Origin of the sequence: Bradyrhizobium sp. 2TAF36, assembly GCF_052114925.1 — a bacterium.
Classification (GTDB): Bacteria; Pseudomonadota; Alphaproteobacteria; order Rhizobiales; family Xanthobacteraceae; genus Bradyrhizobium; species Bradyrhizobium barranii.
Genome location: NZ_JBFRFR010000006.1, coordinates 1 through 57252, shown reverse-complemented (window position 1 = coordinate 57252; position 57252 = coordinate 1). Strand labels below are relative to the sequence as shown.

Genomic DNA, 57252 nt, shown 5'->3' with positions numbered 1-57252 from the left:
AATCTCCGCCACAGCAGCGCCGCGCCGAGCGCCGTTCCATCCCGAGATTGGCTCACGGAGACGCTCTGCGATGGCCGCAACGCGGCCAGAGCGCGCGCGAAGGGCAGGTTGGCGGCGAAGCCACCGTCGATGACGATGTGTTTCGAGCTGCCAAGCGCATCTAGACAGCGGTTTGCGCTGAATGCGGCGTAGAGGACTGCCAACCCCTGCCATTCGGCTGGCGTCTCGGGCCGCGGTCCGATAATGCGTCCGCGGTGAGCTGCACCGGGGAACAGTCCATCATCCCCAACGAAGGAGGGGAGTGCCAGGGTTCCAAGGGCCAGTAGACTCGGCAATGCGGTGAGGACGGCTGCATCAGAAGCGTCGTGGTCTCTGCTGATCAAGTCGTATTCGCGGCCTGTCGCGATCAGCGTGGAGGGTACGTTCTCACCGTCGACATCGATATTGAGCACCATGCCGCGTGTGGCGTCGAGCTTGTCTAGCGCGAGGCCGCGCTGAAAGCCGATCATCCAGGTGCCTGTTGATAGGATCGAGGTATCGGCCATGCCGGCGGCCTTGTAGCGGAACAGGTTGGCGTTGGAATCATGCACGCCGCAGAGGATTTCGGTCGAGCGCGCCAGGCCGGTACGCTTGGCTACGGCCTCCGAAATCCTCCCTAGCACCGCACCGGCGGATGCCCGCTCCGGCAGAAGACGGTCCCAGCCGCGCTTGCGCATCAGGGAGGAAGGCTGATGGTGGAAAAGGTCCCAGATATGGCTCTGAGCCGCGAGCTGTGAAATTTCACTTGCAGCACACCCGCCGAGCCGCAAGGCGAAATACTGCGCAGTCGTAAGATAGGTTTTCGCGCGGGCGAATGCGGTGGGATATGCGCTTTCCTGCCAGAGCAATTGCTTGCCGAGCCGCATCGCGCCGCTGATACCGCAAAACACTTCATCATAGGCAGGCGCAATCCGGGCGTAGGTCTGGTCGATCTCAGGCGGCGAGACCGCATCATAGTCCATCATCGGCAGCACTGGCTCGTCACCTTCGACAAGAACGGCGCCACACCCATGCGCGGTCGCGATCACCGCGCCGATGGTGTGGCGTTGCGTCACCACGGCCAAAGTGTCGAGGAACCACTCTTCCAGCCCGGCAAGATCATAGGCGAGGTATGGTCCTGCCGTGGTCGGCACATTCGGGATCGAAAGTGCTTCGAGCGGCCAGCCGTCCTCACTCGCGACCAGCAGTTTCAGATTCGTCTTGCCAATGTCGAGAACCGCGATCCGGGGAGAGGCTTCCGATCTTGTCATCGTTGTCTACCGGGGCGCTTTGCCGCCCAGATGGGGAACCGCAGCAACGGCAATCAGGATGCCCCCCCAGATCGCCAGAGTGAGGAACTGGCTGAGATTGAGAAGGTTGAACGCCGAGGAGATCACCTGAAGGATTATCAGCGCAAGCAGCAATCCGCCGACCTTGCCAAAGCCGCCAAATGGATCGACGCCACCGAGCACTGCTGCAAGAATGGTGACGAGCAGATAGCTCTCGCCATATGCCGCGTTGGCTGAATTGAAACGTGCCAGCATGACGACCGCTGCGACACCGGCGAGCAGGCTCGAGAGGACATATAGCTTGAGCAGGACGGCGCGGGTATCGACGCCGGAGTAGCGGGTTGCCTTCTCGTTCGAGCCGATCATGTAAACCCTTGCCCCGAAGGGCGTTGCGTTTAGCATGAGCGCGACCGGCAACGCACAGAGCGCCAGCACGATCAGGGCAAAAGGCACCCCGAGAACCGTTCCATTGCCGATGAAAACAATGGGCTCCGGAAATCCGGAGATGACATTGCCGCGCGTCAGGCCGATCGCGAGTCCCTTGCAGAGTGTCATGGTGCCGAGGGTTGCGAGGATCGGCGAAACGCCGAGATAGGCGATGACAAATCCGTTGACAAGGCCGACCAGTGCCGCGACGGCAAACCCTGCCGCAATCGCCAGCACCTGTACGCCGACCCAGGCAATGCCCTGAGTGCCCGGAATGTAGTGCGTCAGCAGGAAGGCAATGGTCAGTCCAGAGAGATTAGCGGTGGCGATGATGGAAAGGTTGAGGCCTCCAGATAACAAGGCCAGCATCATCGCAAGCGAAAGGATGCCGAGCTCCGGCATCTGGAAGGCCATCGATTGCAGCGTGTTGACGGAGAAAAACCGGTCGCCGATGGTAATGGCGAACACCAACCAGAGCGCGACCAACAACAGCATCAGGGTTGCGATCGTCCCGCTGCCGGCAAAACGGATCAGGCGTCCGCGAAGGGCGAGGGTGGACTCATTTCTCATGCCGCGCGCTCCGGGTCCGCCGTTCTCGCTGCGACCAGGCTGTTGCCGAGACCGAGATCAGAATGACCAACCCGACAAAAAATGGCGACCAGTAGGACGAAACGCCAAGCAAAATGATTCCATTCTGCAGGATGGCGAGCAGTGCCAACCCCAGAAACGTGCCGAGAACGGTGCCGACGCCGCCCATCAGGCTGGCGCCGCCGAGCACGACGGCCGCAACCACATCGAGCTCCTTGCCCACCAGCACCGTCGGAGCGACGGACTGTGCAAGCTGCGCCTGGACCAGTGAGGCGATACCGGCCATGACCCCCATGTAGCAATAGACCAGCATGTTGAGGCCGAAGACATGGAAGCCGAGTCGCTGCGCGGCATCGGTATTGCCCCCCATGGCGTAGATTTGACGACCGATATTGCTACGATTGAGCAGGAGCCAGGTGAAGAGAAATGAGAACCCGAGCGCGAGGATCTGCAGGTTGACGCCGTAGGACGTATCTTTGCCCCAATCGAACTCGAACCAGAATATCCCGGTCGCGAACCAGTCGGGTAACGAATAGATATATTTACCGCCCGTGAAGAAAATCAGCAGCCCATAGAAAATGTTCAACGTTGCGACGGACACGATGATTGATGGTATCCGAAGCTTCTGGATGAAGATCGCGTTGAGGGCGCCGAGCGCACCGCCAATGCCGATCGCGATCGCAAAAACGCAGATCCAGTTCGCGCCGTATGCGTTCGCCACCGTAAGCGTGACATATTGCGCCACCGATGCCGTCGCCGTGAAGGAGATGTCGATTCCGCCGGCGATCAGCACCACGAGCAGCCCGAGGGCGAGGATGCCTACGAATGCGTAGGAGGTCAGCAGGTCGAACAGATTCTGCATGGTCAGGAACTGGCCGTTCGCCGCGCCCAGGCTGACGCAGAGCACGAGGATCACGATCAACAGCCAGAACTCATGGCTGCGCCGAAACCTGCCAAATGAAGCAAACCGCGATTCAGGCATTGACTGCCTGCCGAAGCGCATCTTCGGAGGTGTCTGCGGCCATCACGTCAGCGGTCAAACGCCCTTCGCGCATCACCAGCACGCGATGGCTGTGATAAAGTACCTCGGGGATTTCGTCCGATATCATCAGCACTGCGACGCCCTCGCGGGCCAGCCGCCGGATGATCTCATAAATCCCATCCTTAGCGCGGATGTCGACACCGACCGTCGGGCTATCAAGGATAAGCACTCGTGGGTTGGTCGCCATCCATTTGGCGAGCACGATCCGCTGCTGATTACCGCCGGAGAGCGTCTTGACCGGGTTGTTGGGATCAGAGACCTTGATTCCGAGTTCGGCGACCCACCGCGCAACATGGCTTTGCCGCGCGCGTGCGGCAATCAGGCCGAACGCGCCGGCAAGACGTTCCAAAACAGTCAGCGTGACGTTCGACGTGATCGACTGGTCAAGGATGAGGCCAAGTGTAAGCCTGTCCTCAGATACGTAGGCGATGCCTCGACGGATCGCGTCTGCATTCGTGTTCAGCGCGATGCGGTGGCCGTCAAGCGCCATGGTGCCTCGATCGGGCGGGTTCATGCCGAACAGCGACAGTGCGAGCTCGGTTCGGCCCGATCCAAGCAATCCGGTAAGGCCCACGACTTCTCCGGCGCGTAACTGCAAGCTCACATCGTCGTAGTCACCATCGCGGCCAAGGCCCTGGACTTCGAGAACAACCGCACCCACGGCAAGGTCGGGCACCTGTTTCTGATACTCGAAAGCCTTCCCGGTCATCAGGTGACTGAGTTTGCTGCCGTCGATGGTCGCTGCGGCAAAGGTGCCTACCTTGGCGCCGTCCCGCAGCACCGTCACGCGTTCGGCAATCTCAAGCACCTCGTCGAGGCGATGGCTCACGAATACGACGCAGATACCGCTTCTTTTTAGGTCGCTGACGAGCTTGATCAAGGTGTTGACCTCGTGGCGGGTCAGCGACGCCGTCGGCTCATCCATGATGAGAAGTTTGGCATCCGCCGCCAAGGCCCGGCAGATCGCGACCAGCTGGCGTCCGGCAATGCTGAGTTCGGAGACTTTTGTTTCTGGATCGACCTGAATGCCGACCTTCGCCATTGTGGCCATGGCGATGGCCCGCATAGAGGACCAGTTCACCGTGTGGACGCCGCCAAGATGGTGAGCCATGGCGATGTTCTCGACGACGGTGAGGTTGGAGAATAGCGATAGATCCTGATAGATGACCTGAATGCCGCAATGGGTGGAGTAGACCGGGCTTAGTTTTGGGTACTCCTTGCCGGAAATGACGATCCGGCCTCCTGGTTCCGGCGCCTCGACGCCGGAAATGATCTTGATCAGCGTGGACTTGCCGGATCCGTTTTCGCCGACAAGGCAATGCACCTCTCCGATCTCCAGCGTCAGATCGACGTCGCGAAGCGCATGCACGCCGCCGAAACGTTTTGATATGCCGGACATCTCAAGGAAAGTCGTCAAGGCTTCGTCCTGTAATGGGACCGCTCGTCAAGCGATCGCCTCGACGAGGATCGCATTCCCGGCCGGAAAGCCGGGAATGCAGCGCGACGAGGCGGCTGGGACCGGTGTAGTTCTAGAGTCCTCCGGCGATCAGTCCGTCGATGGTTTCTTTGTTGATCCGCATGATCTTGTCGACCTTGATCTGCTTGCCGGCCACATCGACCGCAGCCTTGCCGAGGCCGGGAACATCGACGCCATCCGTGATTGGCTTGCCATCAAGCACGAGCTTGGCAACTGCAACCATGGCGTAACCTGCATCGGTGGGATTCCAAAGGAAACCTTCGCGGATGGTATCATCCGCGATGAGCGATTTCGCCTGGCTCGGCAGCACCGTGCCGACCACGGCGATCTTCTTGCCAAGGCGTTGCTGACGCACCGCATTGCCGGCCCCGATCGGCCCATTCGAGCCGAAGCCGAGAATGCCGCGCAGGTTCGGATAGGCCTTGATCACGTCAAGCGTCGTGCGCTGGCTGGTATCGATCTCGTCGGCGCCGGGGAAACGGTCGGCGACGAGCTTCATTTTCGGGAAATTCTTCTGCTGATAGGCAATCGCGGCGTCGGCCCATTTGTTGTGAAGCGGCGTCGTCAACGTCCCGACATAAACCACGTAATCGCCTTCGCCGCCCATGTCCTTGGCGAGACGCTCCATCTGCACTTCACCGAAGCGAACGGAATCGATCAATTCGACATTCCAGTCACGGCCTTCTTGTTCGGGGCCCTCATGGGTGATGACTTTGATGCCGGCCGCCTGGGCGCGCTTGAGCACCGGCTCGCACACTTTGACGTCCAGCGGCACCAAGCCGATCACGTTGACCTTTTTGGCGATCAGGTCATCGAGCAGCTTTACCTGTTGTGCCGGATCGACGTTCGCCGGTCCAACCATGGTGGCATTGATGCTGAAGTCCTTGGCGCCCTTCTGGATTCCCTTTTCAAGAGCGTTGAACCACGGAATGCCGGCGATCTTCACGACCGTGACCATTTCCTTTTGAGCCTGCGCAAAAGCAAACCCCGGAAAACCGGTACCGGCGATCGCCGCCGCACCACCAAGCATTTTGATTGTCTGGCGTCTGTCCATTGTTCCCTCCCAGGAAGCTATTTTTAGCCTCCGCTCCTTTACCCGGCACTCGCCTGGCGGAGCAGTTGGCCTTATTCTTGATTGGCGGCGAAAATTTCGCCTCCAGCCTCAGGACTTGCCTGGGGATTAGAGACCAACGCTACGAGAGGTGTCAAGCAAGCGACATGTCAGCTAGCCCCGCCTGTGGCGATGTCCGGGCATGGCCGATTTTGTTGCAAAAGTCGGCTGTAACCGACGGATGTCTTTCGGCCATTCGGTAAGGCCGACCGGCTTTGATCCGCCGACCCTAACGCGCGAGGCGCCTCAGATTTTGAGCGATTGCAGCAAGAACAAACTCGTCCTGGGCGCCCCGTGGGCCACGAAGCCGAAGCCGACCAAGCCTCAGGATGCGCTTCAAATGCGCAAACCGCATCTCGATCTTCTTGCGCTGACGTCGCGACGTCTCGAATCCCTCGGTGCCAGCGAACGACCGGGCGACGTCCCGGGCGTGCTCATGTATGTTGCGCAGGATCTTGCGCGATGGTTCTTTTGGACAGCACTGCGGTTTAAGCGGGCATGCGTCGCAGTCGAGCTTGCTCGCACGATACAAAAGCGTTTTGCCCCCGTGCACGGTGCCGCTCGTCCCGAGCCGCTTTCCGGCCGGGGCAGTGGTAGACGTCGCTGGTCGGATCATATCGAAAGTCGCTGCGCGAGAAGGTACCGTCATCTCGCTTCGACTTGTCGAACACGGGGATATGTGGTGCGATGCCCTTCGCCTCGACCAGCCAGTTCAGCATCGGAGCAGCCCCGAAAGCGGTATCCCCGGCAAGCCGCTCCGGCTTGAGACCAAAGCGCTCCTCTGTTCATTCGATCATTATCCTCGCCGCTCCGACCTCGGCCTGGCGAATTCCCATCCGTCCGGCTCGCCACGAGCCTTTGCGGGCACACTTCAGGAAATCAGGCAGATGGTCTAGTGAACTGATGTCGCTGCGCCGTTTTCGAAATAATTTCGCTTGGCCGACAGCATCTGGCAGGAAGTCTGCGTCTATCGCGCGGACTTAATCGGCATGTCAAAGATCTCGCCACTCATGAGGAGAGCGATCTCGGCGGCGGGCAGCGGCTTCTGACATTCGGACAACGGATTGAGCCAGAAATTAGAGTCAGGCAACATTTCGAACAGATTGCGCGCAGCGGCGCCAAGGCACACCTCAGGCTGCTTTATATAGTCGTAGATGCGCTTCTTTGAGGTGAAGGTGGGGTGCCATTTCATGTTCTGGAAGTCGACCGTTGCAACGTTGATCTCCTCCTGAAATTTGAGCGAGCGACGGCGTCCAGGTTTCATCGGCGCTTCCGGCGTCAGAATGTAGATCTCCGTCGCGAGCAACGCGCGATAGAATGCTGGAACGATGCTGGCGTCCCTTGCGGCAGCCTGCATCAGGGCTTCGAGACCGTTTTCCGGTTCAAACATGGCGACACTCCCAATTGAACCCGACGAGGGGTTGGACTTCAGCGCCTCCAGTTACAGCCGGATCGCGCTGTCGCCGCAGAGCCTTCGCCACGATTGTGCTAATCCTTGTTGCCGCGCAGGGCACGATAGATCGTATTGCGCGACACGCCCAGGCGGCGCGCGGTCTTGCTGATGTTGTTGCCCGTTTCCGCATACGCGGTCAGCACATGCGAGCGCTGAATCTCATGCAGATTGGCCTTGAGCCCACCACCCACCGCCTTGCCGGTCAGGCGCTCGCCGCCTGAATGTGCAAGTACGGACTCGACCGATGTCTCGTCGATCAGATCTCCCGGCTCGGCAAGCGACAATCGGGAAAGCACGTTGCGCAGTTCGCGGATGTTTCCATCCCAATCGAGTTCGGCCAAACGATCAATCGCCCCTGCGGTCAAATCCATCAAGGGATCGATCTTGTGGATCAAATAGCGCGCGATCTCGGCGAAATCGGAACGCTCGCGCAAAGGCGGTAACGTCACCTCCAGCGTGTTGAGACGAAACAGCAAATCGGATCGGAACCGGCCCTTCGCAATCGAGTCGTCGAGATTGGCATTGGTGGCAGACACCAGGAGAACGTCGACCTGACGTTTGGTGCCACCGACCGGCCGGACAGTCCAATCGTCCAGAAAGCGCAGCAGCACGGCCTGCAACGTCACCGGCATGTCGCCGATCTCGTCGAGGAAGAGCGTTCCGCCGTCCGCTTCCTTGAACAGTCCCGCCGCGCCGCCCTTTTTTGCTCCCGTGAAAGCGCCTTCGGCATAGCCGAACAGCTCCGCCTCGATCAGACTGTCAGGGAGCGCTGCGCAATTCACCGGGACGAAAGCGCCGGCCCGTCCACTGGCGGTATGAGCATGGCGGGCGAGTTGCTCCTTGCCGGTGCCGGTTTCGCCTCGGATCAGGATCGGCATCTTGCGGACCGCCGCGACTCCCACCCGTTGGACAACGGAAGCGATCGCCGGATCGGCGGAGACGAACTGGGTGGGAACGTCCTTGGGCGTCGACGGCCGAGGCCGCGAGATGGCTTGCATCATCGAGGACTGGCGCGCGTTCTCGATTGTTGCGACGAACTGGCTACCGACCTCGTCCTCGAGGCGCTGGCGTTCCTTGCGCCGGCCTTCATCGACAAAGGCGTTGAATTTCGTACGAAAGACGTCGGCGAAGCGACGACCCGGCAAGGCTGGCAGGCCATGCAGCAGGACGCTTGCGGCCCTGTTGGCTGCAAGGATCCTGCCCTCGTTGTCGACGGCCAGCAGGCCCGCGCTCAACGTATGGAGATATTCGCCGCGGCTATGGAAAGCGATCAGGATGTTTCCGCGGTGATGTTCGCGGAACAGACCATTCTCGATCTGGGTTGCCGCCATCGCGACGAGCGCCTGGGTATGCGCCTGCCTCGACATGCAATCCGATGACGCATCCAGTATTCCGGCCAGTTCGCCATCGGGCGCGAAGATTGGCGCCGCGATGCAAGTAAGATTGTGGTAGCGCGAGAAAAAGTGCTCGCCCCCGTGAACGACGATGGCCCGCTTGAGATACGCGGCGGTGCCGAGGCCGTTGGTGCCGCAAATGGCTTCAGTCCAGATAGTGCCGGGCCGAATGCTCGCTGCGTTCGAGGCATCACTGAAGCTCGAGTCCGAGATGATGTCGAGCAGCAGGCCGTTGGCATTTGCAAAGGCGATCATGAAATTGGAGCCGGCAATCTGCTGATGCAGCGTGTGCATCTCCGCGAGCGCCAGGCCGCGAATCAGTGAGCAGCGCTGCTGCTCCTGGCGCAAAACGGCGGTGCTCACGAACTCGGGCGAAGGAGGGCGCAATGTATCGAGACCAAGCGAAATGCAGCGCATCCAGCTGTCGTAGATATCGGCCGATAGCAGCTCTGCCGGCGGCGCGCCGCGCTGATCGAGCGTCATCCAAGCATTATCCATGCGTCGGCTGGCGGTCAGCATCATAGCTCCTCCGGGAGTCGCTGCTTGGCGATTTCCTCTTGGTCGTAGCCCGGTTCGGGTCGTTCTCGCGTGTGACGCGGTTCTCACGATCATAGATCAAACAATCAAAAATCCAAATTTCTGCTCACCCGCTGTTGCTGCCGTCGAACTGTTCCGTCTCGGAACAGTCGCGCGCAAAGTCTGCTCCGAGGCGGATCGGCGCGAGCACTCCCGAGATCGCAAGAACAATAGAAAGATCAGGCCGTTGTGCGCTTGGCACAGCCCTTGCTCAACCTTTCAGCAAGCTGGCGATCGCGTCAGATCGACAGAATAATAATTTTGCCGGGGAGGCGTTTAATGAAAGCGGCGGTGCTTCATGAGTTCGACGAGAAGCTGACGGCGAAGGAGTTCGTCAAGTTCGATGACGTAACTGACCCGAAGATCTCGCGCCCGATGGACGTGATCGTGCGCATCGGTGGTGCCGGCGTCTGTCGCACCGATCTGCACATCGTTGAGGGCATCTGGCGCAGCAAGGTCGACGTCAAGCTTCCATACATCATGGGCCACGAGAACGCCGGCTGGGTCGAAGCGATCGGCCCGGGTGTCGAAGGGATCAAGGTTGGCGACAGCGTAATTTGTCATCCGCTGGTGACCAGCGGGCATTGTCTCGCGTGCCGGCGCGGCGACGACATGCATGCGCTGGACAGCTCGTTTCCCGGCATCAATGCCAATGGCGGCTATGCGCAGTATCTGCTGACGGGGCAGCGCTCCCTGATCAAGCTGCCGAAGTCGCTCGCACCGAAGGATGTTGCTCCCTACACCGATGCCGGGCTGACGGCTTATCGCGCCGCGAAGAAGGCATCCCGTCATCTGTTACCCGGCGAACATGTCGTGGTGATCGGCGCCGGTGGGCTGGGCCATATCGGCGTCCAGGTTCTCGCAGCGCTCTGCGCGGCAGAAATCATCGTGGTCGATCGCGCCGAACAGTCTCTCGAACTCGCCAAGAAGTGCGGTGCACATCATGTCGTGAAGGCAGACGGCAACGAAGTCGAGGCGGTGCTGGCGCTGACCGACGGGCGCGGCGCGGAGGCCGTGATCGATTTTGTTGGCGAGGGTGACGCTATCGCCAAGGGCCTGTCGATGACAGCGAACGCCGGCTACTACTACATCGTCGGGTATGGTGGGAAGATCGATATCCCGACCATCGACATGATCACATCGGAAAAGACCATCGTCGGCAACCTGGTCGGCACATACGCCGAGCTGGTGGAGCTGATGGCGCTCGCGGATCGCGGCCTCGTCGAACTCCACACCAAGGAATACAGGCTGAGCCAGGCCAATGACGCGCTTCACGATCTGCATCATGGCCGCATTCATGGCCGCGCGGTCCTGATCCCTTAGGGCATGTGCCGCGACATGCAAAGCCTCGGTCCAGATCATCGAACGAGAGTGGTGCGAGTGACAAAGGACAGCCGATGCCGGCCACCGATCACCGCCGAGGAAGCCGCTGAATTGCAGCGCGCCCGCGATCGGATGATTGCCCGGGACAGGCTGATCGACGAGATGGTCGATAACAACGAGATGCAAATCAAGAATGAGTACGCGCGCGGCGGAGCCGAAATCGAACTCGCGTGCGCCGTGCGTAGCGCGGCGCGCGCCGACGCCGGAAGCGACGCGCATGCTGAACTGGAGCGAGCGGTCGCGCGCCTGGAGATGCTCCGGGAGGAGCATCGACGCCTGGTGGCCGAGCGTGAATGGCTCGACACGTCCCTGCTGGAGATCGACAACGGTCCTTCGTCCGGCGACCACCACCGTTGGGGGCACGCATGATGAGCAGGAGCAACGCAACCATGATTGCATCAAAGCAACAGGCACAAATGCCGTCTCCGCAACCGGACATGAGCGAGGAAGCCGGGTCGAAAGACGCCTTCTTCATTCAGCTGGCGGAGAGCGGAGGCCATGATCGCCGCGCACGGCAGGGATTTCGCTACTGGTGCGCTGGTCCTCTCGGCGAAATTCGTTGCCGAAGGCAAACCTCTCATCAAACGAGCCAACGGAGGTGACGAGACCGTCAGCGCCGAGAAACCGGGCTGACGTGAAGCGACGAGTCAGCAGATCAATCAATCGATTTAACGGACTCAAAGTGTGTTTTGCGGCGGAGAATTTCAACAAAGCGATCCAGGGGTTTGACCCGGAACCGAAGCGAAAATGCTGAAGATAACGCAACGTTCAAAGGAGCTGGAAATGTCTGCAAGTCTGACACTGAACAAGATCACCGCGCAGAAGGGGATCAGCATCGCTGAAGCGGCCAACCGCGTCGCGGACCTTGGTTGGACGCCAAGCTACGTGCAGGAGGCGATGACTTTCCCGACCGACTACAAGATCTCGAAGACACCGCGCGACCCGATGAAGCAGGTCCTGCGGTCATATTTCCCGATGCAGGAAGAGAAAGACAACCGCGTCTATGGCGCGCTGGATGCGGCGTTGCGCGGCGACATGTTCCGCAATGTCGAGCCGCGATGGGTCGAGTGGATGAAGCTGTTCCTGGCGATCATCCCGTTCCCGGAGATCTCGGCGGCGCGTTCGATGGCGATGGTCGGGCGGTTGGCGCCCGGCGAGGAATTGCGCACCGGCTTCACCATGCAGATGGTCGACGAGTTCCGGCACTCGACGATCCAGATGAACCTCAAGAAGTGGTACATGGAGAATTACATCGATCCAGCCGGGTTCGATATCACGGAAGCCGCGTTCGGCAAATGCTATGCGACCACGATCGGCCGCCAGTTCGCCGAGGGCTTCCTGACCGGTGACGCAATCACCGCGGCCAACGTCTATCTGACGGTCGTCGCGGAAACCGCCTTCACCAATACCCTGTTCGTGGCGATGCCGTCGGAGGCGGCGCGCAATGGCGACTATGCATTGCCGACCGTGTTCCTGTCGGTCCAGTCGGACGAATCCCGTCATATCGGCAACGGTCACTCGATGCTGATGGCGATGATCAACGATCCGTCGAACCACCAGTTGCTGGAGCGCGATCTGAAATACGCCTTCTGGCAGAATCACGCGATTGTCGATGCCGCGATCGGGACGTTCATCGAGTACGGCACGACCAACCGCGACAAGAACAAGGAGTCCTACGCCGAGCTCTGGCATCGCTGGATCTACGAAGACTATTACCGGACCTACATGTTGCCGCTCGAGAAGTACGGCATCAAGATCCATCACGATGACGTCGCCGCCGCCTGGGATCGGATCGTCAAGAAGAACTATGTCCACAAGACCGCGCAGTTCTTCACGGTCGGATGGTCGGTGAACTTCTGGCGTATCGAGGCCCAGACCGAGCGTGATTTCGAGTGGTTCGAGCACAAATATCCGGGTTGGTACGCCGAATTCGGCGATTTCTGGAAATGGCACGCCAAGCTCAGCGTGCCCGGCGAGACCAACATCCTCTTCAACAGCGAGGTGGGCTATTCATACCCGCATCGTTGCTGGAGCTGTATGGTCCCTTGCCTGATCCGCGAGGACTTCGTCTGCGACGAGGTCGACGGCAAGATCTACACTTACTGCTCCGAAGGTTGCCGTTGGACCCACAAGGTGGCGTTCGCCGCGGAATACGAGGGCCGCGCGACGCCGGCAATGGGCCGCTTCAGTGGTCGCCGTGAATGGGAGGACTGCTATCACGGCTGGGACGTCGCCGACGCGATCAAGGATCTCGGTTTTGTCCGGCCCGACGGCAAGACCATGATCGCGCAACCCCATCTGCGCTTCGACTCCAAGGACATGTGGACGCTCGATCACGTGCGCGGACACACGCTTGGCAGTCCGTTGCGTGGCTTCAGAGCGCTTTCGCCGATCGAGCGCGAGGTGGCGACGGCCGAATACCGAAAGGGCTTCAAGATCAATCCCTGCCACTAAAGAGATGATGAGGGGGAGGGGCCGCTTTCGGCGGCCCCTCTTGCCGGGACCGGCAACGGTTTGCCGATCGTTCTGTACAACTGCCACGACGACAGGGCCGGGATAATGACGGACGTGCGGGTTCACAAGGTTCGTTTCGAACCAGTGGGTATCGAGATGGAAGTGGAAGAGGGCGAGACCGTCCTCGATGCCGCATTTCGTCAGGGCATATCGCTGATGCATGGCTGCAAGGAAGGTCAGTGCGGCAGCTGCAAATCAAAGCTGATCGAGGGGGACATCGAGCTTCTGAAATACTCGACCTTCGCTCTGCCGGATTACGAGAGCGAGACCGGCCACGTCCTGCTGTGCCGGACGCATGTCTACAGCGACATCGGTGTTGAATTACTCAACTATGACGAAGACCTGCTCAGCCGTTCGATCGCGGTGAAGGCATTTTCCGGCCACGTGGCAGGGATTAGCGCGCTGACGTCAGACATCAGATTGCTGGAGATCGAGATCGAGAGGCCGATGAAGTTCTGGGCCGGCCAGTACGTCGATCTGACGCTTCAGGATGGCACCATCACCCGCGCCTTTTCGATGGCGAACCCGCCCGGAGAGGGCACTAATCTCCGCTTCATCATCAAGAAATATCCGAACGGGGCATTCTCGTCCCAGCTCGATGGGAAATTGGCCGTCGGCGACGCCGTGATCGCCAAGGGGCCGTATGGCACCTGCTTCCGGCGGGAAGAACGTCCGGGGCCGATGCTGCTGATCGGCGGCGGCTCGGGCATGTCGCCGCTGTGGTCGATCCTGGCCGATCACATCGGGAGCGGCGAGCAGAGACCGGTCCGGTTTTTCTACGGAGCGCGTACCCGCGCCGACTTGTTCTACCTCGACGAGCTCGCGGCCATCGCGGCGCGGCTGAACGATTTCAAATTCGTGCCGGCACTGTCGCATGTGGAGACGGGTGACGGTTGGGACGGCGAGACCGGACTGATCCACGAGGTCGTGCTGCGCCATCTACGCGAGGAGAAGCTGAGCGGCGCCATCGACGCCTACGCGTGCGGGCCGACGCCGATGATCGACGCCGTATTGCCCGTGCTGCAAATGAACGGCGTCGAGCCGGACCACATCTTTTTCGACAAGTTTACGCCGGCGGTGCGATGACGGCGTTCAAGGTTCGTCGCAGAACAGAATGGCAGAAAGGGAGTAAGCAATGAGCGCGCAAACGAGCAGAGCAGCAGCGACCAAGCCTGCGGCAATCGTCAAATCCGGAGCCGCGGGGGCAGCGGTTTTCCCGGGCTCCGACAGCCGCAAGTACAACTACTTCGAACCGAAGGGGCGCAAGGCGACCCATTACGAAGACATGACGGTCGATGTTCAACCCGATCCCGAGCGATATCTGCTGCAGGACTGGATCATCTCGTTCCCTGACGGAACGCCGACCTATTCTAAGGACTGGACGGCGGCAAAAAGCTCGAACTGGCACAAATTCCGTGCTGTCGACCAGGAGTGGGAGCGTACCCATTACCAGCGTCAGTCGACGATCTGCGGCATGGTGCAGAACACCATCGAGAATGGCCGGAAATCGGGCGCGCCGACCCGCTTCGATCCCGCCTGGGTGAAGATATTGCAGAACCATCTCGGAGCCTACAAGCATGCCGAGTTCGGTCTCGGCACCTCGACGATGCAGGCGCAACGTTACGGCTACACGCAGATGGTCAACAATGCGATCTTGACCAACTCGTCCTACAAGCTTCGCTTCGCGCAGGACATCACTCTTTATCTGAGCGAAATCGGCCTCGACCTTCCAGGCTTCGACATTGCCGCCGGCAAGAAGCACTGGCTGGAAGATCCGATCTGGCAAGGCGTGCGCAAGTCGGTCGAATCAGTGATGGGTTCAAACGACTATCTCGAGCAATATTTTGCGACCAATGCGGTGTTCGAGCCGCTGGTCGGCGAACTCTTCCGCTCAGGCTTCCTGATGCAGGCGGCGTCTGCGCAGAACGACTTCATCACTCCGGCTGTCGTCTCCGCTGCGGAGGCCGACTATGAGCGCAATCTCGCCAACACCGTCGAGCTGTTCCACATCCTCGGCACTGATCCGACCTTCGGGGCGCAGAACCTTGCGTTGTTCAACAAATGGTTGGCCAATCATGCCGATCTCGCGCTCGATGCCGCCAATCATTTGCAGCCCATCTGGTCGCAGCCTCGGGTCAAGGTCGCGGCTTTCGCCGATGCCATGGCACGCGCGAAGAATCGTATCAGGGGTATCGCCACCGAGCTTGGCCTGACGGTTCCGGCCGGACTGGCGTCGTAATCGGCATCGCTTCACGCCCTCACACTCAATCCTTCTGGAGACCGACATGCTGCACGAGAATGACAACATCTTCAAATCGATGAAAGACATCACGTTCGAGGACACGGTGTCGCATCAATGCGGAGTGACAATGAACGATAGCGTCGAGGCGCGCGCTATCGCCGAAGTCATGAGCCGTCATGAACACATCAAGGTGACCTACATGCCGGCGATGATCCGTATCGATGGCGACGGCAAGATGGAATTCAAGATGGATGAGATTTCCGAGGAGTTGGGCCGCGTCATGACCCCGCATCTCTTCGAGATTTCAACCTCGACGCATTACGGCCGCATGGTCATGACGGATGACAACACCGTCATGCTGTTCGGCGACATGAACGAGATGATGAAATACATCGTTTAATGATCGCCAGCGAACCAGCCTGGCCGGCACCAGAGCCGGCCGGGCTCCTTTCGACGACATCAATCGCGCCTCACAACAACACGCAATATCCAGCGGAGCGGGAGTAACGCCATGTACAGGACGGCCAAGGGTGAAGAGATTTTTGTCATCGATGGGCATACGCATTTCTGGGATGGCAGCCCGGCCAACCAGAAGAACATCCATGGCAAGCAGTTCATCGACTGCTTCTACGCCTATCACTCGAATCTGAGCCCGCCGTCGGAGAAATGGGAGAAGGAGAAGTTCGAGAAGTACGACGCCAAGACGATGTTCGACGACCTGTTCGTCACCGGTTACGACGACATGGCGATCCTGCAGCCGACCTATCTCACCGACTTCTACAAGAACGGCTTCAACACCACCGAACGAAACTCGGCGATGAAGAAGAGCCACCCGGACCGCTTCATCCTGAACGGCGCCTTTGATCCGCGTGACGGTACCAAGGGCATCGAAGACCTTCATGCGCTCGCCGAGAAGCACAAGCTGAAGGGAGTCAAGCTTTACACCGCCGAATGGCGTGGCGAGTCGAAGGGCTACAAGCTCACCGACAAGGCGTCCTACCAGTATCTCGAGGCGGCGCAGAAGCTCGGGATCAAGAACATCCACGTCCACAAGGGGCCAACGATCATCCCGCTGAACCGGGACGCGTTCGATGTCGCCGATATCGATGACGTCGCCACCTCGTTCCAGGATTTGAACTTCATCGTCGAGCATTGTGGCTTGCCGCGCCTTGACGACTTCTGCTGGATCGCGACCCAGGAAACCAATGTCTATGCCGGCCTCGCGGTGGCGTTGCCCTTCATCCATTCGCGGCCGGGGTACTTCGCCCACGTCATTTCCGAACTGCTATTCTGGGTCGGACCGGACAAGATCCTTTACGGTAGCGATTATGGCATCTGGACGCCGAAATGGCTGATCGACAAGTTCATGGCATTTGAAATTCCGGCCGACGTCACCAAGGAGACCGGTTCGGTGCTGTCGATGGAAACGAAAATCAAGATCCTCGGTCTCAATGCCGCGCGCATCTACGGCATCGATGTCGAAGCGCAAAAGAAGAAGATCCAGGCGGGCGGCGGTTATGCCCACTTGCCCGAAGCCGTTCACGCGCCGAGGTGATGGCCATGAAGCGTGGCGTTGAGGGGAGGGAGTGGCCGAGAAGCCATTCGTCAGATGACAGGCAGGCGCAGATATGGGCCTGCCTGCGAGACGTGATGGACCCGGAACTCGACGAGTCCGTCATCGACCTGAATTTCGTGACCAGGGCCGATGTCGACGCGAAGGATCGGGTCCACATCGAGTTCCGCTTGCCGACCTATTGGTGCGCTGCCAATTTTTCGTTCCTGATGGCGGACGACATGCGCCGGTCCATCAGCGCGTTGGACTGGGTCAAGGGCGTCAGCGTGGTCTTGGGTGAGCACATGTATGCCGACAAGATCAATGCGGGCCTCGCGCAGGGGCGCTCGTTCCAGGAAACGTTCGGCGCCGAGGCCGATGGCAGCCTCGATTATCTGCGTCAGACATTCCTCGTCAAGGCGTTCCAGCGCCGGCAGGTTGCGCTACTCAGTCACCTCATCGCGCTGGGGCAATCGCCGGCAGAGATCGTGAGCCTGACGTTGACGGAGCTCGGTTGCCTGCCGCTCGACGATGCAGGTGAGACGCTGATTCAGCGCTATCTCGAGCGACGTGCCGTCGTAGGTCCGGCAAGCGGTGGTGAACCAGCCTTTGTCGATGCGAACGGAGCGCGGCTGAAAGCCGACGGCCTTGCCGCATACCTGTCGAATCTACGGCGCGTGGGCATCAATGCTGAATTCAACGGCGCACTGTGCCGCGGCCTGCTTGCCGCGCGGTTCGACCTCGATACACCGTTCGTACCGAAATCGAGGACGATGCCGGCGTCGCCGGGCACGTAACAGGTGCCGTGATGCGGGTGCGCAGCATCGATAACAAGTCCAGACCAGACGACCTCAAGGCAAAGTCGGGGATATAGAATGCCGAAGATCATGTTGCACGATGAAGCTGCGCGGGCCGCGCTGGGCCGGGGCGTCGCCAAGCTCGCCAAGGCGGTACGCGGAACGCTGGGTCCGAGGGGCATGAACGCGATCATGGACCGACCGATCGGCACACCGATCGTATCGCGCGATGGCGTCAGCATTGCCAGCGAAATCGAACTTGAATGCCCGTTTGAGAATATGGGCGCGCAGGTGTTGCGTGAGGTTTCAGCGCGAACCAATGAGGTGGCGGGGGACGGCACCACCACGGCCACCGTGCTGGCCGATGTTCTTGTGCAGGAAGGCCTGAAATGTTTAGCAGCCGGCGCCAATCCGGTCGAGCTGGTTCAAGGGCTGGAGCTGGCGGTTAGTGAGACCATCACGGCGTTACGACGGTCGGCGCGACCGCTGCAGGGGTCTGCTGGCCTGCGGGCTGTTGCGAGCATTGCCGCCAACGACACAGGGCTTGGCGATATGGTCGGCGAAGCCTTCGAGCGCGCCGGCAATCACGGAATCGTCGCGGTGGAATTTGGCAACACGGTCGAGACGACGCTGGAAATCGTTGAAGGCATGGCCTTCGATCGCGGCTATCTTTCACATCATATGGTCACCGATGTCGAGAAAATGCAGGTGGTTCTCGACAGTCCGTTCATCGTCATGACCGATCTCAAGATCCAGACCGGGGAGCAACTGGCTGGTGTGATCTCGCTCATCGAAAAGAGCGGGCGACCTTTGCTGATCATCGCCGAGGAAGTGGCGCCATCTGTCATCATGCAATTGCTGGCGCGTCGGGAGAAATCCAATTTCAAGGTTGCCGCGATTCACCCGCCGGAGTTCGGCCATTGGCGCAAGGCGATGCTCGAGGATATCGCGATCGCGACCGGAGGGCGCGTTATCTCGGCCGATCTAGGCGGAAGGCTCGAGAAGGTGGAGCTGCACGACCTCGGGTCCGCGCGCCAAGTGCGCATTTCCGCCTCGAAGACCCTGATCACGGCGGGAGGTGGCGATCAGAAGGCCATCGCGGCGCGACGCGAGCAGGTGTTGCGACAATACGATGCCGCTCCCGAAAATATTGAGCGGGACAAGTTCCAGGAGCGCATCGCAAAACTGTCCGGCGGCACAGCGATGATTCTTGCCGGCGGCGCGACGCCGGTCGAGCAAAAACGCCGGACCCAGTTGATCGAGGATGCGATCAACGCGACCCGCGCCGCGATCGAAGAAGGCATTGTGCCGGGCGGGGGAGTGGCTTTGCTCAGGATCGCTGCAAGGCTCGACGAATTGATCAGTCGTCTGGACGGAGGCGCCAGGCAGGGCGCCGAGCTGCTGCAACGCGCGCTCAGCCGGCCGCTTTTCTACATTGCCGCCAATGCCGGCCTGAACGGAGAGGCGGAAGTTGCGAGAATTGCCAAGGCCACGAATGGCCACGGGCTCGACGTGCGCAATGGTTCGGCGGTCGATCTTGTCGAAGCTGGCATCATCGACCCGGTCAAGGTTTGCTACAGCGCGGTTCGCAATGCGGCATCGGTGGCCGGACTGATCCTGACGACTCAGACCTTGATCGCCAAGAAGCCAGACGACTACGATCCGACCGCCGGCCCGGCCCGAGGTGGTGGTGCCGAGCTGCTTTGAACGGAACAATCATCGGTTCGAAGCGACCGGCGCTCTGTCCATAACTGGGCATGCTGCGATACTCGCAGCATAGGCGCTTCGAGGCACTATGGCATCACTCGGGCTTCTTCTGCCCCAGTGCGCGATAGATGGTGTTTCTTGAGACGCCGAGGCGCCGCGCGGTTTCGCTGACGTTTCCGGCGGTCTCGGCATACACAACGAGGATTCGCGCGCGGTGGATGTCGTGGAGCGATCCGGACTCCGTTCCAGGGTGTTGAACGATGCTCTCCGCGCTGGCTTCGTTGATAGAGCCGCCCGCAGCGGCAAGGGTGAATCGCGCCAGAACGTTGCGGAGCTCGCGGACGTTGCCAGGCCATGGACGTGCGGCGAGATGCGCAATGTCCGTCCGCGTGATCTCGCAATTCGGGTCGATCGCATTGAGCAGATGGCGAACGATGGCGTCAAAGTCGTTGCGATCCCGGAGCGGTGGCAGGTTGACCTCGAGCGTATTGAGACGATAGAGCAGGTCGGATCGGAACCGGGCTTCGGCGATGGCCTTGTCCAACCTGGCGTTGGTCGCGGAGATGAGAAAGACATCGACCTTCGATCTGACGCCGCCGACGGGGCGCACGGTCCAGTCGTCAAGCAGGCGCAGAAGCACCGCCTGCAGCGCGACGGGCATGTCGCCGATCTCGTCAAGGAACAGCGTGCCGCCGTCGGCCTCCTTGACCAGTCCAATCGCGCCGCCGCGCCGCGCCCCGGTGAATGCTCCGGCGGCATAGCCAAACAGCTCGCTCTCGATCAGGCTTTCCGGCAGGGCGGCGCAATTCACTGGAACGAACGAGCCGGTCCGCCCACTCGCCATATGGGCGTGGCGGGCAAGCTGTTCCTTGCCGGTTCCGGTCTCGCCTCGGATGAGGATGGGCATCTTGCGTGCTGCCGCGGTCTCGACTTGACGGACGATGGCTCGGACCGCGGGGTCGTCCGCAACGAAGCCGGCGGCCATGCTCTGAAGAGACCGTGGTTCCGGCTTTGAATCCTTTCGGGCAGATGATGAGCCCGCGGTCTCGCGACCGTCAGATTCGGATCTCGATTTCTGGACGTCGCGATGCGTGATCAACTGGCGTCGTCGCGCATGCAGCACCACGATGGCGCCGATGCCGGAGCGTTCGTTCTCGACGAAGTTGAAGCTCGCGTTGGGAAGCAGCTCTTTCAACCTGCTCGGCCACTCATCGAAGGGAACCGTCTTCAAAAAGCGGGTTGGCGCGTCGTTGTGAATGCCGTGGCGATCATGCTGGAGTGCGTTCAGAGCACGCTCGGTGGCGTGGAGGATCATGCCACGRCGATCGAGCACGATGCATTCATCGTTCGCCCATTGCGATCTCCTGCCGAGAAAGCGGCACAGCAACTCCTCGTGTTCCTGTCGGACCGATTGGGCCAGAACGCTTTCCACGTGATGGCCGACCGCGACGGCCAAAGCCAGGCTCTGCGGATTGAAGGTGCTTGCAGGACCCGAGATGTCGACCACGCCAAGCAGTTCGCCATCGGTCGGGTCATGAACCGGGACGGCAGCGCAAGTCCACCGCTGAACCTCCGAGCAGAAATGCTCTGTACCGTGAATTTGGACAGGTTTCGACTCCGCTATCGCAGCGCCAATCGCGTTGGTGCCGATGTCGGCCTCGCTCCAGCGACCTCCGTGTTCGAGATGGACTGCGCGGCCGGCGTCGATGACCCTGTCGTCGCCCTGCGTATCGATGATCAGCCCACTCGGATCGGTGAGGATCATGATTGAGTTTGCATCGCGCAGAAATGTTTTTGAGTTCTCGAGAGCGCAGCGGGCGGCATGACGGAGCGACGCGTATTTGGAGCGATGACGAAACAACTCGGCGTCCGCGACGAGCGGCGCTCGCGCACGGTCGACGGTGACGTGATGGTTCCTGGATCGCTGCCACGACGCTGCGACCGATGATCTCAAGTCGGATGACAACGCTCCGCGCTCGACGAACTTTTCCCACGCCGCCAGCACTTCTCGTTGGTCCATCCCGGCTCCTCCGACGTGAAAGGTGCTGGACCGCTCATGACGGACCCTGCGATCATTCACCTGAATGCGGGGGAGTGCCTGGCGCAACTGCCGGTTCGCTCACGTAAAGTCCGACGGTAAGACCCTTCCAGGCCGCCGTGACGGCCGTCTGAATCGGATTCCATATCCGTCGCACCCGCCGTGAAGACGACCGCGCCTTCCGATCAAGCAACCCCTTCAGCGTTCCACGTCCCGAACGTCCCGGGCCTTTCTCTCAAGCCCGTTGGCCAGATCAGCCTATACATTTTGAATGGTTCTAGCAAAGGTAGCGATCGAAGTTCCGCTGGGCCGCGGCTCGATCTATTCGAAAATCCGGGCTAGGCGCGCAGTAGTGCGGCGCAGCATCAGGGAATTGGGCGGCGCGGGCTAGTATCTTCGGCCATCCACACGGGCCGCAGCTATGGACATCGGGGTGATTCACTTCCTGAAGAACGTGATGATGGCGGGCGGACTGCTCCAGATCGCGGCTTTCGGTGCGGGCGCTCTCAGCATCGACAACCGCGCGAAGAATACGGCGCCCTACCCCGAAGCCGCCGTCACCAGCTAGGCTGAATTCGAATTCCGCAAGGCTGTTGAAAAACCCCAGTGGTCTCAATGACTGCTGGGGCTTCATTTTGCAGACGGTCGGAACAGCTTGGTTCCGCGAGCTCAAATCACCGGGGTTTAGGGGCCGATCCAGACGGTCATGCCCGGCTCAAGGCCTGCTAACTCTCCCTTGTCTCCCTTGGGGTCGAGGCGCAGGCGAAGCGTGTTGCGGTCATGATCGCCAATCACCCGCTCGGCCTGCCAGGTGGCAAACACGCCGAGCGGTCGAAGTTCAGTGATGACCGCCTTCGTCGCGCCATTAGCGCCGTTCCGCATCACATTCGCTGTCTCTCCCATCGCGAGACGATCGAGATGATCCTCGCGCACGTTGAACGAGAGCCATTGCCTGCCCGCCGCCTCGACCATCAGGATCGGTTGGCCCGCGCGAACATTTTCGCCAACCTCGGCGGCGATGACGCTGACCACGCCGTCGGCCGGCGCGCGCAACACCATCTTGTCGAGGCGGCGCTCGAGCACGGTGACCGCGGAGGCCGCGGCCTGCACCTGCGCGTCGGCGATCGCGCGCTCTTCCCGGGTTGGTCCCGCCACCGCCGCATCATAATTGGCCTGGGCCTCCGCCACGCCGGCACGCGCGCTTGCAACGTCGTTCTCGGCCTGGTCAAGCGACTGTTGGGATTCGAAGCTCTGGCGCGCCAGCGTGCTGGTCCGGGTGAGCTGGGCCTGTACATAGTCGAGGCGGGCGCCGGCCTTGGCGATGGCGGCTTTCAGCGAGTCGACCTGTTCGCGGCGCACGCCGGCATAGACGTTGTTGCGGCTTGCGACGGCGGACGCGAGCGCGGCACGCGCCTGGTCCGCCTGAGCCGTCAACTCCACCGCCGAGAGCCGCGCCACGACGTCGCCGGCTTTCACAGAGGCACCCTTCTCGACCGCGATCGAGACCAACTGGCCGTTGACCTCCGGCTCGACCCTGATCTCGGTCGCGCGCACGACGCCGACGATGGCTGCCTGCGGTGCCGAGTGGCGCATGACATAGAGCAGCGCGCCCGCCGCGACCAGCGCGAGCGGAATCGCGACGAAGGCGGCAGGTCTAAGGTTGGGCATGTCCCTGTCTCCTCCTGACGGCAAATGCCGAGATCACCGCGAGCGCGAAGTAGCCGAGCGCCAGGCACCACAATGCGAGCCAGTCATGCGCAACCTCCCAGATGCCGGCGCCGAGCTGGTTGACGCGCACGAGGCCGTCGATCGCGGAGTCGGCCGGGAATAACCGGCCGAACGCAAGGGCCACGTCCGGAATCGCTTCGCGCGGCCATGCGAAGCCGGCCATGAAGAACTGCGGCAGGCTCGTCGCCAGCAGCAGGATGGTTGCGTTCTCCGGTCGCGTGAACCAGGCCCCGACAGCCTGACCCATGAAACTCGTCGCCAGCAGGAAGACACTCGCGAGCGCGAGAATCTGCGGAAGATGGCCGAGCGTGGAAAAGCCGTAGATGCGGGGCAGCACGATGACGTAGAGCGCGAGCGCAGGAAGGTAGACGGTCAGATGCGCGATGCCGCGGCCGAGCACGCCGGCAAAGGCTGCGCCTCCGCTCGCCAGCGCCGTGCCGGTCAGCATCGCGGCGCCGATCAGCAGGGTCTGCTGCAGGATCAGGATGAACGCCGCCGGAACGACGTAGCTCGCATAGCCGCCCACCGGGTTGAAGATAGGCTGCAGCAGCACGTCGGCCGGGCTCGAGCTTGCCAGCTTTGCCTTGACGAGGCTGCCATCCGACCGCGCGCCGCGCGAAACCAGCTCGGACGTCAAGGTTCCGATGGCGGTGGCGACCCCGCTGGCGCTCGATCTGAAGATGAACAGATAGGTTGCGTCCGCATAGACGGGGATGTGGGCGGTGATGCCCTTGAGCACGTCGCGTTCGGTGTCGGGTGGAATCTCGACGGCGGCAAAGGCCTGCCCGCGATCGATCGCGCTACGCGCCTCGGCGAGCGTTCGGGCGCGAACCGTCACGCTTAATGCGCCGCTCGCGTCCAGCGTCTCGACGATCTGCCGGCTGAGATTGCTGAGATCGTTGTCGACGACCGCAATCGGAAGCTTGCGAAGGATCTGGTTCAGATAGGGCTGCGGATAGTAGATGCCGTAGACCAGGGGAGCGAGAAACAGCAGAGCGAAGGCGCCCCGCGTTCCCAGCACGCGCCGCCACTCCGCCACGAAGGCGCCGCCGACGCCGCGCGGTGTGGAGATGACCTCGTGTGGCTCGGCAGGCCGCGCTGTTGCAAACCATCCCTTGCGGGTGACGTTCGCCATGCGCATCCACGCCAGGCCGGCAAAGAGCAACGCCAGGCCCGCAAGCGCCGCGAAGGGAAGGGCGGAATCCGCGACCGGCAAYCCCCGCGCGGCTTGTCCCAGCAGGACGGCCATGTACCAGCGAAGCGGCAGGATCGCGCTCCAGACTTGCGCAAACGCGTTCATGCCGATGGTGGGAAAGCCGACGCCGGCATAGCCGAATGCGGGCGAGGCAATGAGGCCCGCAAGCCCGAGTCCGGTGGCGAGATCGCCGACCAGAAGCTGGAGCAGGGCGCCGAGCGACAGATAGGCGATGATCAACAGCGACGCAGCAGCGATCATCAACGGCAAGTCGCCCTTGAAGGGAATCTCCAGCACGCCCTCTAGGAACAGCGGTTCGGCCAGCATGATCAAAATGAAGAGGCAGAACAGCGGCGCGAGCTTGCYGGCCAGCGCGACAAGCGGATCACCGCCGGCGCTTTCGAGCCAGGCCCGCGCGTCGCGGCGGCGGAATTCGGAGCCAACGGAATAGCCGGCGGCAAGGGTAATCACCACATGGATGATGGTCGGTAGCAGCGCGCGCAGCAGGAACTGCGCGTAGTTCTTCTGCGGATTGACGAGCGCCATGGTCTCCGCCTTGAGCGCTCCCAGGGACGCTGGCGCAGGTGCCGCGCGACTGGCGGGAGCGGCCACGGCTGCCGCGGCGGAAAGTGAATCGCTCAGACCCGAGGATGCGATGCCGGAGGGAGTCAAAAACTGCTGGTTGTAAAATCCGACGATCTGCGGGCGGCGCGCGGCCTTCAGGTCGCGCTCGAAATCCGGCGGGATGTAGACGGCCGAAATCGACTTGCCGGAGCGTATGTCCTGCACGGCCGTGGACAGCGTGCCGGAGCGGTCGACGATCTTCAGGCTTGGCGACGCCGCAATGTATTCCACCAGGGCGCGCGACGCGTCCGACTTGTCCTCGTCGACGACAGTCACGCCGAGCCCGCGGATGACCGGATGGCTAAAGACCGTGGTGAGAACCACGAACGCGAACAGCGGCACGCCGAAGATCAGGAGCAGCGCCACGCGATCGTGAAACAGCCAGCGGCACTCGCGCCGCGCGACCAGCAGAAATCCGGGCTTGGGCGCCGGCCTCATGGCCGTGACCGCCAATCCAGATAGGCGCTCATTCCCGGTCGCAGCTCGGGCACGGGTTGCACCGGATAGGCACGGATCGAAAACGTCCGCAGGTCGAAATCACCCGAAGCACGCGTGGCCCGCCAGCTTGCATATTCGCCCTTGGTCGCGATGAGCTTGACCTCGACTGTCACCGAGCGGTCGCCGAGGGCGGGAATGCGGACATCGAAGCGATCGCCGACCTTGAGGCCTTTGACGAGATCCTCGCGCAGATCGAAATGCACCCAGAGGTCCGCGAGATTGATCAAGGTGACGAGCGGGACGCCCGGCGAGACGTATTCGCCGGGTTCCACATTACGCTGATAGATCTGCGAGGCTACGGGCGCATAAACCACGAGCTGGTCGATGATCGACTGGACACTTTGGATATCGGCACTGGCCTTTTCGACATTGGTATTGGCAATGGCCCGCTCCTCCTTGGTGTAGCCATTGACCGCCTGCGCATAGGCCGATTTGGCCTGATCGACCGCGCGTTCGCTTTCATGCAGCGCATCGGTTGCCTGATCGAGGCGCGCTTGCGGCGCGTTGCCTTGCTCGGTCAATGTGTGCGTGCGGTCAAAGGTCTTTTGCGCCAGCACCAGCGCCGCTTGGGCGCGCTCCATTTCCGCCTTCCGAGCGGCAATGACTTCCACCCGCGTTCCGACGAGAACGTTGGCGAGCTGGGCGTCCGCGACAGCCTTGGCCGCCTTCATCTGCTCGTGCTTGGCCAGCGTTTCCGGATTGTCGATCTGGACCAGCACCGCGCCCGCAGCAACGTTCTGGCCGCGTTCGACGGGAATCTTGCCGACCCGTCCGTCCACGCGCGCCGCGATATCGAGCCGCGTTGCATCGACCTCGCCTTGAACGAGCAATGGTTCGGGTCGTAAGAGATAGAAGGCGGAAAGCGCGACGACGGCAGCCGCAACGACACCGACGATGATGGAAGGAGTACGTGTTGGGTTGCGCGTGGTTTTCGCCTGTTCGTTAGCCGGCTCGTCGGGTGTGTTTTGAATGTCCTTGTCAGAGCTCGGCGCGTCCATGCCTGACTCCCTTTCTCGTGACGGGATGGCCCACTCTATTCGGTTGCCAGGCCCAGTCGCAATCGCGAAGCGGTGCGGTACTTTCAATACTCCGCGACGTGCCGGCGGCCATCTTATTCGGATTGCTCGTCGGGCAAAACACCCGTCACCCCGTCACCCCCTTGTTGCGGCTTAGCGCGGGTCCGTCCGCCCATCGTCCGGATCGCTCTCCGGCTCCGGGATCAGCACCACCGGCTCGTCATAGCCTTTGCGGCTGCTGTAGAACACCAGCGCCATCAGGCCGACGCCGACAACCAGCGAGAACACCACGCCGAGCACCAGCGCGACATAGCCGGACGCCGGCACGCTGGTATCCGTGCTGGTCCAGCCGAGATAGCCGAGAACACTCGCGGCGACGAGCATGGCGCACAACACCGCGATGACCAGCCATCTGGCGAGCTTGCTGTCTTGCGCCTCGGGCGGCGCCGGTTGCCCGCTGGTCACGTTCATGAACCTCTCCTCGCGCGGCCGTCGCGTCGCGCTTACGGTGCGGTGGCCTTGGCCGCGATCGCATGCAGTGCGGCGGTCATCGCGCCGATGGCCGTCTTGGCCGGCTCGCCGACGCCGTGACGGCCGGCGAGATAGGCCGGATCGTTGTACGACAGCCAGGTCGCGCCTTGCTCGTCCTGCCAGACCAGCGCCTTCAGCGGCAGGTCGATGCCGGCGGTCTGCGCCTGCTGCATCAACGGCGTGCCGCCCTTGGCGTTGCCGAAGATGAGCAGATCAGTCGGCCGCAGAGTCATGCCGACGGCGGCAGCGCCCGCGGCGTGATCGACATGGGCAAACACGGTGAGGCCTTTGGCCTTCACCTCGGTCTCGAGCCGCGTCATCGTGTCCTGCGGGCCAAAATTGCTCTTGATGGTGATAAGTCCGTCTGTAGCCATTGCCTGTGTCTCCCAGAAACATGTCGCGACCAGCGCGAAGATCCCGACCAGTGAGATGAGCCTCATGATGTCAGCTCACTTCATGCGGAATAATCGCGCCGGGTCGAATTCCGGCTCCGGAATGAAGCCGTCGCGATTGGGCATCCTGATCTTCGGCAAGGACTCCTTGTCGACCTTGCCATCGGCGGGAACGATGCCGTTGAGGCTCAATATGTAGGCGGTGACGGCATAGGTCTCGTCGGTGCTGAGCGAGCCCGGCGTCGGATACGGCATCGCGCGATGAATGTAGTCGAATAGGGTCGTCGCATAGGGCCAGAAGCTGCCGACGGTCTTGACCGGCATGTTGGAGGCGAGCGTGCCCTGTCCACCGGCGAGACGATCTTTGATGCCGCCCTGGCCGTTGTCGCCATGACAGGCCGCGCAATTGTCGGCAAAGATCTGCTTGCCCTGCACCGCCGTGCCGCTGCCGTCGGGCAGGCCCTTGCCGTCGGGGCCGACGTCGATGTCCCACAGCTTGATTTCCGGCGGCGTCGCCGGACGGCCGAAATCGAACGCCAGCGCGGGCGCCGCGAGCAGGCCGGCGGCGAGGATGCCGGCGAGAAACAGCTTGTCATGCGAGGACATTGCGGACCCTCCCGGCCTCGTCGATGCTCCAGGTCTGCTGGGCGTTGTAGTGAAACAGCGCGTTGGTCCCCATCGCGGCGATGAAGGACTGCCGGTCCGGCTGAACGTTGCCCTGGTCGTCGGTCGAGCGGCTCACGATTTTTGTCGGCTTGCCGTCCCAGACCCAATCCATCTGGAAGCGCACCTGCGCCTTGGACAGCACCGGCTCGCTCAATTGCGCGGGTTTCCACGTCTTGGCGCCGTCAGTGGAGATCTCGACCTTGGCGATCTTGCCATGACCGCTCCAGGCAAGACCCGAGATGCGGTTATAGCCCGGCTGGATCTGCATCATGCCCGATGGTTGCGTGATGACGGAGTTGGTTTCCATCCGCAGCTGGAACTGCCGCGCCTTGCCGTTGGCCARCAGCTGCGTGTAGCGCGCCGTCTCCCAGCGCGTCATCCAGGGCTCGCTGCCGAACTTGAGGCGGCGCAGCCATTTGATGTTGAGGTTGCCTTCGAAGCCCGGCATCACCAGCCGCATCGGAAAGCCGTGCGCGGGCCGCAGCGGTTCGCCGTTCTGGCCGTAGGCGACGAAAGCCTCGTTCACGATCTCGTCGGTGAGGGGAATGCTGCGATCGACGCCCGCGCCGTCGCCGCCCTCCGCCAGCATCCAGTTCGAGCCCTTGTCCTTGGCGACGAGGTCGATCAGGAATTTGAGCGGAACGCCGGTCCATTCATTGGTGCTGACGAGGCCATGCGTGTTCTGCACCGTCACGTCAGGATCGGCCTTTTTCCAATTCTCCCAGCCGTTGCCGGTGCATTCGATGAACGCCACGCGCGTCACCGACGGCATCCGCTTCAGATCCTCGACGCTGAACACCAGCGGCTTCTGGACCATGCCATGGATGAGCAGCCAGTGCTGCGCGGGATCGATATCGGGCACGCCGGAATGGCTGCGCTCGTAATGCAGGTCGGTCGGCGTGATGTTGCCGACGAGCTTCTGGTGCGGCGTCTTGGAATTGATGGCATCGCCGGGATCGACGTTGCGCTTGCCCGGCGTGGCCTCGGGGATGCGATCGAGTTTTGCAAACCGGGAGCGTTCGCTGTGCGCGCTGAGATCGGCGCCGGGCCCGCGATCGGGGACGTCGGCGAGCGTCTCGGCGCCCGCCGCCTCGGTTGCCACCGCGCCAAGGATGCCCGCCGACAGGCCTCCCACGAAGCCACGGCGCGACACATTCGCAGGCCGTGGCAACAACTCAACTGGCGTCTTGGACGTCATATGATCTCCCCTCGATGAACCTGTTTTTTGGAAATCCCTGCCGCCTTCATGCCGTGACATTACCGAACACCGTGAGGATTGCTCGTTAGGATGTGTTAAAAGCCATGAGTACTGGTCCACTCATGCGCGGGACGGCCCGCTCGTACGGTAGATGCGCTTGGCTGTTCCATGGAATGGCCGGGCGGCTCGGAGACATGTCCGGGCGGATCAAGGGGAGAGGGATGTCGGAGGCGGACGCGGCGGAATTGTTGAAGGCGATGGTGCCGCTGTTCAGGATCCGTCCAATATTCGAGGATTCCTGCAAGTTCGGCGGCAGCTGGGAGTCGCTACACGCGCCGAACGGCAAGGGATGGGCGCAATTCCACATGGTTACGCGCGGCGCTTGCGTGGTCGAGCGGCCGGGCCTGGGCCCGCGGCGGCTGGAAGCCGGAGATATCCTCTTGCTGCCGCACGGCGACAGTCACGCGGTTCGCAGCCGGACGGGCGGCGCCGTCGGGCGTGTTACGACCGACGTCCGAAATGGCGTCCGCCAGCGCGCAACGGTCGAGGCCGAGGTCGATACCGAACTGCTGTGCGGCCGTTTCCTGTTCGAAACGTCGGATGAAAACCCGCTGATTGCGGCCCTTCCCGACGAGATCATCCTGCGCACGGCGGAGGAGCCGCTGCTGGAACGGTTTCGGCGCCTGCTGATCGACATCCGCGAAGAGCTGGACGCTGGACGGGTTGGATCGGAAGTGGTCGCGGCCGACCTTGCGAGGGCGTTGTTCGTGATGATGCTCCGCGACCATCTTTCGGACGATGCCTCCGGGAACGGGACGGTGTCGCTGTTGCGCGACCGCATGACGGCCCGTGTGGTGTCGGCGATCCTCAACGATCTCGCCCGGGACTGGACGCTCGACGACATGGCGGCGGTGGCGATCGCCTCGCGCGCGACGCTGGTGCGCGCTTTTCAAAAGCGCGCGGGGGTCGCGCCCATGACGTTCCTGTCCGATCTGCGATTGAYGGTCGCGCGCAAGCGGCTGGCCGGCACCTCCGATCCGATCGCGAAGATCGCCGGCGAGGTCGGTTATGCGTCCGAAGGCGCGCTGAGCAAAGCCATCATGCGCAGATACGGCATGCGACCCGGCGCTTTGAGGGAGCCGGGTCCTCGCGCGCCGGTTGTCAAACCCGATACCAGCTCCCCAGATTCCAGGTCGTGACGTCCCAGCCCGAGATGTCGGCCATGAGGCTATTGACGCCGGCGCCGACGATGTTGCGGGAGAGCAGCGGCACGAGAATATTGGCTTCGCAGAAGATCTCGTTGACCTTGATCAGGAGCGCGGCGCGCTTGACCGGATCGAGCTCCTGCTGCGCGGTCTTGTAGGCCTTGTCGGCCTCGGGATCGGACCAGCGCGAGATGTTGCGGCCGAGCCACTTGTTCTCCTTGTTGGCGATCTCCCAGGAGACGCACTGGTTCAAGAACCGCTCCGGATCGGGCTGCGGCTGCGTCGTGTTGTACATCTCCATGTCGCAATAGAGTTTCGAGTAGGTGTCGGGATTGCCGACGTCAGACGAGAAGAACACCGATGCGGTCACCGACTTCAGCTCGATGTCGATACCGGCCTTCTGGCAGGCCTGCTTGATGATGGCCTGCGTCTTCTGGCGCGGGGCGTTGATCGAGGTCTGGAAGACGTATTTGAGCTTCTTGCCGTCCTTCTCGCGGATGCCGTCCGCGCCCCGCTTCCAGCCGGCCTCGTCGAGGATTTTGTTCGCCTTGTCGACGTCGAACGCGTAGGTCAGCTTGCCCGACTTGAATTGCTGGGGCTGGTTGACGAAGCTTGCCGTAGCGATGCCGCCGCGGCCGTAGATGAATTTCTGGATCGCCTCGCGATCGATCAGGAGGTTGAACGCCTGGCGGACGACCGGATCGGACAGCGTCGGGTGCTTGGTCTTGACGCTGGAGCGCTCGCCGTCGACCTCGGTCCACGGGTCCGTCGTGTTGAGGATGATGAACTCGACGTTGCCGGACGGCGTGATGTCGACCCTGCCTTTGCCGCTGGCCTCCATACGCTTGAGGACCTCCTCCTCCACCAGCAGGTTCCAGGCATAGTCGTACTCGGCGGTCTGGAGCACCGTGCGCGCCGCGGAGACCGCGTCGCCGCCGCCCTTGACCTCGAGCGTGTCGAAATGCGGCTGGTTCTTGACGTGATAGTCGGGGTTGCGTTCGGCCCGGATCAGGTCGCCCGGCTTGAACTCGACGAATTTGTACGGGCCGGTGCCGACCGGCTTGAGATTGCCCGGCGCCTCGCGCGACTTCGCGCCGGCATAGTCGCCGAAATGGTGCCTCGGCAGGATCTGGCCGACCGAGCCGACGAAGGGGTCGGCCCAGAACGGCGTCGGGGCCTTGAACAGCACCTTGACCGTGTGGTCGTCGATCTTCTCGACGGTGATGTCCTTGTAGGATCCCGTGCTGTAGGCGGCGGTCGCGAGGTCCGCCGCATAAGCCCAGGTGAAGACAACGTCGTCGGCGGTGAAGGGCTTGCCGTCATGCCACTTCACGCCCTGCTTCAGCTTCCAGATGACGCTCATGCCGTCGGCTGCGAGGCTCCCGTTCGCCTTGGTCGGAATCTCGGCGGCGAGGCAGGGGATGAGGTTGCCGTCCTTGTCCCAGCCGGCCAGCGGCTCGAAGAAGATGCGCGAGGCGATCTGATCCTTGGTGCCGATGGCGAAATGCGGATTGAGCAGGGTGGGGGCCTGCCACAGCAGGATCTTGAGCGGGCCGCCGCCGCCGGCCTTGGTCGGCTTGTATGGCAGCGTGGCATCCGCCATCGCGACGTTGTTCCAGAGCAGGATCTGGCTCGCGACCGGCGCGGCGATCCCGGCCGCAGCCATGGTCCGGATGAACGAGCGTCGCGACAGCGTGCCTTGCTTCACCTCCGCGATGGATTTGCGAATCTCGTCTTCGTTCATCGAATGACCCCCACCTCGAAGAAAAATCGTCTTCGGCACCCCATCATGTTGCATCATGCACGAGGCGGCAATGCCGGCGAGGCCGCAAGGCCCTGCGACGAAATGGCGAACGTGGAGATGGGCAGCTTCTGCCGGGACATTGTTGCCGGCGTGAAGGGGATGCCGGCCGGATTTCGCGATAAGCCCTTGATGGCAATGAGGCTCTCATCTGGCATGCGCATTGCACGCAAAGCGTGCGTTCGCAATGACAGTGGAGTGCGGGTATGAGCGTCAGCAGCATGAGCAGCATCGGTGGAAGCGCGGCGGGGTCGCCTTCATCCACCAGCCAGTCGAAATCAGCACGTTCACAAGACGGCGCCTCGATGTTCTCGTCTCTGCTGGAGAGCGGCACGCCCTACGACGAGGTCAAGGTGAGCCTGCCGAACGGTATGTCGATCGGCATCGTCCATTTCGGTGGCGGCGGCTTCGACAGCAGCGCGCTCAAGTCCATCGAGGATTTCGTGCAGAAGCTCGCGAGCCAGCAGATATCAGGTGATCCCGCGTCCGGCGCCGACCAGTCGCAGAACGGCGACACGCCCGACGCCGTCGGGATCGACAAGGTTCATGTCGATCTTCCGAACGGAATCTCGTTCGAGGTGCTGCATTCCTCCGGCGGCCACGCCACGGACAGCGACGCCGTCCTGAAGGAGCTCACCGAGGCCGCCGAAGAACTCGCCGAATCGCTGTCGCACTATTCACCCGCATCGGCCGCAGCTTCCGTCTATGCCTCGCAAGCAAGTTCGTCCGGTCGCAGCAGCCAGCTCGACGCGAGGAGCTGAGCAACACGCAGGCCGCCCTGAGGCTAGCGCCCCTTCGCAAGCGCCAGCGCAGCATCCACCGCGTTTTCGAGAATCTCCTCCGACAATTGCCTGTCGCTCACCGCGCGCGACAATTGCAGCGCGCCGACCATGGTGGCGTAGGCCGCGATGGCGCGGCGGCGCCGCTCCGCCGGCGTGCCCTCAGACATTTGCGCTGCCATCAGCGCGAGGATGTCGGACATCTTGCCGGTGAAGGCCTCGCGCGTCGCCTTCGGATGCCGCGCGATCTCGGAGACGAGGGCCGCGGTCGGGCAACCGGTCGCCGCGCGATCGCGATGCTTGGGCGAGAGATAGTCGCGGATCACGGTCTCGAGCGCGACGCCGTTTTCGAGATTGTCCCTGTGCCGCTGCTCGCGCCGCTCCAGCGCGTCGAGCAGCACCGCGCGCACCAGATCCTCCTTGGAGGCGAAGTGCGTGTAGAAGGCGCCGTTGGTCAGGCCCGCTTCCGCCATGATGCCGGCGAGGCCCACCGCGGCGATGCCGCTCTCGCGGAACTGCGAGGATGCGACATCGAGAATGTGCCGCCGCGTCGTGTCCCTGTGTCCCTTGTCATAGCGCGCCAATTCCGCCTCCTGCGAACCCGCCGCCCCCTATGCCACAAAATCGTGAGGTCTGTCCTATTGCATTACGTTCATACTAATGCATTATGATCATAATGCAATGGGCGCCGACCGGGCGGTCCGAGGGAACCACAGGATCGAACCATGTCCGTCGAGAATGCCGCCGCGCCGGCCTTGTCCGCCGCGCCATTCGTGGCCCACACCGCGGCGCCGCTTCGCCAGGCGGCTACGCCCGCACCAAGCGCGGCTGAGCAAAGACGCGCCGCGCTCCTGACCGCGCCGATCTTGCCGACGCTGCTCAAGCTCGCGCTGCCGACCGTGACCGTCCTGGTGGCACAGACCGCCGTCAACATCGCAGAGGCTTATTACGTCGGCTATCTCGGCACCGATGCGCTCGCCGGCGCCGCGCTGGTGTTCCCGATCTTCATGCTGATGACCATGATGTCGAATGGTGGGTTCGGTTCCGGCGTTGCGTCCTCGGTGGCGCGCGCGGTCGGTGCCGGCCGCCGCGCTGACGCCGAGGCGGCGCTGTTTCATGCCGTGGTGCTCGCCATCATTGCCGGCGGCGTGTTCACGCTCGGCGTCGTCCTCGGTGGTCCGCATCTCTATCGTGCCCTCGGCGGCACCGACGGTGCGCTTAGCGCTGCCACCACCTATTCCAACTATCTGTTCGCCGGCGCCATTCCGGTGTGGATCGTCAACCTCCAGGCTGCCGCGCTGCGCGGCGCCGGCAACGTCAAAGTGCCGGCCCTGGTGACGCTGGTCGGCGCCATCGTGACCATTCCGGTCTCGCCGGCACTGATCTTCGGGTTCGGGCCGATCCCGCGACTCGGCATCGGCGGCGCCGGCATAGCCTTCGGCCTCTATTACGGCGCGGCGATGCTGTTCCTGCTGCGCTACATGTCGACGGGCGCGACTGGCTTGAAGCTGCACATCGTGCCGTTGCGCGCAAAAATCTTCGGCGACATGCTGAAGGTCGGCGTCCCCACCGCGTTCAACGCGGTGCTGACCAACCTCACCGTCATTCTCGTCACCGGCGCGGTCGGCCTGTTCGGCACCTCCGCGCTCGCCGGCTACGGCATCGCCTCGCGGCTCGACTACATCATGATCCCGCTGCTGTTCGGGATCAGCACGGCGACGTTGACCATGGTCGGCGTCAACATGGGCGCGGGCCAGACCGCGCGGGCACGAGAGATCGGCTGGATCAGCGGCGTGGTCGGCACGATCATGACCGGCACGATCGGCTTGCTGGTTGCGATCTTCCCGACGGCCTGGCTGCACCTCTTCAGCCATGACGCGGACGTCGTCAGCGAGGGCATGACCTATTTGCGCATCGTCGCGCCGGCCTATGCCGCGCTCGGCTTCGGTTTTGTCAGTTCGTTCGCGGTGCAAGGCACCGGCCGAGCGATGGGGCCGCTCGCTTCGTCCTTCGCGCGCATCCTGATCGCGGCTGGGGGCGGCTGGATCGCGGTGGCGAGCTTTGGCGCGGGCATGGCGGGTCTCGCCACCATGGTCACGGCCTCGCTCGCCGCCTATGCCGCGATCTGCGTCCTGATCATGCTGTCACCGTGGACGTGGCGCTCCGAGTAAACAGGTATCACTGGATGCCGGCAGCGCCGACAGCAGCAGCAGATTGCTCAGCCACTTGAGCGGCGACGCGTTGATCAGCTTCATCGTCAGGACGACGCCGGAATTGAACGGCACGCCCTGGAGCAAGGGATAGAGCCTTCGAGGCGGTTCCGGCTGGCGAACTTCGGGGCGGCGAGGCCGGTCATGACTAAACTCCTTGCTGATCTTGCCGCCAATCTCGCATCCGGAGTGACACTTTGCCGTGATGCCCATCACGCTTGCGCAACGCGCCCCATGACCTGCGAATTCGTTTCCTATTTTGCGCCGAATGGAGAAGGTGTTCCTCGTAACAGGCCGGCAATATGGATTTTCATTTCATTGATTTCGCCTCGCGGAGAAGCGAATACGGTTCCAATCATTTTCGCCGAGTTTTGGAGACCAAGATGTCGTTTCGCCTCCCCCTGATCCTCGCAACCGCGCTTGCCGCCTGGTCGGCCGCAGCAACCGCCGAGACCATCAAGATCGGTGTGACGCCGGGCCCGCATGCGCAGATCTTCGAGGCGGTGAAGCCGATCGCCGCCAAGCGGGGCCTCGACATCCAGCTGATCGAGTTCTCCGACTACGTCGTGCCGAATGCCGCGCTCGATGCTGGTGAGATCCAGGCCAATTCGTTCCAGAACCAGCCTTATCTCGACAACCAGAAGGCCGACCGCGGCTACAAGATCGAATCCGTCGGGCTGACCGTGAACTTCCCGATCGGTGTCTATTCGAAGAAGCACAAGGCCTTCGCCGATATCCCCGAGGGCGGCAAGGTCTCGATCCCGAACGATCCGACCAATGGCGGCCGCGTACTGCTGCTGCTGCGCGACAAGGGCGTGATCAAGCTGAAGGACGGCACGGGCTTCAAGCCGACGGTGCTCGACGTCACCGAGAATCCCAAGAAGCTGAAATTCATCGAGGTCGATGCGGCGCAGGCGCCGCGCGCGCTCGACGATGTCGATGCCGCCGCGATCAACACCAATTATGCAACCCAGGCGGGCCTTGATCCCGTCAAGGATCCGATCCTGCGCGAGGACCCGAAGGGACCCTACGTCAACCTGATCGCGGTACGTGCCGCCGACAAGGACAAGCCCTGGGTCAAGATCCTCGTGGACAGCTACCACACGCCCGAGGTGAAGGAGTTCGTCCTGACCAAGTTCAAGGGCGCGGTGTTGCCGAGCTGGTAGGCAATCTGCCTAGCCAAGGTCCAGCGCGGGGCGATCCGGCGGGCAGCCTTGCGCAATGCCCGCTTGTCTGGAGCTGCGGCAACCGACATCATCGGGGCCCATCCTCGCCCGACAGGGGTCGTATGAAACGCTTTGCAAACCTGAAACGACTGGGGTTCTTCACGCGGCTCCTCGATGAAGCCCCGCCAGCGGAGCGCTACCGCTTCGCCGCCGAGCAGATCGTGCGCGCTGAGAAAGCGGGCCTCGATTCCGCGTGGATCGCGCAGCATCATTTTCACGAACGCGAGGGCGGCCTGCCGTCGCCCTTCACTTTCCTCGGCTACGTCGCGGCGCAAACCTCGCGCATCCGTCTCGGCACCGGCATCGTCACGCTGCCGCTGGAGAACGCGGTGCGTGTGGCGGAAGATGCCGCCGTGCTCGATCTGCTCTGCAACGGCCGCTTCGAGCTCGGCGTCGGCACCGGCGGCAATCCGTCGGCCTTTGCCGCCTTCGGCCTCGACAGCGCCCAACGCAACGAGATCTTTGCCCGCAATCTGGACGTGGTCCGCACCGCCCTGGTCGGCAAGCCGCTCACCGGCGGCGATACGCTGTATCCGCAGCGGCCCCAATTGGACAAGCGGATCTGGCAGGCGACGTTCTCGGTCGCCGGTGGTGCGCGCGCGGGCAAGGCCGGCGATGGCTTGCTGCTGTCGCGCACCCAGCCCCGGACCAAGGAGGCGCCGAAGGCCACGCTCGCCGAGATCCAGAATCCGGTCATCGATGCCTATCTCGCAGCGTTGCCGCCGGGATGCGAGCCCCGGATCATGGCCTCGCGCAGCGTCTTCGTCGCCGACGACCGGACTGAAGCGATGCGCCTTGCCGACATCGGGCTGCGTCGCGCACTGCCGCAGTTCCTCAAGGGCGGTCACGCCAGGCCTGGCGAGACGCTGGAGGAGATGATCATCGCATTCGACACCCATGTCGGTGCGGCCGACGACGTCATCGCCTCGCTCCGCGCCGATGCCACGCTGGAGCGGGTGACCGACCTCGTCTTCCAGGCGCATTCGGTGGACGCGCCGCATCCTCATATCCTGCGCTCGATCGAGCTTGTCGCCGAGAAAGTCGCGCCGGCACTGGGCTGGGCCCGGACGGCGGCTGACGTGGCTCTGGCGGGCTGATCGGAGCGAACATGATCGCGTTGCACGAGGCTGAATGATGGCTACGAAAGATATCATCGACACGCTCGCCGGGATCGAACCGGGCACGGCTCTGGATGGCATTCGCGGACGCCGCCTGCAGGCGCGCGAGAATGCGCAGAAGAGCTATCTCTCACTGTTCGAGCCGATCGACGCCGCCGATTTTTCGCTTGTCGAGCGCGCCGCAGTCGCGCTCTTCGTGATCGGCCTTCACCGCGAGCCCACCATGGCTGCCTTCTACCGGGCGAAGCTCGCGGCGACCGCCGATGGTGCGCGCCTGGCCGAGGCGATCGAGGTCGAAGTTGCTCGCGGCGAGACGTCAGGCCCGTACGGTGCGTATCCGGCTGGACCGCTGTCAGCCGAGAACGCGGCCGGCCCGATCTATCGCGTGAGCGCGGAGGGCAAGCCCGTTCTTGGCGCCAGGCTCGCCGCGGCGCTGGAGCATGCGCATCTGCTGGTGTTCCGCCCGCGCGATGCCGCGTCCGCTGACATGAAGGCGCTGCTGGCCGCCGGCTGGTCCGACACCGGCATCGTCACCTTCTCTCAGCTCGTCGCGTTCCTGTCGTTCCAGGTGCGCGTCGTCACGGGCCTCCGCGTGCTCGGCGCCTCGCTGGGCACCGCAAGCGCTGCGGCCGGCGCGTAAGGAGACTGCATCATGAACGCTGCAAACAATGTCAATCCGCCCGTCGTCTTCACCCAGGACGAGCTCGGCTGGGTGTCGTGGATCGACCCGCTGCCCGAAGCCGAATTGACCGAGCGGCATTTCGCGGGCCTGGTCGATCGCTCCCGTGCCAAGTCCGAATACTTCCGCCTTCTCGTGCGTGATCCCGAGGTGCTCGAAGCCCGCACCAAGACCGACAAGGATATCTTCTACAACGTCGCCGACGGCCTGCCGCGCGCCGAGCGCGAGCTCGCGGCGGCCGCGACGTCGCGCTACAACGGCTGCATCTATTGCGCCTCTGTGCATGCGCGTTTCGCCACCACCTATTCCAAGCGCCGTGACGACGTGCAGCGGCTGCTCGACGAAGGCGTCAAGGCCGACCTCGGCGAGCGCTGGAATGCGGTGGTCAAGGCCTCGGTCGCGCTGGCCGCGACGCCGATTGCCTTCGGGCCTGAGAATATCGCGGAGCTGCGCCGCGCGGGCCTCGACGACGCCGAGATCGTCGACGTCATCAACGGCGCCTCGTTCTTCAACTGGGCGAACCGACTGATGCTGTCGCTCGGTGAGCCCTCGAAATAGGCGATCTCACCGGCACAAGAATTGCTGCTTGTTTCAACACTGGATGGAGCCGTGCATGAGCAACATCGATCGTCGTACCCTGGTCAAGGGCTCGCTCGCCGCCATGATGGCGGGAGCGGCCGGTTCGCGCGGCGCCTTTGCGCAATCCTCCGAGCCGATCCTGCTCGGCGTCAGCGGCCCCCTGACCGGGCCGAACGCGCAATATGGTACGCAGTGGAAGCAGGGCTTCGACCTCGCGCTGGACGAGATCCAGGCGGCTGGCGGCATCAACGGCCGCAAGCTCACCTACAATTTCGAGGACAGCCAGAGCGATCCGCGCCAGTCGGTGGCGATCGCGCAGAAATTCGTCTCCGATCCCCGCATCGTCCTTGAGCTCGGCGACTTCTCCAGCCCGGCCTCGATGGCGGCCTCGCCGATCTATCAGCGCGCGGGCCTGGTGCAATTCGGCTTCACCAACTCGCATCCTGACTTCACCAAGGGCGGCGACTTCATGTGGAGCACCTCGGTCAGCCAGGCCGACGAGCAGCCGCTGTTGGCGTCCTATGCCGTGAAGCGCCTTGGCCTGAAGAAGCTTGCAGTGCTGCACCTCAACACCGATTGGGGCCGCACCAGCCGCGACTATTTCGTCAATGCTGCCAAGGAATACGGCGCGGAGATCGCGGTCACCGAGGGCTATATTGCCGAGGAGCGCGACTTCCGCTCTACCCTGGTGCGCGTCCGCGACGCCAACCCAGACGGCTTGATCCTGATCTCCTACTACTCCGACGGCGCGCTGATCGCGCGTCAGGCGCGACAGGTCGGGCTCAAGCAGGTGATCTGCGCGGCAAGCTCGGTCTACTCGCCGAAATTCCTGGAGCTGGGCGGCGAGGCCGTCGAGGAGGTCCATGTCGGCACGCGCTACTTCCCGGAAGACCCGCGGCCCGAGGTGCAGAAGTTCATCGCCGGCTTCAAGAAGAAGTACAACGGGCTCGAGCCGGACGCGTTCAACGCTTACGCCTATGATGCGATGAACATGGCGGCTGCTGTGGTGAAGATCGGCGGCACCGACCGCAAGGCGGTCCGCGACGCCTTCACCAAGGTCAAGGACGTCCCGAGCGTGATCTTCGGCGCCGCGACGTTCGACGTCGCGACGCGCCGCGTCAAGGGCGCCATGAACGCCGAGCTCGTCGTGCGCAAGGGCCAGTTCGCGCTCTGGGACGGCAAGCCGACCTGAAGTGATGGCCGGAGCCGCCGCTCCGGCTGCTTTCCTCTCTACGCGGGGGCAACTGCGTGTCTTCCTGGCTCGACTACACGATCAACGGGCTGATCGTCGGCAATGTCTACGCGCTCGTTGCGGTCGGGCTTGCGTTGATTTTTGGCGTCAGCCGGCTGATCAACTTTGCCCAGGGCTCGATCTATCTCGTCGGCGCCTATATCGGTTGGGTCGCGGTGGTGCAGCTGCATACGCCGCTGCCGCTCACCATCATCGTGGTCGCGGTGGCGGCCGCGATCGTCGGACTGATCATCGAACGGTTCGGCCTGCGTCCGCTCCAGAACTCCGTGCGCATCGCGCCGTTGCTCGCGACCATCGGCATCAGCTTCGTGCTCGATCAGCTGGTGATGCTGACCTTCTCGCCGAACCCGCGCGCGCTGCCGAGCCAGCTGCCTGACGTGCGCTTCCAGGTCGGCGGCGGCACGATCGGACCTCTTGATCTCCTGATCGCCGGTGTCGGCCTCACCAGCGCGCTRCTGCTGTTCGTGTTCCTGCGCTACAGCAAGCTCGGCTGGGCGGTGCGCGCCACCGCGCAGGACCGCGATGCCGCGATGCAGATGGGCGTCGACGTCAACCGCGTCAATCAGGCCGTATTTGGCATTGCGGCTGCGCTCGGCGGCGTCTCCGGCCTGCTGGTCGGCATGTACTACAACCAGATCGACACCGCGATGAGCCTGCAGGCGACGCTGAAGGGCGTCGTTGCGGAAGTGGTCGGGGGTGCCGGCAACGTGCCGGGCGCCGTGATCGGCAGCTTGTTGCTCGGGCTGGTCGAGAGCTACGGCGTCGCCGTGTTCGGCACGAGCTACCGCAATCTGTTCGCGTTCCTGCTGCTGGTCGTCGTGCTCGTGCTGCGTCCGAACGGCCTGTTCGCCAGCGCGCGGCAGGCGCCACCCGAGCCGCTCACCGGCACCTTCATCGCGCCGAGCCGCCCGGTGCGGATTTCGCGTTGGGCGCTGCTGGTTGCCGCCGGCGTGTTCGCGATCCTGCCGTTCTTCCCGGTGTCCTTCTACGTGCTCCAGACCCTGATCAACGCCTGGCTGCTCGGCATGCTCGCGCTCAGCCTGACGCTGGTTGCGGGCACGGTGGGGCAGGTCTCGCTCGGACATGCCGCGCTGCTCGCGATCGGCGCCTACACCTCTGCGCTGCTGTCGCTGACCCTCAACGTCCCCGTCGGCCTCGCCATCATCGCCGGCGGCCTGATGAGTGCCGCGCTCGGCACGGCATTGATCTCGCCGTCGTTCCGCCTGCGCGGGCATTACGTGTCGATCGCGACGCTGGCCATCGGCGAGATCGTGTCGCTGGTGATTCTGAACTGGGAGAGCGTTACGCGTGGTCCGATCGGCATCTCCGGCATTCCGCCGCTGTCGCTGTTCGGCTACGATCTGGTCAGCCCGACCTCGATCTACTGGTTCAGCTTTGTCGTGATGGTCGTGCTGGCGCTGCTGCAGGGGCGCTTGCTCGGCTCGCATCTCGGCCGCAGTTTTCGCGCTATCCGCGACGATGACATCGCCGCGCGCGCCTATGGCCTCAGCCTGAACCGCTACAAGTCGCTGGCCTTCATCTTCGGCGGCTTCGCGGCCGGTGTCAGCGGCGGCATCGCCGCCCATCTCTATTCCTACATCAACCACGAGACCTTCAACACGCAGCAATCCATCCTGGCGCTGACCGTCGTCATCCTCGGCGGCCTCGGCAACGTCGTCGGCGCCATCGTCGGAGCGGTCGCGCTGGTCGGCTTGCCGGAGGTGTTCCGGATCGCGGCGGAGTATCGCATCCTGATCTACGGCATCGTGCTGCTGCTGCTCGTGCGGTTCAGGCCGCAGGGCCTGTTGGGAACGATATGATGGCAGAGCAGCACACACCCATGCTGTCCCTGCGCGGGCTGACGCGTCGCTTTGGCGGCCTGACCGCAGTGGATGCCATCGACCTCGATCTCGCCAGGGGTGAGCTCATCAGCATCATCGGCCCGAACGGTGCCGGCAAGACGACGCTGTTCAACCTCGTGACCGGGCTCGATCGGCCCGATGCCGGCAATGTCCGCTTCGAAGGGCAGGACATCACGGGTCTCTCGCCCGAACGGCTTGCTGCCGGAGGCATCGCGCGCACGTTCCAGCTCGGTCGCGTCTTCGGCAATCTCAGCGTCATGGACAACGTCCTGATCGGCGCGCATACGCGGCTGCGCGCGGTGAAGCCCGCGGTGCCAGTGATCGGCCCGCTGCTGGAATTGGGACTGGCGCTGTTGCGTCCGGCCAGCGTTAGGGACGAAGAGGAACGGCTGCGCGAGGAGGTGAAGGCTATTCTCGCTCGCTTCGGCGAGCGGCTGCTGCCACGGATCGACCAGCCGGCCTACAGCCTGTCCTATGCCAACCGCCGCCGCGTCGAGATCGCGCGCGCGCTTGCGCTGAAGCCGCGCCTGTTGCTGCTCGACGAGCCGACCGCCGGCATGAACCCGACCGAAACCACGGAGATGCAGGGCCTCGTCGCCGAACTGAAGGCCGAGGGGCTGACCATCCTCCTGATCGAGCACAAGCTTGAAATGGTGATGCGCCTCTCCGACCGCGTCATCGTCATGGACGAGGGCAAGAAGATAGCGGAAGGGCCGGGCGAAGTGGTGCGTGGCGATCCCAAGGTGATCGAGGCCTATCTCGGCCATGGCCTGTCGGAGACGCCGGAGCGGGAGAGCGTGGTATGACGACTGGCGCATCCGAGCCGCTGCTGGCGCTCTCGAACGTCAACACCTTCTACGGCCAGGCGCAGGTGCATTTCGACCTGTCGATCACGGTCGGCCGCGGCCATATCGTCTGCCTGCTCGGCGGCAACGCCAGCGGCAAGTCGACCACAATGAAGATCATCTTGGGCCTGGTGAAACCGCGCTCGGGTGACGTGACCTTCGACGGCGCCTCGCTGCTCGGGCTCACCACGCCGCAGATCGTCCGCCGTGGTATCGCCTCCGTGCCGGAGGCGCGGCGGTTGTTCGCGGACATGAGCGTGCGCGAAAACATCCTGATGGGCGCCTTCGTGCGCAACGACCGCGATGCGGTGGCGCAGGATCTCGACAAGATGCTGACGCTGTTTCCGAAACTTGGGCAGCGGCTGTCGCAGCGTGCCGGTTCGCTCTCCGGCGGCGAGCAGCAGATGGTCGCGATGGCGCGCGCGCTGATGAGCCGTCCCCGGATGATCGTGATGGACGAGCCGACCATGGGCCTGTCGCCGCTCTATGTCGACCGCGTGCTGGAGTTGATCCGCACCATCAACCAGGAAGGCGTGTCGGTCTTCATGGTCGAGCAGAACGCCAGCCTCGCCCTCGAGATCGCGCACGAGGCCTATGTGCTCCAGACCGGCAAAATCGTGCTCTCAGGCCCGGCGCGAGCGCTGAAGGACGACCCCCGCATCCGCGATGCCTATCTTGGTGGCTCCGAGGCCGCGTAGCTTGACCGCGGCCTGATGGTTCGCCCGGCGATGCAGAGCATCGTCCAGACGCCCGCTGCGCGGGCTCCTCCCCATGAGGGTCTGTTCGCAACGTGGCCGCGAATCCAGGCCTCATCCTGAGGAGCCCGCGCAGCGGGCGTCTCGAAGGATGGTTACAAGCATTCCTGCAAAGCGGCCCCCTGGAATTGCATTGGTTAGTGTGATCATTCTATGAAAAGATCATACCGTTGCCGCGAAGGGGCGTGCGAACGGAATGATTGTCGTGACGAAATGGTCCCTACGGGCGGTGGAGCCCGCCACCGTGTTGCTGTTCGGCGGGCTCATCGCCGCCAACGTCGCCGCATGGGCCTGGGCCTTCGCGGCGTTCGGTGACCGGCCGACGGTGATGGCGACCGCGCTGCTGGCCTGGGTGTTTGGCCTCCGCCATGCCGTCGATGCCGACCACATCGCCGCCATCGACAATGTCGTGCGCAAGCTGATGCATGCGGGCGGTGCGCCGCGCAGCGTCGGCCTCTATTTCGCCCTCGGCCATTCCACCGTGGTCGTGGCCGCGACCATGCTGCTGGCACTCGGCGTGGTGAGCCTCGGCGGCGACAGCCTGCTCAGGGATATCGGCGGCGTCATCGGCACATCGGTGTCGGCGCTGTTCCTGCTCGTGATCGCGGCCATCAATCTCGCCATCTTCGTCGGCCTGTGGCGGACGTTTCGCATCGCGCGCGCGCAGGGCATCCACGACGCCGCGCAGCTCGATGCGCTGCTGGCGAACCGTGGATTCCTGGCGCGCCTGCTCGGCCCGATGTTCCGCCTGGTGACAAAGCCGTGGCACATGCTCCCGCTCGGGTTCCTGTTCGGGCTCGGCTTCGACACCGCGACCGAGATCGGCCTGCTCAGCATCTCCGCGACCGAAGCCGCGCGCGGCGCTTCGCTCATCGATGTCATGGTCTTTCCCGCGCTGTTCGCGTCGGGCATGGCGCTGGTCGACACCGCCGACTCGGCGCTGATGGTCAGCGCCTATCGCTGGGCCTTCGTCGATCCCCTGCGAAAGCTCTGGTACAACCTCACCATCACCGGCGCCTCCGTCGCGGTGGCGCTGTTGATCGGCGGCATCGAGGCGCTCGGCCTGATCGCCGACCGGCTTGGCCTAACCGGTGGCGTGTGGACGCTGGTCGACGGCCTCAACGAGTCGCTCGCCAATGTCGGCTTCGCCGTGATCGCGCTGTTTGCGATCGCCTGGCTCGTTTCGGTCCTGCTCTATCGCCGCATGTTTGCGGGCGCCGCGTCCCGCGCGAATGTACTTCGGGGCGCCGATGCGACCGAGGCGGCCTGAGTCTGGCCGTCGTCGCGGAGCGTTGACGGCATTTTCGGCCATCATGCTTCTCGCGGATGACGGCAGCGCCTTCGCGCAGAGCAGTGGCGCCTCGCGCGAATTGCCGCCGATCGAGGTCTCGGGCGGCGAGACGAAGCCTCACAAGAGACTGCCCGCATCGCGGCGAGCCAGCAAGCCGGTCCCGGCCAATCGCGGTCACGTGGCTCAGCCGACGCAGGCTCCGGCCTCGGACGCCCGCAGCGTCGCCTCCGGCGCAAAGGGCCCGCCAGGCATGGCGAGCGAGATCACCGTTTCCGGCGATGAGGTCAACGCGCGCCCTTTCGCGCGACCTGGTGAGGCGCTCGAAGTCGTGCCCGGGTTGATCGTGACCCAGCATTCGGGCGAAGGCAAAGCCAACCAGTATTTTCTGCGCGGCTACAATCTCGACCACGGCACTGATCTCGCCATCTATGTCGATGACGTCCCCGTCAACATGCGCACCCACGCGCATGGCCAGGGCTATGCCGATCTCAACTGGCTGATCCCGGAAACCATCAGCGCGATGGATGTGCGCAAGGGGCCGTACTTCGCCGACGAGAGCGATTTCGCCTCTGTCGGCAGCGTGCGCATCGGCCTGATCGACCGTACCGAAAAGGGCCTCGCGCAGGTGACCGCCGGCAGCTTTGGCTATCGTCGTCTTCTCGGCATGGACTCAGCGAAAGTCGGTGACGGTTCGCTGCTCGTCGCCGGCGAGCTCGGCACCTACAATGGCCCCTGGGAAAATCCGGACAACGTGCGCAAGCTGAACGGTCTCGTGCGCTACAGCCGGGGCACCGCGACCGATGGCCTGACCATCACCGGCATGGCCTACGCGAACAAATGGAATTCGACCGACCAGGTGCCGCAGCGTGCGATCGCCGCCGGTTTTATCGACCGCTTCGGCTCGGAAGATCCGAACGACGGCGGCAACACCAACCGCTTTGCGCTCTCGGGCCGCATCGCGCAGAGCGACGATGTGGGGTCGTGGAAGGCCAACGCTTATGTCGTGAAGAGCCAGCTCGACCTCTTCAACAACTTCACCTATTTCCTCCGCGATCCCGTGCTCGGCGACCAGTTCCACCAGCACGACGACCGCCTGATGGCGGGCGCCAACATCTCGCGCACGCTGAACGGGTCGTTCGCCGGACTGCCGATGCAGACCACGACTGGCCTGCAATCGCGCTATGATTCGATCGATCTGGCGCTGAGCAACACGTTCCAGCGCGGCTTCCTCTCCAACATTCGGAGCGACAAGGTCGGCGAGGGCAGCGTCGGTGTTTATGCCGAAAACACCGTGCGCTGGACCGATTGGCTGAGGACCACTGTCGGCCTGCGCGGCGATTACTATGCGGCCGACGTCACCTCGCTGTTCAATGCCAACAATTCCGGCCGCACTGACGCCGCGCTCGGCAGCCCGAAATTCCGCATGGTGCTCGGCCCGTTCAACCAGACCGAATTCTTCTTCGGCGCCGGCACCGGCATGCACTCGAACGACGCGCGCGGTGCGACCACGACGGAAAATCCGAGCGATCCCGCCACGCGACTTACGCCGTCGCCGCTGCTGGTCCGCACCAGAGGCGCGGAGGTCGGCGTCCGCAGCAAGATCGTGCCCGGCCTCGACACCTCGTTCAGCCTCTTCATCCTCGACCAGGATTCCGAGATCCTGTTCTCGGGCGATGCCGGCGATACCTCGGCGACCCGCGCCAGCCGCCGCTACGGTTTCGAGTGGACTAATCATTATCGCCCGCGCTCGTGGATCGACATCGATGCCGATCTCGCCATGACGCATGCGCGCTTCCGCGGCACTGACAGCGAGCAGGCGGAGGTCTACGCCTCGCTCGCGGGTTATCCCGAGGCGCAGATCGGCAATGCGCCCGGCAACTACATTCCGAATGCGCCGGCGATGGTGGCATCGGCCGGCATCACGCTCGGCGAGAAGACCGGCTGGTTCGGGACTTTGCGCTGGCGCTATCTGGCGTCGAGCCCGCTGACCGAAGACAATGCGTTCCGCTCGTCCGCGACCAGCATCTTCAACAGCCGCCTCGGCTATCGCATCGACAATGGCTGGCGCATCCAGCTCGACGTGCTCAATCTTTTCAACACGCAGGCGAACCAGATCACTTATGCCTATGGCTCGCTGCTCAAGACCGACACGCTCTACAATCTCTGCACCAGCGGCGTCGCGCCGACGGCGGTCTGCCAGAACGGCGTGATGGATTACGTGCTGCACCCGGTCGAGCCGCTGACCTTTCGCCTGACTGTCGCCGGGACGTTCTAGGCGATCTCAAGCCGAGGCCGCGCTCGGAACCGGCTCCGCCGGCAGATCGTCGCCRTTGGGATCGCCCGGCGCGGTGGCCCAGGCCAGCTCCACCAGCGTCACGATCCGGCGCCCGCCGCCGTCGAGCTGGCAGACGATCAGGCCCTGCTCCTCCATATAGCCGAGCAGGCGCTGGGCGCGGCGCAGCGAATGCGAGCCGTAGGCACGCGCGATCGCGGCGTCGCCGGGGCAGGGCCAGCCTTCCTTCGCCGCGCGTGCGATCATCATGAACACGCCCTGCATGTCGTCGGGCAGGATAGAGGCGCGCAGCGACACGTCCTGCCAGACGTCGTCCTCGGCATGCTCGGCGCCGAGCCCGGCGCGCGCGCGTGTCAGCATGCGGCGGAATTCGTTCAGATCAGGCACCGCGGAGCCGAGGCCCTCGATGCGGCAGCGGACCACGAACTCCTGATAGAGCACGCCGACGGCGCGGAAGCCGGCATCGGGCTCGGCGAGCACGGCGCGAAGCGTACGATCGACGCGCTCGCGCCGCTCGGCGAGCTCCTCGGCGCTGATCGGCACCTCGGCCACCTCAGGCCGGATCTCCGGCGCGGCCGCCTTCGCGGCGCGGAGCTGCTCGAGCAGATCGGGCGCGGGCCGGCGCTGCGGGCGGCTGGCATCGGGCGGCGGTGCGGCCAGGATCACGGCGCGCATATCCTCGAGCGCGGCTTCCGGCATCGGCATCAGCCGCGGCGTGGAATTGCGCGCGTGGGTGTCGGTCGGGCCGATATGCAAACGCAGGGGGCGTCGCGACAGCGCCGGGCCGAGCGCCATGAACTGTCCGCGCTCGAGATCGCGAAAGGATTCGGCCTGCCGCCGCTCCATGCCGAGCAGGTCGGCGGCGCGCGCCATGTCGATGTCGAGGAAGGTCCGACCCATCAGGAAATTGGAGGCTTCCGCCGCGACATTCTTGGCGAGTTTTGCCAGGCGCTGGGTCGCGATGATGCCGGCGAGGCCACGCTTGCGGCCGCGGCACATCAGATTGGTCATCGCGCCGAGAGAGAGCTTGCGCGCCTCGTCCGAGACCTCGCCGGCGACCGCCGGCGCGAACAGCTGCGCCTCGTCGACCACCACCAGCATCGGGTACCAGTGATCGCGGTCGACGTCGAACAGGCCGCCGAGGAACGCCGCGGCACGCCGCATCTGGTTCTCGGCGTCCAGCCCTTCGAGATTGRGCACGGTGGAGACGCGATGCAGCCGCGCGCGCTCGCCGGCGACCTGAAGGCCGCGCTCGGTGTGATCCTCGGCCTCGATCACCAGATGGCCGAATTGCTCGGCCAGCGTGACGAAGTCGCCTTCGGGGTCGATGATGGCCTGCTGCACCCAGGGCGCGCTCTGTTCGAGCAGCCGCCGCAACAGATGCGACTTGCCGGAGCCCGAATTGCCCTGCACCAGGAGCCGGGTCGCCAGCAGTTCCTCGAGGTCCATGGCGGCCGCGGCGCCTGCCGTGGTCTGCCCCATCTCGATCGCAACTGTCATGTCCCCGACTCAAGTCCCCATCATTCGCGGAGTGGGGCTTATCAACCCGGCCGGGGCGCGTCGAGCGGCACCGTGCGAATCATGCGGTGTTGCCCACGGCGGAGTTCAGGCGTGATTCGATTGCCGTAAAAGTGCGGGCCGATAGGGCGCCTGCGGATCGTCGTCCTCGTTCTCGGGGATCGCACAGGAGCCGAATTCCTGCCGGATACGCTCGATCTCGGCGATGCGCTCGTGCAGCCGCTGCAGATGCTCGGGCGATGTCGCGCGCCAGAACCGGAAGGTGTCGGTGGTGAGCGGCAGGAACGCCGTTCCGAACAGCGTCGGCTCGGGAACGATGGTGCGTCCGAGCAGCAGGAACCGGTTCTCGCCGGAGACCACGAGGGTCGCGTAGCCGCGGTTACCGATCCGCCTGATCCCGTTCAGCGACCATTCGACGAGCTTGCTGAAATAAGGCTCCTCGCGCCAGCGATCGGGGCAGTGGTCGTCGACCGTCACGTTGACCGCGTCCTGGCTGAAATGCACGATGATGCCGGACGTCGCCGGAAACCACGCATCATCGAGATGACCTTGCAGCCAGGCGCAGACGAACGACCGGCACATCTGCGGGCGGCGGTCGTAGATGGTGCACCCGGTTCCCGTCTGCCAGTGTCTGCACAGCTGGTTCACCGGCTTGTCGACGGCGGCCACTTCAAGGATATCGCAGCAGGCGTTGCACGATCCGCACTGCCGGGTCAGCGGCGCCGTTTTCGGCAGGCCGGTCGCGCGAAAACCCTGGCCGTCGCGGACCAGGAGCTTTTGCTTCTCCAGCGTGCTCAGCGCGCGCTCGACCTTGAGGCGGGATAATCCGGTCGCGTCAACGATCCCCTTCATCGTCGTCGCGCCGGCCTCCACCGCGCGAGCGACCTGCAACGCCGTCTGATCCATCGTCTTCTACTTGCTCTTCAGCCCTTCGATCCGGCCATCGCGCTGCCCCGGAACCTGCGGAAATCGGCGCCCGCGTGACGGCTAGCAGTCGCATGTATGCGGGATTTACGCAAACGGACTGCTGAGCAGGATCGCCCGTATTGGGCCAAATTGTAAGCCCATGCTCAGGGGCGATCCGATCTGCATCGACAATTCGATCAGTGCAGGCCGGCGCGACCTATGACGGCAGCGCCGGCACGCTGCTACTGCGCGCTAGATCCGCCCTGCACGATCTTCTCGTTCAGCTTCAGGTCCACGGTCTCGACCGTGCGGTCGATCTCGGCATTGGGGGTGCCGAGCTGATGCGAGATCAGCTTCACCAGCAGGTCGACGCGCTCGATGAAGGGCGCGCCGCTCGCGACCGCGCGCGCGGCCGATGACGGCTTGAGCAGGCTCTCGGCGGCCTTGGCGTATTTCGCGAACGGCACCTGGTCCTGCGGATCGGCGCCGAGACGGCGGGCGATCGCGTCGACATGGTCGTAGATCGTCTGCGAGCGCGCGAGATCGCCGTGCACGGCGTCGCGGATCGACTGCGGCTCGTGCGGCGTGATGCAGCGATAGTTGCCGGTCAGCAGCATCGACCATTTCGCCAGCGGCACGAACAGCGAAGAGAACACTTTCAGCTTCACCGGCACGTCGTGACCGTCGAGCGTCACCGCGTCGATGTCGGCTTCGAGCTCGCGCAGCACCTTGTTGTGCTTCTCGTCGGCGAAGGCCGATGCCTTGAAATTCGTGGGCAGGCCGACATGAAGCACGTTGGCGGCTTCTTCCGGCGGACGGAAGGCCTGCGGGTCGGGCGAGCACAGCGTCACCAGGCCGGGCTCGAAGCGCTCCCACACCTGCGCATTGGTGTAGGCCTCCTCGAGATCCATGTCGGCGAGCGACGGGATGCGCTTCAGGTAGGGCAGCGGCGGCATGTTCATGATCGACAGGCACGGCAGCTTCGCCGCGGCGATCTTGACCATGAGAACGCGGACCGTGTGGTTGGTGTATTGCGGCTCCTGCATTGCCAGGCCGACCATGTCGTAGCGCGAGAGGTCGACATTGCCCGGCGTCACCGCGTCGAGCTTGCCGGGCAGGTCGCGCGAGAAGATCGCCCGGTGCACCGCCTCGTCGCGCAGCTTGATGCGCACCTCGGTACCGTCACGGTTGATCAGCTCAGCAGTCTTGGCGCGGCAGACCAGGGACACGTTATGGCCCGCCATCAGCAGCTTCGTGCCCAGCAGGGAACCGTAGGAAGCCCCGAGAATCAGGATGTTACGCGCCATATTCCGTCCCTTTGAAAATGTGTGTGATTTTTGAGCCCCAGCCCGTCATCCGCGGGCGAGTTGCCGGCATGTAAAGCGAAGTCCGCGGGGATGGCAACTGGGATAATGCATACAAGGCGGAAGGTGGACTGCCGGGCGGGTGCGGTGATCGGTCGCCCGGATGGAGCGCGGCCCGATCCGGGACCGCTCGTCCGGCGCCCGCGCTTTTCCCGGATTGCGCGGAACCTGTCATCGGGCGGCGCTTCGCGTCGACCCGTTGGCTCCATCCGGGCGACGGGGCTCTCGTTGCCCGACGGGCAAAACACCCGAGAGGGCGTCAACCCGAGACGCGAAAATATTCCGCTTTACCGAAATTCGGAATTGGCGTATGTGTCGCCCATCCCGGCTCACCAAGAGGGGCGATCTTGTGTCGTCACTGTCGCGAGCCGGGCTTGCGGTGGACGCGGCAGCGTCGGGCGCGAGAGGCCAAGGGCAGGGCGGATTGCTCTCCGTGAGCCCAAGACTTCGTTCCGGATGAGCGGCGCTGTCAGGTTCGTCTCGTCTGTAAGTTTTCGGCTCCGTCGACAGGGCTGGAAAAACTGCGGCGAAATGGCGGGCCGTGCGTACGGCAAAACCGTGTGGTCCTTTCCGCCAGCTATTTCTTCGGTCTGTTGAAAGCGGCGGAAGTGACTGAAAACGTAGGCATATTCCGTCTGCCTCCGGATCAACTAAAGGCCCTCCCGAACCTGCCGGGCCCTAATAGGCCCTAGTTTCACCCTCTGCGCTGACGCGGGTTTCCGGTGCCTGTGGCCCTGCCGCTGGCGGCGCGCTGTAGCGCTTCCTGATGCCTGCGGTGCGTGGTGCCTGCCGTCCTATCGCCTGTCCCGTCCCTGTCGTGTTGACGGTGGCGTGTCGGTCGTCGGTGCCTGCCGCCGTCGTGACGCTGGCGCGCTCGACGTGGTGATGACGCTATGCCCGTCCGCTATCGGTCGCCGTGCTGCCGCTGTCGTGGTCCGTGTCGCGGCGATGACGTGATGCGGTGACGGTGCGACCGCTCCCGGTGCGCGGACGATGGATGACGACGGATTGTGCGGCGCTCGAAGTCGCTGAGGTGGTGAAACGCTGGTGCGAGACCGGGGCGGGCGAGCGGCCTAAACCTTCGTATAGGTCCGTTACCCGTTTTAGATGACCGACGTTTACCGGGGTTCAATTGAGCCGCAATCGCGATCGTCTTATCTACAGGGTATGCGGTAGCGCTCCCGCTATCGCTGCCCTCCTTGGGGCGTTTCCTCCCTAGACTTGGGCCGCTTGTGGCAACGCAGGCGGCCTTTCTTTTGTGTGCGCCCGTCGGTTTCTCGGGTCCTCTGGGGCGCGTCGAAAAGGCGGGGACCGCGCGACCGCCTCGTATGAGGATATTTCCAAATCATCACACTCGCCTAAATTATGGACCATCCGTACACAAAGGTGGCGCGCCACCTTGGACGACGTCACGCGGCTCCTGTCGCTGACCTCGCCACGTCGCACTGCAATAATCGTGACAGCGCGGAGCAGGTTTGAGCCCGAGTTGGTCCTGAAGTTGAATTTGCGACTACCCAAATTCGTAGTGGATGCTAGTAAAGGTTCCTGCTGGCGAACGACGCTCCATGGAAATACTCAGGCATTCAATAGAGCACCTGTCTGCGCCAATTTGCGGTGCCTGTAACATCGAGATGGCCTGGTCCCGCTCTACTCTCATTGCGGCGGAAAAGGTCGTCGTCCACGTGTTCCTCTGCACGCGCTGCGGTACAGTTGGCGAGATTAGGACGCCCACGAAGGTCTCCACAGAGTAAATGTGAACTGCGTGACCTGAAGGTGTCGGCTCACTTACTCTGCTGCTTGATCGCCCACAACCGATAGGCTTGGTCTACGAAAGGGTCCGGCTCTGTCGGCGGCGGGACCAGCTTAGCGCCCTCGCTGCGGAAGTGATCGAGGCCACGTCCCATCGCCTTGCCCTTCATCGTGTGCATGTCGAGAGCCCAGTCGGGGATCGTCGGCGCAAAATCCTCCAGCATCGATCGGAGACCGATCGCGGCGGCGAAGTGACAGCCCGCGCGGGACTTCGGCGACCTGCACATGATCCTGATGCRGTTGCCGACCATCAGCCGGGCCTCACCGATCTTGCTGCTGTAGCGCTCCTTGGACTGCGCCAGCGCCGTCGCGACGAACGGCAAAACCCATGGCGCCGCGATGGTGTCGAGGTCTTCGTGGCAAATCACTTCGAGACGATTGCAGACCATGCTGTGCATCGCCTTGCTGGTGTGGATCAGCTCTACGGCGAACTCCATCGCCTCGCGCTCAAGGCCGCGCCTGATCGCCTTCTGGAGCGCGCTGATGCAGGTCATCGCGTTGAGGCCGCTCTTGGTGGCGGGGATCATCGCAGCGACCCCTTGCCCTGCGCGACGATGCGAATGCCGCTGGTGTCGGCGAGCCGGGCCGCGACGATCGCGCGGGCCTGATCGATCGAATAGGCGTGGACGGTGAAAAGCGGCTTGCCGTTCTGGATGACGATGAAGGGTTGCGGGTTTCGCATGAACAGCTTGCTATCAAGCGCGCCACCGCGCAGGTCGCTTTGGACGAGGCAATTAAGGCTCGCCAGCATGCGCTGCTTTCCGGCGACCTCGACGATCAGCGCGCTCTCGACAATTTGCAGGGCCTTGTGGACACGGCAGCTTCAGCGCTGACGGGCATCGACGACGCACTCGCTGTTCTGGCGAAGGACAAGGCCGAAGCAGGGCGCCAGCTTGTAGCTGAACGCGGGCGCATCAAGCGCGCTGATGCTGCGGACAAGCTGCATAAGCAGGTCACTGCCATCGAGGCGGCCTTGCCGATCTACCTTGAGAAGTCGCGCGATCTTGCCGACGCTCTTTCTGAGATCGGCTGGCATTTCGAGACCGGCCAAATGGCGAGCTTCATCCAGAGCACCATGGGCCAGATCGAAGTCGCCGCCAACTTCGCGCTCGCGGACTTGAAAGCCATGCCTGACGCAATTCGGTGCGGTCAGCAGGCGATGCCGCAGGAGCCTCTGCCTATGCCGGTTGTCGCACCGGAACCCGAGCTTCCGACCATGACGGTCGCAAGCGGTTTGCGGGTCAGTGGACCGATGCAATCATGCCGGTTACGACGGCACAGCGAGCATTGAATATGCGCATCGCCATCCCGACCACCGATCCGCGCCGCGCTCAGCTTCGCGGCGCACGCGGTGGTGATTTCACGCCGAACGCGCCGGATGTCGTCGATCTCGATGCTGCGGAGGAGCCGAAGGCGGTCTCGCCGAACGTCGATCCCGTCATGCGTGCCGCCGTCTTCACCAAAATCGATCGAAGCGCGGAGACGCGCACGATCGAGATCGACGCTCCGCGGATGTGATCATGCGTAGGCAGAAGATCACGATGCCACCTGATACGATAACGACCCGCATCGATGGCTGGGTTGGCACGTCGGATCGTATTCCCGCGTCCGTCGCAGAACTGATCGCGCGGCATGCCGGAGTTCGCAATCCCGTCATCGCCGCGATCCGCGCCCGAATGCAAGCCCGGCATAAGGAGGTTCTTGGCTATGAATAAGCAATTTTCGGCTGAAGAGCGGGTTCTCCAGCCCGCGCTCGCCGGAATGGGGGCCGCTGCCGGCAAGCCGCATAACGAGGCTAACGGCAGCGGTCCTGACGAGGAGATCGACGAATATGACGAACTCCTGATGGCGCTCGGCCGTACGCGCGAGCAGGATCATCGCATCGCAATTCACGAGGCGGGACATGCCGTCTGTGCGCGCTTGCTTGGGCATGATGTTGGTGGGGTCACCGTGAACCCGGATACTAGCCGCGGTTACGAAGGCTTGTGCTGGGGTGTCGGACATGCCGAGGCGTTCGCGGAAGGTCGTGGCGATGCTTCCGACGTTCGCGATGCGCTTGCTCGGCAGATGCCGCAGGCTGGCGAGGATCGTCGTGCTTTGGGCGATGTTTTCGCCAACGTCTACGCTAAGTGCATCGAATTTTTAGCGGGCCGGGCGGCGGAACGTATGGTGCTCGACGGTGACCCTGCCGTGCCTGCCGACGATCTCCGGCAGGCGCGTGAGCTGGCTTGGTTGATCTGCAAGACCGAAGAAGCCATCGAAACGTTTCTCGCGCATTGTGGTGTTGCCGCGCGCGACGTGCTGATGCCGTATGGCGACGTCGTGATCGTGTTGTCCACCGTGCTGCGCATGAAGCGTACGTTGGATGGCGCAGAGATCGACGAGATCATTCGGGGGGTGGAGGCCCGCAAAGCATTGGCGATTGAGCACAAGCGTCGCGCTGATTGGCGCAAGGGCGAACTGGCGGCCGCACGCTTTCGGGCCGCGTGCGATCACTCTGATACTGTAGCCGTGCCACATTCTGCACCAGATTGCGTGCGGTAATCAGCCCATCTGCGATCGGATGGCGCGGCGGACGTACCCGGCCTGATGATCTTCAATGGCCCTGACGCAATGTCGTCGGGGCCATTGTTTTAGGCGCCTTCCGTTGACGCGCAGATGTCGCCTCTTAGGTGCGAAGCAGAAATCGTATGCTCGATCCGAGCCTTACCGTTTGTGACCCAAGCCGGATATTGACCCGCCGCACAGTTCGCCTACGCTTTACGTCAAAACGGGAGCGTTCCCATGAGACAGTTAGCAATCTCGGCCCTCCTTTTTAATTGCCTTTTGACGGTTCCAGCTCTTGCACAAACTCCACCAAACAAAATGCCAGCTGACCAGGCGCGCGAAGAGCACGCTTACGCTATCGGCGTTCGAACAGCGATCTGGGGGCGTCCTTTCGTGGACAACATCCACACGCTCTATGCTGGGCTCAAGGCTGGTGCTGTCGGGCTCAACTATTTCCGCAAGTTCCCAAATCTGAAGACGGCCGCGGACAAGTTCGTCAACACGCCAAACAATGTCTCAATCGACGGCTATACCTGTGCTGATCTCGGCAGCGAACCGGTTGTCGTTCGCGTTCCTACTCTCAGCCAGAGCCGCTGGTACATCGTCCAGATTGGCGACTACTATGATCAGGTCGTCTACAACATCGGCGGCAGTAAGGGACCGGAACCCGGGTTGTTTCTTCTCACTGGGCCGGACTTCCACGGCGCAATACCTTCGGGCATGAAGCAGATCAAGGTCCGTACGCAACTGGGCGTGATCGCCAACCGTGTGTTCGTCAACGGTGACGCCGACCTACCTGCGGCCCGCGAGGTTCAGGCGGGTTTCCTTGCGCTGCCGTTATCGGTGTTCGAGAAGCAGGGCCTGCGATTTGAAGTCCCGAAACAATACGAGTACGCGCGTTTTGAGTTCAAGCCAACGGCCCCCGAAGCTCTTCGCATGTTCGAGACGATCGGCTTCGGCATGAAGACGTTTCTATCGCGCAGTGACGACTTCAGCGACGCCGATGTTGCCGCTGCTCACCGGATCGGCCTCAGTGTCGCAAACGGATTTGATTGGCAAAGTCTCGACGAGCCAACCAAGCGCGGTCTCGCACGAGCGGCGACGACAGCAACGGCGATCATCGAGGACACCTACGCAAACGCGGCTGAGAACGTCAGGGGCTGGGGCTACACGATGGGTGGGGGGCGAGCCGGTTTCGACTACGCCTTGCGTGCAGCCATGGCGGCTAACCTGACGGGGGCAAACGTGCCAGAGGAAATTCTCTATCCAAACACCCGCGTGGACGACCAGGGCGCTGCGCTCTCTGGCGCGAACAAATACGTCCTTCAGTTCGACAAGGATAAAATCCCACCCGTGTCGGTGTTCTGGAACCTCAACATGTACGACGAGAAGGAGTTCTTCATCGAGAATGACTTCAAGCGCTACAGCGTCGGCAGTACGACTGATGGATTGAAGAAGGGTGGCGACGGTTCGGTTACAATCTACATCCAAAAAGATAATCCCGGCCCGGACAAGCAATCGAACTGGCTTCCTGCACCCGCTGGCAACTTCAATTTGACAATGCGGCTGTACGGGGCACAAACCCCCATCTTGGACGGTTCGTACCGACTGCCGGGAGTGAAGCGAGTACCGTAAGTCTGCTCTTGGCCGATTTTGTTGAAAAAGTCTTCGGTTGCGTGAGCTGACATTCGCTGATTCAGTCGTTGCAAGAGGGCTGAATCATGATGGGACATCAGCGAGTTGGGCAGGCCGCATTGT

At 63.1% G+C, this 57252-nt stretch carries 52 protein-coding genes and 1 pseudogene (1 of these 53 only partly in view); 29 read left to right on the top strand and 24 right to left on the bottom strand.

What is annotated here, in order from left to right:
- The 8 genes and pseudogenes from AB4Z51_RS04615 to AB4Z51_RS04580 form a co-directional block, all read right to left on the bottom strand.
- Positions 1–1289, bottom strand: partial view of an FGGY-family carbohydrate kinase gene (locus tag AB4Z51_RS04615; RefSeq protein WP_135215642.1) — the 5' portion only. 127 nt of this gene lie to the left of the window's left edge; 1289 of the gene's 1416 nt are visible here — the first part of the coding sequence; the start codon lies at positions 1287–1289; the stop codon falls past the left edge of the window.
- Positions 1290–1295: 6 nt separating this feature from the next.
- Positions 1296–2303 carry an ABC transporter permease gene (locus tag AB4Z51_RS04610; protein ID WP_063981228.1) on the bottom strand — a complete coding sequence of 336 codons (1008 nt, stop codon included), beginning with the start codon at positions 2301–2303 and terminating at the stop codon, positions 1296–1298.
- Positions 2293–3303, bottom strand: a complete 1011-nt coding sequence (locus tag AB4Z51_RS04605; RefSeq protein WP_135215677.1) for an ABC transporter permease — start codon at positions 3301–3303, stop codon at positions 2293–2295. Before AB4Z51_RS04605 ends, AB4Z51_RS04610 begins: the two co-directional genes overlap by 11 nt.
- Positions 3296–4780 (bottom strand): sugar ABC transporter ATP-binding protein, encoded by a 1485-nt coding sequence (locus AB4Z51_RS04600; protein WP_135215641.1) that lies wholly within the window; start codon positions 4778–4780, stop codon positions 3296–3298. The genes AB4Z51_RS04605 and AB4Z51_RS04600 overlap by 8 nt, the downstream gene beginning before the upstream one ends.
- Before the next feature lie 112 nt (positions 4781–4892).
- The gene (locus tag AB4Z51_RS04595; protein ID WP_028150067.1) at positions 4893–5894 is read right to left on the bottom strand and encodes an autoinducer 2 ABC transporter substrate-binding protein; all 1002 of its coding nucleotides are present in this window, start codon (positions 5892–5894) and stop codon (positions 4893–4895) included.
- Positions 5895–6180: 286 nt separating this feature from the next.
- Positions 6181–6781, bottom strand: a pseudogene (locus AB4Z51_RS04590) (transposase); the annotation flags it as partial.
- Between the two features lie 137 nt (positions 6782–6918).
- A complete protein-coding gene (locus AB4Z51_RS04585) occupies positions 6919–7341 on the bottom strand; it encodes an SseB family protein (protein WP_135215640.1) in 423 nt (140 codons plus the stop codon).
- Between the two features lie 98 nt (positions 7342–7439).
- On the bottom strand, positions 7440–9317 hold the full coding sequence (locus AB4Z51_RS04580; protein WP_135215676.1) for a sigma-54-dependent Fis family transcriptional regulator: 1878 nt from the start codon (positions 9315–9317) through the stop codon (positions 7440–7442).
- Between the two features lie 336 nt (positions 9318–9653).
- Here AB4Z51_RS04580 and AB4Z51_RS04575 point away from each other — a divergent pair, with 336 nt between their 5' ends.
- From AB4Z51_RS04575 to AB4Z51_RS04530, 10 genes are all read left to right on the top strand, one after another.
- Positions 9654–10697 carry an NAD(P)-dependent alcohol dehydrogenase gene (locus AB4Z51_RS04575; RefSeq protein WP_135215639.1) on the top strand — a complete coding sequence of 348 codons (1044 nt, stop codon included), beginning with the start codon at positions 9654–9656 and terminating at the stop codon, positions 10695–10697.
- Between the two features lie 57 nt (positions 10698–10754).
- Entirely contained in the window at positions 10755–11126 is a 372-nt protein-coding gene (locus AB4Z51_RS04570) for a hypothetical protein (RefSeq protein ID WP_244623268.1), read from the top strand.
- A gap of 129 nt (positions 11127–11255) precedes the next feature.
- A complete protein-coding gene (locus tag AB4Z51_RS04565) occupies positions 11256–11390 on the top strand; it encodes a hypothetical protein (RefSeq protein ID WP_441497103.1) in 135 nt (44 codons plus the stop codon).
- 150 nt (positions 11391–11540) lie between these two features.
- Positions 11541–13211, top strand: coding sequence for an aromatic/alkene/methane monooxygenase hydroxylase/oxygenase subunit alpha (locus tag AB4Z51_RS04560; RefSeq protein WP_028156528.1), 1671 nt, complete (start codon positions 11541–11543; stop codon positions 13209–13211).
- A gap of 105 nt (positions 13212–13316) precedes the next feature.
- Positions 13317–14357 carry a 2Fe-2S iron-sulfur cluster-binding protein gene (locus AB4Z51_RS04555; protein WP_135215637.1) on the top strand — a complete coding sequence of 347 codons (1041 nt, stop codon included), beginning with the start codon at positions 13317–13319 and terminating at the stop codon, positions 14355–14357.
- 49 nt (positions 14358–14406) lie between these two features.
- Positions 14407–15510 (top strand): aromatic/alkene monooxygenase hydroxylase subunit beta, encoded by a 1104-nt coding sequence (locus AB4Z51_RS04550; protein ID WP_135215636.1) that lies wholly within the window; start codon positions 14407–14409, stop codon positions 15508–15510.
- 46 nt (positions 15511–15556) lie between these two features.
- Entirely contained in the window at positions 15557–15913 is a 357-nt protein-coding gene (locus AB4Z51_RS04545; RefSeq protein WP_028150059.1) for an MmoB/DmpM family protein, read from the top strand.
- A 111-nt stretch (positions 15914–16024) separates the two neighbouring features.
- Entirely contained in the window at positions 16025–17068 is a 1044-nt protein-coding gene (locus AB4Z51_RS04540; RefSeq protein WP_441497102.1) for an amidohydrolase family protein, read from the top strand.
- Positions 17068–17862 carry a metal-sulfur cluster assembly factor gene (locus tag AB4Z51_RS04535; RefSeq protein ID WP_441497101.1) on the top strand — a complete coding sequence of 265 codons (795 nt, stop codon included), beginning with the start codon at positions 17068–17070 and terminating at the stop codon, positions 17860–17862. The genes AB4Z51_RS04540 and AB4Z51_RS04535 overlap by 1 nt, the downstream gene beginning before the upstream one ends.
- Before the next feature lie 78 nt (positions 17863–17940).
- Positions 17941–19569: a molecular chaperone GroEL gene (locus tag AB4Z51_RS04530; protein WP_135215634.1), complete on the top strand. Its 1629-nt coding sequence runs from the start codon at positions 17941–17943 to the stop codon at positions 19567–19569.
- 94 nt (positions 19570–19663) lie between these two features.
- On the opposite strand, the gene AB4Z51_RS04525 is transcribed toward AB4Z51_RS04530, so the two are convergent.
- Positions 19664–21589: a sigma-54-dependent Fis family transcriptional regulator gene (locus tag AB4Z51_RS04525; RefSeq protein WP_441497116.1), complete on the bottom strand. Its 1926-nt coding sequence runs from the start codon at positions 21587–21589 to the stop codon at positions 19664–19666.
- Between the two features lie 439 nt (positions 21590–22028).
- Here AB4Z51_RS04525 and AB4Z51_RS04520 point away from each other — a divergent pair, with 439 nt between their 5' ends.
- Positions 22029–22175 carry a hypothetical protein gene (locus tag AB4Z51_RS04520; protein ID WP_167768157.1) on the top strand — a complete coding sequence of 49 codons (147 nt, stop codon included), beginning with the start codon at positions 22029–22031 and terminating at the stop codon, positions 22173–22175.
- A gap of 116 nt (positions 22176–22291) precedes the next feature.
- On the opposite strand, the gene AB4Z51_RS04515 is transcribed toward AB4Z51_RS04520, so the two are convergent.
- The 7 genes from AB4Z51_RS04515 to soxC form a co-directional block, all read right to left on the bottom strand.
- Positions 22292–23275 (bottom strand): HlyD family secretion protein, encoded by a 984-nt coding sequence (locus AB4Z51_RS04515; RefSeq protein WP_441497100.1) that lies wholly within the window; start codon positions 23273–23275, stop codon positions 22292–22294.
- Positions 23262–25592, bottom strand: coding sequence for an ABC transporter permease (locus AB4Z51_RS04510; RefSeq protein WP_441497099.1), 2331 nt, complete (start codon positions 25590–25592; stop codon positions 23262–23264). The genes AB4Z51_RS04515 and AB4Z51_RS04510 overlap by 14 nt, the downstream gene beginning before the upstream one ends.
- The gene (locus AB4Z51_RS04505) at positions 25589–26650 is read right to left on the bottom strand and encodes an HlyD family secretion protein (RefSeq protein ID WP_135215631.1); all 1062 of its coding nucleotides are present in this window, start codon (positions 26648–26650) and stop codon (positions 25589–25591) included. The genes AB4Z51_RS04510 and AB4Z51_RS04505 overlap by 4 nt, the downstream gene beginning before the upstream one ends.
- 171 nt (positions 26651–26821) lie before the next feature.
- Complete coding sequence (locus AB4Z51_RS04500) at positions 26822–27139, bottom strand: hypothetical protein (protein WP_441497098.1); 318 nt, start codon at positions 27137–27139, stop codon at positions 26822–26824.
- Between the two features lie 32 nt (positions 27140–27171).
- On the bottom strand, positions 27172–27639 hold the full coding sequence (locus AB4Z51_RS04495; RefSeq protein ID WP_135215629.1) for a DUF302 domain-containing protein: 468 nt from the start codon (positions 27637–27639) through the stop codon (positions 27172–27174).
- A gap of 9 nt (positions 27640–27648) precedes the next feature.
- Complete coding sequence (locus tag AB4Z51_RS04490; protein WP_135215628.1) at positions 27649–28197, bottom strand: c-type cytochrome; 549 nt, start codon at positions 28195–28197, stop codon at positions 27649–27651.
- Positions 28184–29455: a sulfite dehydrogenase gene (gene soxC / locus AB4Z51_RS04485; protein WP_441497097.1), complete on the bottom strand. Its 1272-nt coding sequence runs from the start codon at positions 29453–29455 to the stop codon at positions 28184–28186. Before soxC ends, AB4Z51_RS04490 begins: the two co-directional genes overlap by 14 nt.
- 104 nt (positions 29456–29559) lie before the next feature.
- On the opposite strand from soxC, the gene AB4Z51_RS04480 reads away from it, so the two are divergent.
- Complete coding sequence (locus tag AB4Z51_RS04480) at positions 29560–30654, top strand: cupin domain-containing protein (protein WP_441497096.1); 1095 nt, start codon at positions 29560–29562, stop codon at positions 30652–30654.
- Here the strand turns inward: AB4Z51_RS04480 and AB4Z51_RS04475 are convergent.
- Positions 30617–32404 (bottom strand): peptide ABC transporter substrate-binding protein, encoded by a 1788-nt coding sequence (locus tag AB4Z51_RS04475; protein ID WP_167768160.1) that lies wholly within the window; start codon positions 32402–32404, stop codon positions 30617–30619. The genes AB4Z51_RS04480 and AB4Z51_RS04475 overlap by 38 nt on opposite strands.
- A gap of 263 nt (positions 32405–32667) precedes the next feature.
- On the opposite strand from AB4Z51_RS04475, the gene AB4Z51_RS04470 reads away from it, so the two are divergent.
- Positions 32668–33222 carry a hypothetical protein gene (locus tag AB4Z51_RS04470; protein ID WP_441497095.1) on the top strand — a complete coding sequence of 185 codons (555 nt, stop codon included), beginning with the start codon at positions 32668–32670 and terminating at the stop codon, positions 33220–33222.
- Between the two features lie 23 nt (positions 33223–33245).
- Here the strand turns inward: AB4Z51_RS04470 and AB4Z51_RS04465 are convergent, their stop codons facing one another.
- Positions 33246–33824 carry a TetR family transcriptional regulator gene (locus AB4Z51_RS04465; RefSeq protein WP_135215625.1) on the bottom strand — a complete coding sequence of 193 codons (579 nt, stop codon included), beginning with the start codon at positions 33822–33824 and terminating at the stop codon, positions 33246–33248.
- A 141-nt stretch (positions 33825–33965) separates the two neighbouring features.
- Between AB4Z51_RS04465 and AB4Z51_RS04460 the strand changes: the two genes are divergently transcribed.
- Entirely contained in the window at positions 33966–35411 is a 1446-nt protein-coding gene (locus tag AB4Z51_RS04460) for an MATE family efflux transporter (RefSeq protein ID WP_135215624.1), read from the top strand.
- Here the strand turns inward: AB4Z51_RS04460 and AB4Z51_RS04455 are convergent.
- Positions 35385–35663 carry a hypothetical protein gene (locus AB4Z51_RS04455; RefSeq protein ID WP_135215623.1) on the bottom strand — a complete coding sequence of 93 codons (279 nt, stop codon included), beginning with the start codon at positions 35661–35663 and terminating at the stop codon, positions 35385–35387. The two genes, AB4Z51_RS04460 and AB4Z51_RS04455, sit on opposite strands and share 27 nt — an antisense overlap.
- Positions 35664–35833: 170 nt before the next feature.
- Here AB4Z51_RS04455 and AB4Z51_RS04450 point away from each other — a divergent pair, with 170 nt between their 5' ends.
- From AB4Z51_RS04450 to AB4Z51_RS04405, 10 genes are all read left to right on the top strand, one after another.
- Positions 35834–36616, top strand: a complete 783-nt coding sequence (locus AB4Z51_RS04450; protein ID WP_193560910.1) for a MetQ/NlpA family ABC transporter substrate-binding protein — start codon at positions 35834–35836, stop codon at positions 36614–36616.
- Positions 36617–36738: 122 nt separating this feature from the next.
- The gene (locus AB4Z51_RS04445) at positions 36739–37773 is read left to right on the top strand and encodes a putative FMN-dependent luciferase-like monooxygenase (protein ID WP_135215622.1); all 1035 of its coding nucleotides are present in this window, start codon (positions 36739–36741) and stop codon (positions 37771–37773) included.
- 37 nt (positions 37774–37810) lie between these two features.
- A complete protein-coding gene (locus AB4Z51_RS04440; protein WP_167768159.1) occupies positions 37811–38434 on the top strand; it encodes a CMD domain protein in 624 nt (207 codons plus the stop codon).
- A 12-nt stretch (positions 38435–38446) separates the two neighbouring features.
- Complete coding sequence (locus tag AB4Z51_RS04435) at positions 38447–39031, top strand: alkylhydroperoxidase domain protein (protein ID WP_135215620.1); 585 nt, start codon at positions 38447–38449, stop codon at positions 39029–39031.
- Between the two features lie 55 nt (positions 39032–39086).
- A complete protein-coding gene (locus AB4Z51_RS04430) occupies positions 39087–40244 on the top strand; it encodes an ABC transporter substrate-binding protein (protein WP_063981251.1) in 1158 nt (385 codons plus the stop codon).
- Positions 40245–40300: 56 nt separating this feature from the next.
- Positions 40301–42124 (top strand): ABC transporter permease, encoded by a 1824-nt coding sequence (locus AB4Z51_RS04425; RefSeq protein WP_135215619.1) that lies wholly within the window; start codon positions 40301–40303, stop codon positions 42122–42124.
- A complete protein-coding gene (locus tag AB4Z51_RS04420; RefSeq protein WP_167768158.1) occupies positions 42124–42972 on the top strand; it encodes an ABC transporter ATP-binding protein in 849 nt (282 codons plus the stop codon). The genes AB4Z51_RS04425 and AB4Z51_RS04420 overlap by 1 nt, the downstream gene beginning before the upstream one ends.
- A complete protein-coding gene (locus tag AB4Z51_RS04415; protein ID WP_063981254.1) occupies positions 42969–43709 on the top strand; it encodes an ABC transporter ATP-binding protein in 741 nt (246 codons plus the stop codon). Before AB4Z51_RS04420 ends, AB4Z51_RS04415 begins: the two co-directional genes overlap by 4 nt.
- A gap of 253 nt (positions 43710–43962) precedes the next feature.
- Entirely contained in the window at positions 43963–45036 is a 1074-nt protein-coding gene (locus AB4Z51_RS04410) for a HoxN/HupN/NixA family nickel/cobalt transporter (protein WP_441497094.1), read from the top strand.
- Positions 45017–47332, top strand: a complete 2316-nt coding sequence (locus tag AB4Z51_RS04405; protein ID WP_441497093.1) for a TonB-dependent receptor — start codon at positions 45017–45019, stop codon at positions 47330–47332. The genes AB4Z51_RS04410 and AB4Z51_RS04405 overlap by 20 nt, the downstream gene beginning before the upstream one ends.
- Positions 47333–47338: 6 nt before the next feature.
- Here the strand turns inward: AB4Z51_RS04405 and AB4Z51_RS04400 are convergent, their stop codons facing one another.
- The 5 genes from AB4Z51_RS04400 to AB4Z51_RS04380 all read right to left on the bottom strand — a co-directional run bounded on the left by AB4Z51_RS04400 (position 47339) and on the right by AB4Z51_RS04380 (position 53629).
- The gene (locus AB4Z51_RS04400) at positions 47339–48850 is read right to left on the bottom strand and encodes a helicase HerA domain-containing protein (RefSeq protein WP_441497092.1); all 1512 of its coding nucleotides are present in this window, start codon (positions 48848–48850) and stop codon (positions 47339–47341) included.
- Positions 48851–48955: 105 nt separating this feature from the next.
- Positions 48956–49774 (bottom strand): YkgJ family cysteine cluster protein, encoded by an 819-nt coding sequence (locus AB4Z51_RS04395; protein WP_063981257.1) that lies wholly within the window; start codon positions 49772–49774, stop codon positions 48956–48958.
- A gap of 242 nt (positions 49775–50016) precedes the next feature.
- The gene (locus AB4Z51_RS04390; protein ID WP_441497091.1) at positions 50017–51081 is read right to left on the bottom strand and encodes a ketopantoate reductase family protein; all 1065 of its coding nucleotides are present in this window, start codon (positions 51079–51081) and stop codon (positions 50017–50019) included.
- A gap of 1838 nt (positions 51082–52919) precedes the next feature.
- The gene (locus tag AB4Z51_RS04385; RefSeq protein ID WP_441497090.1) at positions 52920–53474 is read right to left on the bottom strand and encodes a hypothetical protein; all 555 of its coding nucleotides are present in this window, start codon (positions 53472–53474) and stop codon (positions 52920–52922) included.
- Positions 53471–53629, bottom strand: coding sequence for a hypothetical protein (locus AB4Z51_RS04380; protein ID WP_441497089.1), 159 nt, complete (start codon positions 53627–53629; stop codon positions 53471–53473). The genes AB4Z51_RS04385 and AB4Z51_RS04380 overlap by 4 nt, the downstream gene beginning before the upstream one ends.
- Here AB4Z51_RS04380 and AB4Z51_RS04375 point away from each other — a divergent pair.
- The 5 genes from AB4Z51_RS04375 to AB4Z51_RS04355 all read left to right on the top strand — a co-directional run bounded on the left by AB4Z51_RS04375 (position 53615) and on the right by AB4Z51_RS04355 (position 57129).
- On the top strand, positions 53615–54238 hold the full coding sequence (locus AB4Z51_RS04375) for a hypothetical protein (RefSeq protein WP_441497088.1): 624 nt from the start codon (positions 53615–53617) through the stop codon (positions 54236–54238). The genes AB4Z51_RS04380 and AB4Z51_RS04375 overlap by 15 nt on opposite strands.
- Positions 54239–54240: 2 nt before the next feature.
- A complete protein-coding gene (locus AB4Z51_RS04370) occupies positions 54241–54465 on the top strand; it encodes a hypothetical protein (protein WP_441497087.1) in 225 nt (74 codons plus the stop codon).
- A 2-nt stretch (positions 54466–54467) separates the two neighbouring features.
- On the top strand, positions 54468–54662 hold the full coding sequence (locus AB4Z51_RS04365; protein WP_441497086.1) for a hypothetical protein: 195 nt from the start codon (positions 54468–54470) through the stop codon (positions 54660–54662).
- Entirely contained in the window at positions 54655–55491 is an 837-nt protein-coding gene (locus AB4Z51_RS04360) for a hypothetical protein (protein WP_441497085.1), read from the top strand. The genes AB4Z51_RS04365 and AB4Z51_RS04360 overlap by 8 nt, the downstream gene beginning before the upstream one ends.
- Before the next feature lie 240 nt (positions 55492–55731).
- A complete protein-coding gene (locus AB4Z51_RS04355; protein ID WP_441497084.1) occupies positions 55732–57129 on the top strand; it encodes a DUF1254 domain-containing protein in 1398 nt (465 codons plus the stop codon).
- Positions 57130–57252 lie beyond the last annotated feature (123 nt).

Bases quoted from the DNA above. Each gene is read 5' to 3' on its own strand.
- AB4Z51_RS04550 (WP_135215636.1), top strand. From the start codon at position 14,407: ATGAGCGCGCAAACGAGCAGAGCAGCAGCGACCAAGCCTGCGGCAATC.
- AB4Z51_RS04520 (WP_167768157.1), top strand. From the start codon at position 22,029: ATGGACATCGGGGTGATTCACTTCCTGAAGAACGTGATGATGGCGGGC.
- AB4Z51_RS04535 (WP_441497101.1), top strand. From the start codon at position 17,068: ATGGCCATGAAGCGTGGCGTTGAGGGGAGGGAGTGGCCGAGAAGCCAT.
- AB4Z51_RS04605 (WP_135215677.1), bottom strand. From the start codon at position 3,303: ATGCCTGAATCGCGGTTTGCTTCATTTGGCAGGTTTCGGCGCAGCCAT.
- AB4Z51_RS04360 (WP_441497085.1), top strand. From the start codon at position 54,655: ATGAATAAGCAATTTTCGGCTGAAGAGCGGGTTCTCCAGCCCGCGCTC.
- AB4Z51_RS04500 (WP_441497098.1), bottom strand. From the start codon at position 27,139: ATGAACGTGACCAGCGGGCAACCGGCGCCGCCCGAGGCGCAAGACAGC.
- AB4Z51_RS04415 (WP_063981254.1), top strand. From the start codon at position 42,969: ATGACGACTGGCGCATCCGAGCCGCTGCTGGCGCTCTCGAACGTCAAC.
- AB4Z51_RS04505 (WP_135215631.1), bottom strand. From the start codon at position 26,650: ATGGACGCGCCGAGCTCTGACAAGGACATTCAAAACACACCCGACGAG.
- AB4Z51_RS04495 (WP_135215629.1), bottom strand. From the start codon at position 27,639: ATGAGGCTCATCTCACTGGTCGGGATCTTCGCGCTGGTCGCGACATGT.
- AB4Z51_RS04470 (WP_441497095.1), top strand. From the start codon at position 32,668: ATGAGCGTCAGCAGCATGAGCAGCATCGGTGGAAGCGCGGCGGGGTCG.
- AB4Z51_RS04475 (WP_167768160.1), bottom strand. From the start codon at position 32,404: ATGAACGAAGACGAGATTCGCAAATCCATCGCGGAGGTGAAGCAAGGC.
- AB4Z51_RS04355 (WP_441497084.1), top strand. From the start codon at position 55,732: ATGAGACAGTTAGCAATCTCGGCCCTCCTTTTTAATTGCCTTTTGACG.
- AB4Z51_RS04515 (WP_441497100.1), bottom strand. From the start codon at position 23,275: ATGCCCAACCTTAGACCTGCCGCCTTCGTCGCGATTCCGCTCGCGCTG.
- AB4Z51_RS04395 (WP_063981257.1), bottom strand. From the start codon at position 49,774: ATGGATCAGACGGCGTTGCAGGTCGCTCGCGCGGTGGAGGCCGGCGCG.
- AB4Z51_RS04610 (WP_063981228.1), bottom strand. From the start codon at position 2,303: ATGAGAAATGAGTCCACCCTCGCCCTTCGCGGACGCCTGATCCGTTTT.
- AB4Z51_RS04585 (WP_135215640.1), bottom strand. From the start codon at position 7,341: ATGTTTGAACCGGAAAACGGTCTCGAAGCCCTGATGCAGGCTGCCGCA.
- AB4Z51_RS04450 (WP_193560910.1), top strand. From the start codon at position 35,834: ATGTCGTTTCGCCTCCCCCTGATCCTCGCAACCGCGCTTGCCGCCTGG.
- AB4Z51_RS04435 (WP_135215620.1), top strand. From the start codon at position 38,447: ATGAACGCTGCAAACAATGTCAATCCGCCCGTCGTCTTCACCCAGGAC.
- AB4Z51_RS04430 (WP_063981251.1), top strand. From the start codon at position 39,087: ATGAGCAACATCGATCGTCGTACCCTGGTCAAGGGCTCGCTCGCCGCC.
- AB4Z51_RS04595 (WP_028150067.1), bottom strand. From the start codon at position 5,894: ATGGACAGACGCCAGACAATCAAAATGCTTGGTGGTGCGGCGGCGATC.
- AB4Z51_RS04405 (WP_441497093.1), top strand. From the start codon at position 45,017: ATGCGACCGAGGCGGCCTGAGTCTGGCCGTCGTCGCGGAGCGTTGACG.
- AB4Z51_RS04560 (WP_028156528.1), top strand. From the start codon at position 11,541: ATGTCTGCAAGTCTGACACTGAACAAGATCACCGCGCAGAAGGGGATC.
- AB4Z51_RS04420 (WP_167768158.1), top strand. From the start codon at position 42,124: ATGGCAGAGCAGCACACACCCATGCTGTCCCTGCGCGGGCTGACGCGT.
- AB4Z51_RS04545 (WP_028150059.1), top strand. From the start codon at position 15,557: ATGCTGCACGAGAATGACAACATCTTCAAATCGATGAAAGACATCACG.
- AB4Z51_RS04380 (WP_441497089.1), bottom strand. From the start codon at position 53,629: ATGCGAAACCCGCAACCCTTCATCGTCATCCAGAACGGCAAGCCGCTT.
- AB4Z51_RS04490 (WP_135215628.1), bottom strand. From the start codon at position 28,197: ATGTCCTCGCATGACAAGCTGTTTCTCGCCGGCATCCTCGCCGCCGGC.
- AB4Z51_RS04445 (WP_135215622.1), top strand. From the start codon at position 36,739: ATGAAACGCTTTGCAAACCTGAAACGACTGGGGTTCTTCACGCGGCTC.
- AB4Z51_RS04580 (WP_135215676.1), bottom strand. From the start codon at position 9,317: ATGCTGACCGCCAGCCGACGCATGGATAATGCTTGGATGACGCTCGAT.
- AB4Z51_RS04575 (WP_135215639.1), top strand. From the start codon at position 9,654: ATGAAAGCGGCGGTGCTTCATGAGTTCGACGAGAAGCTGACGGCGAAG.
- AB4Z51_RS04390 (WP_441497091.1), bottom strand. From the start codon at position 51,081: ATGGCGCGTAACATCCTGATTCTCGGGGCTTCCTACGGTTCCCTGCTG.
- AB4Z51_RS04565 (WP_441497103.1), top strand. From the start codon at position 11,256: ATGATCGCCGCGCACGGCAGGGATTTCGCTACTGGTGCGCTGGTCCTC.
- AB4Z51_RS04370 (WP_441497087.1), top strand. From the start codon at position 54,241: ATGCGCATCGCCATCCCGACCACCGATCCGCGCCGCGCTCAGCTTCGC.
- AB4Z51_RS04365 (WP_441497086.1), top strand. From the start codon at position 54,468: ATGCGTAGGCAGAAGATCACGATGCCACCTGATACGATAACGACCCGC.
- AB4Z51_RS04540 (WP_441497102.1), top strand. From the start codon at position 16,025: ATGTACAGGACGGCCAAGGGTGAAGAGATTTTTGTCATCGATGGGCAT.
- AB4Z51_RS04410 (WP_441497094.1), top strand. From the start codon at position 43,963: ATGATTGTCGTGACGAAATGGTCCCTACGGGCGGTGGAGCCCGCCACC.
- AB4Z51_RS04460 (WP_135215624.1), top strand. From the start codon at position 33,966: ATGTCCGTCGAGAATGCCGCCGCGCCGGCCTTGTCCGCCGCGCCATTC.
- AB4Z51_RS04455 (WP_135215623.1), bottom strand. From the start codon at position 35,663: ATGGGCATCACGGCAAAGTGTCACTCCGGATGCGAGATTGGCGGCAAG.
- AB4Z51_RS04440 (WP_167768159.1), top strand. From the start codon at position 37,811: ATGGCTACGAAAGATATCATCGACACGCTCGCCGGGATCGAACCGGGC.
- AB4Z51_RS04555 (WP_135215637.1), top strand. From the start codon at position 13,317: ATGACGGACGTGCGGGTTCACAAGGTTCGTTTCGAACCAGTGGGTATC.
- AB4Z51_RS04530 (WP_135215634.1), top strand. From the start codon at position 17,941: ATGCCGAAGATCATGTTGCACGATGAAGCTGCGCGGGCCGCGCTGGGC.